Consider the following 52933-nt stretch of genomic DNA (forward strand, 5'->3'; position numbering starts at 1 on the left):
CTCGATGCCGGCGCGGGCGCAGGAGTACGCGATGCCGGCGCCCATCATGCCGGCGCCGAGCACGGCGACCTTGCGGACCGTGCGCGGCTCGACGCCCCGGGGACGGTTGGCGCCGGAGTTGACGGCCTGCAGGTCGAAGAAGAACGCCTGGATCATGTTCTTCGCGGTCTGGCCGGTGACCAGCTCGGTGAAGTAGCGGCTCTCGATGGTGAGCGCGGTCTCGAAGTCGACCTGGGAGCCCTCGACGGCCGCCGCCATGATGTTGCGCGGCGCCGGGTAGGGCGCGCCGCCCAGCTGCTTGCGCAGGTTGGCGGGGAAGGCCGGCAGGTTGGCGGCGAAGCGCGGGTTCGACGGGGTGCCGCCGGGGATCTTGTAGCCGGGCACGTCCCAGGGCTGCTGCGACTCGGGATGCGTGTCGATGAAGGCGCGGGCCTTGGCGAGCATCTCCTCGGGGGTGGCGGCCAGCTCGTGCACCAGGCCGTTGTCGAGCGCGCGCCTCGGGTTGTACTGGGTGCCCTGGAGGAGCACCTTGAGCAGGGCGTCGGTGATGCCCATGAGGCGCACCGTACGGGCGACGCCGCCGCCGCCCGGGAGCAGCCCCAGGGTGACCTCGGGCAGGCCGATCTTGGAGCCGGGCGCGTCGAGCGCGATCCGGTGGTGCGAGGCGAGCGCGATCTCGTAGCCGCCGCCGAGCGCGGCGCCGTTGATGGCGGCGACGACGGGCTTGCCGAGCGTCTCGATGCGGCGGAGCGCGTTCTTGATCTCGATGGCCGTGTCGAAGATCGCCTGGGCGTCCTCGGGGCCGGCCTTGATCATGTCCTTGAGGTCGCCGCCGGCGAAGAAGGTCTTCTTCGCGGAGGTGTAGACGATGCCGCGGATGGAGTCCTTCTCGGCCACCGCGCGGTCGGCGATCGCGGTGATGGAGGCCCGGAAGGCCTGGTTCATCGTGTTGGCGGACTGGTCGGGGTCGTCCAGGACGAGGGTGACGACGCCGGTCTCGTCCTGCTCCCAGCGGATGGTGGTGCTCTCGCTCATGCTGATGCTTCTCCGTAAGAGGGGTGCGGACCGGGCGGTCAGAAGCGCTCGACGCGCTCGACGATGGTGGCGATGCCCATGCCACCGCCGACGCAGAGGGTGGCGAGGCCGTAGCGCTTGTCCTGACGCTCCAGCTCGTCGACGAGGGTGCCGAGGATGATGGCGCCGGTGGCGCCGAGCGGGTGGCCGAGCGCGATGGCGCCGCCGTTGACGTTGACCTTGTCGAGGGAGACGCCCATGTCCTTGACGAAGCGGAGGACGACGGCGGCGAAGGCCTCGTTGATCTCGATCAGGTCGATGTCGTCGATCGTGAGCCCGGCCTTGGCGAGCGCCTTGCGGGCGGCCGGGGCGGGGCCGGTCAGCATGATGGTCGGCTCGGAGCCGGAGACGGCGGCGCCGACGATGCGGGCGCGCGGGGTCAGGCCGTGGCGCTCGCCGACCTCACGGGAGCCGATGGCCACGAGGGAGGCGCCGTCGACGATGCCGGAGGAGTTGCCGGCGTGGTGGACGTGGTCGATCTCCTCGATCCAGTGGTACTTCTGCAGCGCGACCGCGTCGAAGCCGCCGAGCTCGCCGATGTCGGCGAAGGAGGGCTTGAGCCGGGCGAGGGAGTCGGCGGTGGTGCCGGGGCGCATGTACTCGTCGTGGTCGAGGACGGTGAGGCCGGCCCGGTCCCTGACGGGGACGACCGAGCGGTCGAAGCGCCCGTCCTTCCAGGCCGCGGCGGCGCGCTCCTGGGAGAGGGCGGCGTACTCGTCGACGTCGCGGCGGGTGAAGCCCTCGATGGTGGCGATGAGGTCGGCGCCGATGCCCTGGGGGACGAAGTTGGTGGCGATGTTGGTCATCGGGTCGGCGAACCAGGCGCCGCCGTCGGAGGCCATGGGCACGCGGGACATGGACTCGACGCCGCCGGCGAGGACGAGGTCCTCCCAGCCGGAGCGGACCTTGGCGGCGGCGAGGTTGACGGCTTCGAGGCCGGAGGCGCAGAAGCGGTTCTCCTGGAGGCCGGCGACGGTGTCGGGCAGGCCCGCGGCGATGGCGGCGATCCGGGCGATGTCGGAGCCCTGGTCGCCGACGGGGCCGACGACGCCGAGGACGATGTCGTCGATGGCGGCCGGGTCGAGGCCGGGGAAACGGGAGCGGATCTCGTGGATGAGGCCGACGACGAGGTCGATCGGCTTGGTGCCGTGCAGAGCTCCGTTGGCCTTGCCGCGGCCGCGCGGGGTGCGGATCGCGTCGTAGACGTAGGCTTCGGTGGTCACGGTGTTGCCTTTCGCATGAGGGTCAGGCGCGAGGGTCGGGCGCGGAAGTCGGGGTGGGTCCGGCGCGGGGCCGGGGTTCCGGGTCCGGGCGGACACGGGACCGGGCGGGTGCCGGAGCGGGCGGGTGCCGGACCGAGCGGGTGCCGGACCGGGCGGGTGCCGGACCGAGCGGGTGCCGGACCGGGCGGGTGCCGGACCGGGCGGGTGCCGGATCAGGCGAGCAGGGAGCGGCCGATGATCTCCTTCATGATCTCCGTGGTCCCGCCGTAGATGGTCTGGATCCGGCCGTCGGTGAAGGCCCTGGCGACCGGGAATTCGCTCATGTAGCCGTATCCGCCGTGAAGTTGCAGACAGCGGTCGGCCACCCGCTTCTGCAGTTCGGTGGACCACCACTTGGCCATGGAGGCGTGGACGGCGTCCAGGCCGCCCGCGGCGTGCTCCTCGACGCACCGGTCGAGGAAGGTGCGGGTGACCGCGCACTCGGTGGCCATCTCGGCGATCTCGAAGCGGATGTGCTGGAGCCGGGCGAGCGGGCGGCCGAAGGCCTCGCGCTCCTTCACGTACGTGGTGGTGAGCTCCAGGAGGTGTTCGGCGCCGGCGATGGCGGCGACGGCGATGGCGAGCCGCTCCTGGGCGAGATTGGTCATCAGGTGGACGAAGGCGCCGTTGAGCTCGCCGAGCAGGTTCTCCTTGGGGACGCGGACGTCGTGGAAGAAGAGTTCGGCGGTGTCCTGGGACTTCTGGCCGATCTTGTCGAGGTTGCGGCCGCGCTCGAAGCCCTCCGCGCCGCGTTCCACGACGAGGAGGGAGAGGCCGCGGGCCCCGCCCTCGGGGGTCGTCCGGGCGACGACGACCACGAGGTCGGCGAGGATGCCGTTGGAGATGAAGGTCTTGGAGCCGTTCAGGATCCAGTGGTCGCCGTGGTCCTCGGCGGTGGTGCGGATGGCCTGGAGGTCGGAGCCCGCGCCGGGTTCCGTCATCGCGATGGCGGTGACGATCTCGCCGCTGCAGAAGCCCGGCAGCCAGCGCCGCTTCTGCTCCTCGGTGCCGAGCGAGGTCAGGTAGGGGCCGATGATGTCGTTGTGCAGGCCGATGGCGAGGCCGGGGGTGCCGGCCCGGGTGAACTCCTCGGCGAGGACGGCGCTGTAACGGAAGTCGGGGTTTCCGCCGCCGCCGTACTCCTCGTCGACGGCGAGGCCGAGCAGGCCCTGCCGGCCCGCGGCCCGCCAGACCTCGCGGGAGACGATGCCGTCCTTCTCCCACTGCGCGTAGTGCGGCAGCACCTCCTTGGCGAGGAAGGTGCGCACCACCTCGCGGAAGGCCTCGTGGTCGGCGGTGTAGAGCTGGCGCTTCATGCGGAGGGCTCCTCGGGCTTCGGGTTCAGAGCGGGTACGGCCCAGTCGCGGGCGACCTCGTCGGTGTCGGCGCCGGGCAGCGCGGGCCCGGTGCGGACCGCGCCCGGGGTGGCGGAGAAGCGGGGCGCGGGCGCGGGCTGGACGAGGCCGGCGTGCTCGACGAAGGTGCCGCGGGCGGCGAGGTGCGGGTGGCCGGGGGCCTCGCGCAGCGAGAGGACGGGGGCCACGCAGGCGTCGCTGCCGGCGAAGACCTCGGTCCACTCCTCCCGGGTACGGGTGCGGAAGCGCTCGGCGACGGCTGTGCGCAGTTCCGGCCAGCGGGCGAGGTCGCGGCGGGCGGGGGCGACGTCCTCGATGCCGAGGAGGCGGGTGAACTCGTCGTAGAACTGCTGCTCCAGGGCGCCGACGGCCATGTAGCCGCCGTCGGAGGTCGCGTAGGTGCCGTAGAAGGGGCAGCCGCCGTCGAGCAGGTTGACGCCGCGCCGGTCCTGCCAGCCTCCGGCCGCGAGCATGCCGTGGATCATGGTCGCGAGGTGGGCGGTGCCGTCGACGATCGCCGCGTCCACGACCTGGCCCTCGCCGTGCTCGCGGGCGTGCCGGAGGGCGGCGAGGACGCCGATGACGAGGTAGAGCGAACCGCCGGCGTAGTCGCCGACGAGGTTCACGGGCACGGTCGGCGGGCCGTCCGGGTCGGGGCCGATCATGCCGAGGGTGCCGGTGACGGCGATGTAGCCGATGTCGTGCCCGGCGGTGGGGGCGAGCGGGCCGTCCTGGCCCCAGCCGGTCATCCGGCCGTAGACGAGCCGCGGGTTGCGGGCGAGGCAGGCCCCGGGCCCGACGCCGAGGCGCTCGGCGACCCCGGGCCGATAGCCCTCGACGAGGACGTCGGCCCGCTCGACCAGGTCGAGCACGGTGTCCGCGCCGCCCTCGGCCTTGAGGTCGACGAGGACGGAGCGCTTGTTGCGGTTGGTGAGGTCGTGGGCGGGGTCGATGCCGAGGCCCGGGCCGCCGGGCCTGTCGACGCGGACGACGTCGGCGCCGAGGTCGGCGAGGAGCATGGCGGCGAAGGGGCCGGGGCCGATGCCGGCGAGTTCGACCACGCGTACGCCGGACAGCGGGCCGCCGCCGCGGGACGGTCGGGGTGTCGTCATCGTGGCCCCCAGGGGTGCGCGAGAAGACTGCATGGGTGTGACAGTGATGATGTAACACCGGAGATGCTAGGAACGTGTTCCACTCCGCACAAGCCCCCGAGCCGAGCAAGCGCTTGGAAATTACCGCGGGTACCACCCGGTCCCCGAGCGGGGCGCCGTCCGCTAGAGTCCGCCGACGACATGCGCGCCGGGGGACGGCGCGGGCGAAGGCGAGGGGCTGGATGGACACAGGGGCGGCCGCACGGCCGTACGACGTCGTTCTCTTCGGAGCGACCGGGTTCGTGGGCGAGCTCACCGCGGAGTACCTGGCCGAGCACGCCCCGTCGGGCTGCCGCTGGGCCCTCGCCGGACGCAGCCGCGGGAAGCTCACGGCGCTGCGCGAACGCCTGGCCGAGCGCTGGCCGCACTGCGCCGGGCTGCCGATCCTGGTGGCCGACTCCACCGACCCCGAGGCGCTGCGCGAACTCGCCGACTCCACGCGGGTGGTCGCCAGCACGGTCGGCCCCTACGTCTGGTACGGGGAGGAGCTGGTCGCCGCCTGCGCCGAGGCCGGCACGGACTATCTGGACCTCACCGGCGAGGCCGAGTTCGTCGACCGGATGTACGTGCGCCACGACGCCCGCGCCCGGGAGACCGGCGCCCGGCTCGTGCACGCCTGCGGCTTCGACTCCGTCCCGCACGATCTGGGCGTCTATTTCACCGTCCAGCAGCTGCCGGAGGGCGTCCCGCTCCGCGTCGACGGCTTCGTCCGGGCCGGCGCGATCTTCTCCGGCGGCACCTTCGCGTCGGCGCTGACGGCGTTCGGGCGCGGCCGGGAGATCCTGCGGGCCGCGCACGAACGGCGCCTGCACGAGCCCCGGTTGGTGACCCGCCGGGCCCGCGCGCCGCTCGGCGGCCCGCGCTTCAGCCGCGAGACCGGCACCTGGGCGCTGCCGCTGCCCACGCTCGACCCCCAGGTGGTGGCGCGCTCCGCCCGCGCGCTCGACCGCTACGGCCCCGACTTCCGCTACCGCCACTACGCCTCGGTCAAGACCCTCCCCATGGCGCTGGGCGGCTCGGCCGCGGTGGGCTCGGGCGTCCTGGCCGCCCAGATCCCCTCCGTCCGGCGCTGGCTGATGGACCGTTACGCACCGGGCCAGGGCCCGAGCGCCGAGCGACGGGCCCGCAGCTGGTTCTCCGTCCGTTTCGTCGGCGAAGGCGGCGGACGCCGCGTCTTCACCGAGGTCTCGGGCGGCGACCCGGGCTACGACGAGACCGCGAAGATGCTCGCCGAGTCGGCGCTCTGCCTCGCCCTCGACGACCTCCCGAAGACCTCCGGCCAGGTCACGACGGCGGTCGCGATGGGCGACGCCCTCCTCGACCGCCTGCGAGCAGCCGGACTGCGCTTCCGCGTGGCGCACGCGGGCTGAGCCCGGGGCGGCGCCGCCTGGTGGGGCGGGGCCTGGGGGGCACGGCCCGGCAGGGCGGCACCGCCAGATCCGGCGGGGTGGCACGACCGGACCCGGCGGGGTGGCACGGTCCTGCCGGGCGGCACGGCCCGGCGGTTTCGCGGAGGCCGGCCGGGTGGTACGGCCGCCGGGCGGAGGGGACCGGCGCCGGGTGGAGGGCTCGCCCCCTATGTCCCGCACTGGAGCGGGCCGACGGTGAGGGTCAGTGCCGGACCAGGCGGAAGGGGTGGCCGGCGGGGTCGGCGTAGATGCGCCAGGACCGGTCCCCCGCCCCCGAGTCGAGCCGCTGGGCCCCGAGCGCGGTCACGGCGTCGTCCGCGGCGTCGAGGTCGGCGACCCGGACGTCGATGAGGAACTGCTGCTCGGGCGCACCCCAGACCGGCGGACGGTGGTCGGCCACGCCCTGGAAGGCGAGCACCGGGCCCCCGCAGGCGTCGTGCAGGGTGGCCCACGCGTCGACGACCGCCCACTGAGGATGCGGTCGGTTGATCTCGCCGCCGAGCAACCGCTGGTAGAACTCGGCGAGTTCGAGGGCGTCGGGACAGTCGAGGACGACGCACTGCAGGGTGCCGATCGGGCCGGGGGCGGCGGAACCAGGGGTGATCATGCCGGGGGAAGTCATGCGGGACACTCTGCCTCCGGCGCACGCACCCGGGTATCCGTACGGGTACTCAGACGCCCCGGGTGTCACCCGGTCCCCGTGCTCAGAGCCTCCCGCAGAGCCCGCCGGCACAGCGAGTCGGCGTGCCGCGTGGTCTCCGGGAGCCGGAACCGCGGGCTGAGGTGCAGGGTCTGCGCGCAGGCCCGCTCCAGGGAGACGCGGTGCCCGACGGACACGAACACCGGCTTCACCCCGTCCCGGGTCCGCAACGCCCGCCCGACGACTTCGCCGTCGGCGACGAGGTCGCTGAACTCCCCCCGCAGATCGCCTGGTTGCTCGTACGTGAAGGCGAAGGGATTCTTGGCGACGCCGATGGACGGCAGTCCCGTGAGCACCCCGAGGTGGCTCGCCAGCCCGAACCGGCGCGGATGGGCGAGCCCGTAGCCGTCGCAGACCAGCAGGCCGGGATCGGCGGAGAGCCGCCCGAGCGCGGCGAGCACGGTCGGCACCTCCCGGAAGGCCAACAGCCCGGGCACGTAGGGGAACGACACACGGCCGACGGCCGTCGCCTCCTCCACGACCTCGAGCGTCCGCCCGTCCAGCACCACGGCCGCGGCGGCCACGAGGTCACGCTCGTCGTCGTACGCCACGTCGACCCCCGTCAGCCGGCCCTCCCCGACGCCCGGGCCCTCCTCCCCCAGCTCCAACCGCCCCCGCAGCTCCTCCTGTACGGCGAGTGCCGCGGCCTCGTCGCCGGGCCAACCCCGGGGAATCTCGATGATCGTCATGGTGGGGCACCCTACGCGGCGGGCGTCACGGGGAGGACCGGACGGGCCACGGCGGGCGGCGGGTAGCCTGGCGATCATGTTCGTACTGGAGTTGACCTACACCGCGCCCGTCGAGCGGGTGGACGCGCTGCTGCCCGCGCATGTCACGTGGCTGGAGGGGCAGTACGCCGCCGGGGTGTTCCTGGCGTCCGGGCGGAAGGACCCGCGGGACGGCGGGGTGATCCTGGCCGGCGGGGTCGGCAGGACCGAGATCGAACGGATCGTGGCGACGGATCCGTTCAGCGTCGAGGGCGTGTGCGCGTATCGGATCGTGGAGTTCCACGCCACCAAGACGGTGGACGGACTCGCCCCGTTCCGGGACGAGTTGCCCGTCTGACCGCACCCGGGGGCCCGGTCGGGCTCACCGCCGGGGCCCGGCACGGCGGCGACCCGGCACGTTCGGCCCAGCCCCGCCAGCACGTTCGGCCCTGCACGTTCGGCCCTGCGAGCTTTCGCCCCTACCGGACGGCCGGACCTACCTGCCAGCCCGGCCGGCCGGCCGGCCGCGGAAGGGTCGTCGGCGCGGCGGCGAAGGGCGGAGGCCCGCTCGCGGCGGTGCGCAGCGGAGGGCCCGCCGACGACGTCCGCCGACCCCCACGCCCGTGCCGTGCGCGGCCGGCCGGTTGCCCGGCCGGCCACTCCGCCGACTGCCCGCCCGTCTCTCGGATCTCCCGCGCTCGCGGCCCACTCCGGAGGGGCAGCCCCTACCGCAGCAGCGCCCGCGCGACGCGGCCCTTCTCGCCCGAGGCCCAGCACGCGCCGTCGGCGGTGCAGTCGACCGTGTCGTACGAGCCGGTGTCGACGGTGCGCCAGGTGCGGCCCCCGTCCGTGGTGAGGTCCGTGCCCGTGGGGCCGACGGCGAGCGCGGCGGCCTTGGTGTGCGGGAGCCAGGCGACGCCCGAGCGGTAGGCGGGCGGCGGGGTGGCGGACGCCGTCCAGGAGCGGGCTCCGTCCCGGGTGACGGCGGCGGCCTGCGGCGAGGGCTGGTCCTTGCGGTAGTCGCCGCCGACCGCGATGCCGTGCCGGCGGTCGCGGAAGGCGAGTCCGAAGACGCCCTTGGCGCCCTCGCCCGCCGGGACGGTGGTCTCGGTGGCGGTCCAGGTGAGGCCGCGGTCGGCGGAGTGGAGCACCCGGCCGGTCGCGCCGCCCCCGGTCGCGAGCCACACGTCCTTCGGCCCGGACGACACCAGGCACTGGCCGCTCGCCGCGAAGCCCGCCTCTCCCGGCAGTGCGGTCGGCATTCCGGCGTCGGGCAGGACGGTCCAGGACCGGCCTCCGTCTCGGGTGGACAGGATGCGGTACCTGCCGTCGACCGGGTCGCTCATCGCGAGCCCGTGCCGGTGGTCGAAGAAGGTCATGCAGTCGTAGAAGGCGCGCGGGTCGGTGTTGCGGAAGGACTCCGTCCAGGTCTCCCCGCCGTCCTCGGTGCGGAACACCCGGGAGGCCTCGCCCTCACCGATCGCGAGGACGACGGCCCGCCGGGCGTCGAAGGCCTCCACGTCGCGGAACTCCAGCTCCCCCGCCCCGGCCGGCGAGACGTTTCGCCAGTTCCTGCCGCCGTCGGTGGTCCGCAGCACCGTCCCCTGGGAACCGGCGGCCCAGGCGACGGACCGGTTCACCGCGGCCAGCCCCCGGAAGCGGGCTTCCGTGCCGGTCGGCGTGAGCTGCCAGCCGTTCTCCGCCGCCCGCGCCGCCGCCCGGTCCCCCGCCGTGCCCCCGTCGGCCACGGCAGGGACCGTCAGGGCCATGGCGAGCGCCGCCCCGGCCAGTCCCGCCGCCGTCATTCGTCTCGTCTTCCCCATGGACGTCATGGCGCCGGAAGCTAGTCCACCGCGAAGATCCCGTCCAGAGTGCGTACCCCCCGCCCCCTTCCTAGGCTGGGACGCATGACGGACCCCACCACCGACCCCGTCCCGGACGAACCGCCGAGGCTCAAGGAGTACGACGGCGAAGGCATCACCGTGACCTTCGAGCCCCGCCGCTGCCTGCACGCGGCCGAGTGCGTCCACGGCCTGCCGAGCGTCTTCGACCTGGGCAGACGTCCCTGGGTGCAGCCCGACCAGGCGTCCCCGGGGCTGGTCGCCGAGGTGGTCGGCCGCTGTCCCTCCGGCGCCCTGCGCTCCCGCCCGGCGGACGGCACCGCCGAGCCCCCCGACGTGCCCACCACCGTCCGCCGCATGCCCGACGGGCGGCTCGTGATGCGCGGGGATCTCCGCGTGCGGTCAGGCACGGTCGAGCGGCACGAGGTCCGGGCCGTGCTGTGCGGGTGCGGGGCGTCCGGCAACCAGCCGTACTGCGACCACTCAGGCCCGTGCGCGGGCGGCGACTTCGACCCCGCCGAGGAGCGCTGACCACGGGAAACCGGCCTCGTCCGGCCGTGGTGACACAGCTCACGTCACCTTCCAGTGCACGTCAGAGCCCTTTCGTTCGTCTCTCCCTGTGTCAGGGGGATGCCAGGAGAACGAAGCCGCGCGACAGGAGGCTGGTCATGTCCACCGTCATCGAGCAGGCCGTGCAGGCCCGTATGGTCGCGTCCGCGCCACGGATCGAGTCCGTCGCCGCCACGCTGCGCTACGACCGGGAGGACCCCTACGCCGTCAGCATGGCCTTCCCGCCGCCGGCGACCCTGGAGGGCGTCGAGGTGTCCTGGGCCTTCGCCCGCGACCTGCTCGTGCAGGGCGTGGAGGGACCGGCCGGGGTCGGGGACGTCCGCGTGCGGCCGTACGGCTACGACCGCACGGTGGTCGAGTTCCACGCCCCCGAGGGCGTCGCCATGGTGCACATCCGCACGTCGGAGCTGCGCAGCTTCCTGGAGCGCTCGCAGCACCTGGTGCCGCGCGGACTCGAGCACGAGTACGTGGACTGGGACCACGACCTGGCGCAGCTCCTGGAGGAGCTGCCGTAGGTCCGGCGCTCGCCGTACCGGCCCGGGCCGGTACGCGTCGCCGCGGCCCGGCCCGGCCCGGGCCGCCGCTCCCCCGCCGTAAATCGTTTGCCGTCCTCCGCCGCCCGCTCGTAACGTCTTCTTCGGCCCAGTTGTCGCCCGATCGGAGAAGGCCGTTGCTCGTCTGAGGTTTCGAGACACCGTGCCGCGCGTGCCGCCCCGCCGCCGCGTGTGCCGTCCTCGACCTCGGCGTACGAGCGCTGCTCCGTTCCCCGGCCCGCCCGCGCCCCGGTGTCTCACGCGATGCCCACCATCACGCTTCGCAACCGGGAGGCCCGCATGGCGACCCGCCCATCCTTCATCACCTGTACGTCCCTCTCCTTCTCCTGGCCGGACGGCACCGGCGTGTTCGACGACTTCCGGCTGGCCGTCGGACCCGGCAGGACCGGGCTCGTCGGTCTCAACGGCTCGGGCAAGTCGACACTGCTCAAGCTGATCGCCGGCGAGCTCTCCCCGGCGGAGGGCACGGTCCGCGTCGCCGGCGAGGTCGGCTACCTCCCGCAGAACCTGGTGCTGGACACCGGGCTGCGCGTCGACCGCGTCCTCGGCATCGACGCGACGCGCGCCGCACTGCACGCCATCGAGGCGGGCGACACCGCCGCGGAACACTTCACGACCGTCGGCGACGCCTGGGACGTGGAGGAGCGTGCGCTGGCGGTGCTCGACCAGCTGGGTCTCGGGCGCATCGGCCTCGACCGCACGATCGGCGAGATCTCCGGCGGCGAGACCGTGCTGCTGCGGCTGGCCGCCCTGCTCCTCGCCAGGCCGGACGTGCTGCTGCTCGACGAACCGACCAACAACCTCGACCTGGTCGCCCGGCGCCGCCTGTACGAGGCGGTGGACGCCTGGTCGGGGGTGCTCGTCGTGGTGAGCCACGACCGCGAACTCCTGGAGCGGGTCGACCAGATCGCCGATCTACGGGACGGCGAGGTCGCCTGGTACGGGGGCGCCTGGTCGGACTACCAGGCGGCACTCGCGGCCGAACAGGACACCGCCGAGCGGATGGTGCGGGTCGCCGAGGCCGACGTCCAGCGCCAGAAGCGCGAACTGACCGAAGCTCAGCAGAAGTTGGCGCGCCGCAAGCGGTACGCCCAGAAGAGCGTCGAGAACCGGGTGGCGCCGAAGATCGTCGCCAACACCCGCAAGGCGCAGGCCGAGGTCTCGGCGGGCAAGCACCGCGCCCTGCACGCGGACCGGCTGGCCGAGGCGCGCTCGCGGCTCGACGCGGCCGTGGAGGCGGTGCGGGACGACGACGAGATCCGGGTGGAGCTGCCGCGCACGACGGTCCACCCGGGGCGCGGCGTGCTGCTGCTGCGCGAGCTGGAGCTGCCGCACGGGGCCCGGGTCGAGGGGGAGTTCGAGCTGCGGGGCCCCGAGCGGGTGGCGCTGGTCGGCCGGAACGGTGCCGGGAAGACGACGCTGCTGCGGACGATCGCGGGCGAGCTCGACCCGGTCGCGGGCGAGGCGGTCGTCCACGTTCCGCTGCGGTTCCTGCCGCAGCGGCTTGACGTCCTCGACGACGAGCTGACCGTGGTGCAGAACGTGGCACGGTTCGCGCCGCAGGCCACCGCCAACGAGATCCGGGCGAGGCTCGCCCGGTTCCTCTTCCGGGGCGCCCGGGCCGACCGGCCGGCCGGGACCCTGTCGGGCGGTGAGCGGTTCCGCGCGACGCTGGCGGCGCTGCTGCTCGCCGAGCCGGCCCCGAAGCTGCTGATGCTCGACGAACCGACCAACAATCTGGACCTGGCGTCGGTACGGAGCCTGACGGCCGCGCTCGCGGCCTACGAGGGCGCGCTGGTCGTGGCCAGCCACGACGTTCCGTTCCTGGAGTCGCTCGGGATCACCCGCTGGCTGCGGCTCGACGGCGGGCTGCGCCCGACGACGGCCGAGGCCGTACGGGAGGAGCTGGAGGTACGGACACCGGGGGCGGGAGCCCGCACGGAGTAGGGCCCGCGCCCGGGGCCGCGTACCGCCGCCGGCGTGCGTCCGGCGCGGTACCCGCGTCCCGGGCGTCACCGTGCGCCGAGACCGCCGCGTCCGCAACCGCGGTACTGCGGCCCAGACGGCCTCGGCGCACCGGCCGACGCGGTGCTCCACGACGACGGGGGCGCGGAACTCCTCGATGACGAGGCGGGCGCCCCCCGACCACGGGCAGCGTGGCGCCGGCCGACCACGGGCAGCGTGGCGCCCCCCGACCACGGGAGGCGTGGCGCTCCTTGACCACGGGAGGCGACCACCCCGCGGTGGGCGCGCCGGTCGCCTGCTCTGCGTAGTCGGCCGGACACCGGGCGGGTTGCCGACCCGACGGGAACATACGCGTGACCTGGATCTCCTTCGGGTCACGGGAGCAGGGTGCATAACAGAACGTAATCGGACATCACCGAGGGGGGCTTGGCCGGTCCTCTTACGGGGCCTTAACCTACGGTCTCGTAACCTACGGATTCGTAGGTAGTTCCGAATGCCCTTCTCCGTCCCCAGGAGTTCCCGTGACGCTCACTTCTCCCCACCTCGCCAGTTCCGCCGGGTGGACCGATGCGCGCCTCCTGTTCGCGTTGGAGGAGGTGGTGGAGAAGGAGCTCAACCGGCACCTCAAGGTCACCAAGGACTGGATGCCGCACGAGTACGTGCCGTGGTCGGACGCCCGTAACTTCCCCGGCTTCTTCGAGGACGGCGAGGCCTGGGACCGCTCGCAGTCCAAGGTCACCGACATCGGCCGGATCGCGCTCGTGGTCAACCTGCTCACCGAGGACAACCTCCCGAGCTACCACCACGAGATCGCCACCCTCTTCGGCCGCGAGGGCGCCTGGGGCACCTGGGTGCACCGCTGGACCGCGGAGGAGGGCCGGCACGGCATCGTGATGCGCGACTACCTGCTGGCCTCGCGGGCGGTGGACCCGGATGAGCTGGAACGTTTCCGCATGGCACACATGAGCGAGGGGTTCGAGTCCGACAACCGGCACTCGATGCTCCACTCGATCGCGTACGTGGCCTTCCAGGAGCTCGCCACCCGCATCTCGCACCGCAACACCGGCCACCAGTCCGGTGACCCGGTCTGCGACCGGATGCTCGGGCGCATCGCGCTGGACGAGAACCTGCACATGATCTTCTACCGCAACCTGCTGGGCGCGGCCTTCGAGCTCGCCCCCGACCTCACCATGGAGGCCGTGCGGGACGTCGTCGTCAACTTCCGGATGCCCGGCCACGGCATGCCCGGCTTCGAGCGCGCGGCGGCCCAGATGGCGATCGGCGAGATCTACAACCTGCGGATCCACCACGACGACGTGCTGGAGCCCGTCCTGCGCTTCCTCAAGGTCCTCCAGATCGACGGCCTGGGCCCGGAGGGCCTGAAGGCCCAGGAGGAGCTGGGGCTGTACATGAACGGCCTGGACTCCGAGGCGTCGAAGTTCGACGAGCGGCTCGCGGCGCGCAAGGCCCGGATGGCGTCCCGGGCGGCCGGCTGACCCCGCAGGAGCTCGGAGCGGATCAGCCCTGGCGGCGCTTGAGCCTGATCCGCTCCTTCTCCGAGAGGCCGCCCCACACCCCGAAGCGCTCGTCATGGGCGAGCGCGTACTCCAGGCACGCGACGCGCCCCTCGCACGCTCCGCACAGCAGCTTCGCCTCGCGGGTCGAGGAGCCGGGCGCCGGGAAGAAGAACTCCGGTCCCGTCTGGGCGCAGAGGGCGTTTTCCTGCCAGGAGAGGTCGGCGTCCAGGAGGCTGTACGGGGCGGAGGGCATCGTGTCGGTCTGCATGGAGACCACACTGGTCCGGTGGCCTAAACGCGCCATCAACGTCCGATCAACGCGGCGCGCCGAGCACCGGCGAGCGCGTTTCGGCCCGCCGTTCTCCCGCCGTCCTGCGCCGACCTGCCCCTTCGTCCCCCTTGGGCACCGCCTGGCGGCGTGATCGTGAACGGCGTGTTTCCGCCCTCCTGAGCCCATCCGTTCTGTTCCTTCCATGTGGCAGCGTGGGGGCAGACGGACAAGATCGCCGGGAGGACCGGTGACGGTCGCGGAGACCGGTCAGCGCAGACCGTTCGCGGAAGACCGGTCACGGGGATCGACGGCGGGCAGTGGGCGAGCAGCGACGGGGGCGGGACACCATGACCACCGAGACCGGCACGATGGCCGGTCCGGCCGGGGCGCAGGCCGTCCGGCGGGCCCTGGACGTGCTGCACTCCTTCCATGACAACGGGCCCGATCTGAGCGCCTCGGACCTCGCACGGCGACTCGGTCTCTCGACGTCGACCGCGCACCGCCTGGCCAAGACGCTGCTCGCCGCCGGGTTCCTGGAGCAGGACGCCGGCACCGCCCGCTACCGGCTGGGTCCGGCGGTCACGGAGCTCGGCCGGCTCTCCTACCACCAGCGCAGACTGCACCTCGCCGCCCCCGAGCTGCGCGACCTGGCCGCGCGGACCGGCACCACCGCCGACCTGGCGCTGCAAAGCGGCCCGTACGCGGTGATCGTGGCGGGCGGCCCGGTCACCCCTAGGACGGGCCTGCGGCGCCCGCTCCACGCGTCGGCGCTCGGAAGGGTGCTGCTCGCGTGGCAGGAGCACGGGCGGGAGCACGCTCACGGGGGCGGGGCGGCCACGCCCGGCGGCGGGTCGGCCCGGGTGCGGGAGCAGGGGTACGTCCTCGACGACGGCGCGGCGGAGCTCGGGGTACGGACGCTCGCCGTGCCGGTCCTGGGGCGCGACGGCCATGCGCGGTTCGCGCTCGGGCTGCGGGCCGCCCCCTCGGCGGTCCCGGACGCCCGTCTCGGCTGGTTCCTGGCGCAGGCGCGGGCCTGTGCGCGGGCCCTGGAGGTCCTGCTCCTCCCGCCGGAGGAGCGAAGGCCCCCGGAGGCGTGACGAATCCCGGAGACCTGACGGCGCCGGCCACCGCGCCCGGAGGCGGGACGTGGCCCGTACGTCGGGCGCCCGGGGGCGCCGCGGCTGCCCGCACGGCGACTGTCCGCACGATCGTGCGGACAGCCCCCTGCCGGGCCACGCCCGCGCGCCCACCCCGCCCGGCCGCTTGCCTGCCCCGCTACTCCTTCTTCGCCCTGCTCGGCTGCACCCGCTTGGGCTCGCCCGGCATCTTCGGGTACTCCGGCGGATAGGGCAGGTCACCCAGGCCGTGCTCCGCCTCGTCGCGGCGCGCCAGTTCGAGCAGGGACTCCAGGCTGAAGCGCTCGTCGTCCATGTCCGCGTGCACGTCGCCGAGTTCGGCGTACCGCGCCGGCATCGTGCGGATGTCGAAGTCCCGCGGCACCGCGTCGTCGACCTCCTCCCAGCGCAGCGGCGCCGAGACCGGGGCGTGCGGGCGGGGCCGGACGGAGTAGGCCGAGGCGATGGTGCGGTCGCGCGCGGTCTGGTTGTAGTCCACGAAGATGCGCTCGCCCCGCTCCTCCTTCCACCACCTGATCGTGACCTGGTCCGGCATCCGCCGCTCCAGTTCCCGGCCGCAGGCGATGGCGGCCCGCCTGACCTGGGTGAACGTCCAGTTCGGCAGGATCGGCACGAAGACGTGGAGCCCGCGCCCGCCGGAGGTCTTGGGCCAGCCGCGCAAGCCGTGCTCGTCGAGGACCGCCCGCAGCTCGTGGGCCGCGCGCACCGCGTCGGCGTAGTCGGTCCCGGGCTGGGGGTCGAGGTCGAGGCGCAGTTCGTCGGGGTGGTCCGTGTCCTCGCGGCGGACCGGCCAGGGATGGAAGGTGACGGCCCCCAGATTGGCCGCCCACACGACGGCGGCCGGCTCCGTCGGGCACATCTCGTCGGCCGAGCGCCCGCTGGGGAAGGTGATGTGGGCCGTCGGGATCCAGTCCGGCAGGTACTTCGGGGCGCGCTTCTGGAAGAAGGACTCGCCCGTCACGCCCTCGGGGTACCGCTCCAGGGTGGTGGGCCGGTCCCGCAGCGCCCGGGTGATGCCGTCACCGACGGCCAGGTAGTAGCTGACCATGTCGAGCTTCGTGTAGCCGGTCTCCGGGAAGTACACCTTGTCCGGATTGGACACGCGCACGGTCCGTTCGCCGACCTCGAGCTCCACCGCTGCCGCCTTGCCTGCCATGGCGGTCAGCCTAGGCCGGGCACCCATAGTGCGCATATCGGGGTGAATCCTCTCTAGACTCACCGCATGGACCTGCCGGTGATGCCCCCCGTGAAACCGATGCTGGCGAAGGCCGTCAAGAAGATCCCGCCGGGCATGCAGTACGAGGCGAAGTGGGACGGCTTCCGCGCTCTCGTGCACCGGGACGGCCAGGAGCTCTTCATCGGCAGTCGTACGGGCAAGCCGCTGAGCCGCTACTTCCCCGAGCTCGTCGAGGCGTTGCTCGCCAGGCTGCCCGAGCGCTGTGTCGTCGACGGCGAGATCGTGATCGAGCACGACGGGCGGCTGGACTTCGACCGGCTCACCGAGCGCATTCACCCGGCCGCGTCGCGGGTGCGGATGCTGGCGGAGGCGACGCCGTCCCGCTTCATCGCCTTCGACCTGCTCGCCCTCGGCGACGAGTCGTTCCTCGACACCCCGCTCGGCGAGCGCCGCGCCGTCCTGGAGAACGCGCTCGCCGGTGTCGACAGTCCGGTCCACCTCGCTCCCGCGACGACGGACCCGGCGCTGGCCGCGCGCTGGTTCGAGCAGTACGAGGGGGCCGGTCTCGACGGGGTGATCGCGAAGCCGCTCGACCTGCCCTACCGCCCGGACGAACGTCTCATGTACAAGATCAAGCACGAGCGCACCGCCGATGTCGTCGTGGCCGGATATCGCTTCCACAAGAGCGGCCCGGTGGTCGGCTCGCTGCTGCTCGGTCTCCACGACGCCCGGGGGGCCCTCCAGCACGTCGGCGTGTGCGCCGCCTTCACGGCGAAGCGGCGCGCCGAGCTCGTCGAGGAGCTCGAACCGCTGCGCATGGACCCGCCGGACGGGCACCCGTGGGCGGCCTGGTCGGACGAGTCGGCGCACGAGTCCGCCCGGCTGCCCGGCGCGCCGAGCCGCTGGTCGGGCAAGAAGGACCTCTCCTGGGTGGCCCTGCGCCCGGAGCGGGTCTGCGAGGTCGGGTACGACCACATGGAGGGCGACCGCTTCCGGCACACGGCCCAGTTCAAGCGCTGGCGACCCGACCGCACACCCGATTCGTGCGGGTACGAGCAGCTGGAGGAGCCGGTCTCGTACGATCTCGGCGAGATCCTGAGGTAAGGCGCGAAGGGCTCGGAGGACGCGAGAGGTGGGGGCGGCGCGCAGGGGACGGGGCCGGCGCCCCTCATGGCCGGGGAGGCCCCATGCCCCGTAGCCCCCGTAGCCCCGGCGGCCACGGGACTTCGAAGCTCTCGGGGTCTGCGGCGGGTTAGCTTCCAGGAGCTACGACGGGTTCGGCGATCCGACAGGCCTCGGCCCCCGGTCGCCCCGCCGCCCGACGGGCCGACGAGCCGACGGGCCGACGGGCCGGGCGGCCTCACACGTCGATTCGGGTGCCGCGAAGATCCATCGAGGCCCTTCGAAGATCGTTAAGCCTCGGGACCGACGTGAGATGCCCCACACCTGCGGTGGCCACAACCGCCCCTTCCCGCGCTGGCGTTCGGTGAACTGACGAACGATCGGATGCGCGCACCCCGGTACACCTGCGGGAACGCGACGCGGGTGGGCGGACCCTCGCGTCCGTCGCGGCGAGGGCGCCGCGCATGTGTTGCCCGGCGGTGACGGAGCCGTCGTCGAACCGGCACCCGGATCCGGTACGTATGGAGACGTGGAGAAACCCTCCGCCACCCCAGAGACCCACAAGGACCGACCGTGATCACCTCGCCCGCGCCCCTCGTCCCCGTGCCGATCCCCGACCGCGTCGCCGCGCTGATCGGGGCCTGCCTGCCGCTGCACGTGCTCCAGGCCGAGGTCGACGCCGACTGCGCCGCGCGCGAGGTGTACCGCTTCCGCGGCCCGCTGTGCCCCGAGGACCGCGCCGACCGGGAGCACGCGTTGTCCGCACTCGCCCGGGCGAACAAGATCCTGGCCAAGCACCACCCGAAGCTGCCGGTGCGCCCGGGGTTCTAGGGACTCTCGGGGGACGCGCGGAGAAGACGCTTTTCGGCCGTTCGGCGTACGCCCCCGGCGCCGCACCGGTTCGGGTGTACCCCGCATGCGGGACAGGGCCGCCGGTGTGACGCTGCGAGAGTGACGACCACCAGCGAAGCAGCGCCCGCGCCCCCCGCCGCCGAGCCTCCGGTGCTCGACAGCCGACGCCGCAACATCGTCTTCGGCACGATCATGCTCGGCGTGCTCCTGGCCGCACTGGACCAGACGATCGTGGGCACCGCGCTGCCGACGATCGTCGCGGACCTCGGCGGCGCCGCCCACATGTCCTGGGTGGTCACGTCATACCTGCTGGCGGAGACGGTCGCCACCGTCCTGGTCGGCAAGTTCGGCGACCTGTTCGGCCGCAAGGTGATCTTCCAGGTGTCGGCGATCATCTTCATCACCGGCTCCTTCCTGTGCGGCCTCGCCACCAACATGACGCTGCTGATCGTCTGGCGCGGTCTCCAGGGAATCGGCGCCGGCGGCCTCATGGTCACCTCCATGGCGCTCATCGCCGATGTCATCCCGCTGCGCGAACGGGGCAAGTACCAGGGCGCGATCGGCGCGGTGTTCGGCGTCTCGACGGTCATCGGTCCGCTCCTGGGCGGCCTGTTCACCGACCACCTGAGCTGGCGCTGGGCGTTCTACGTCAACGTCCCCATCGCGATCCTGGTCGTCATCGCGGCCGCCCGCACCATCCCGTCCGTCCGCTCGGTCGCCCGCCCGGTCATCGACTACCTGGGCATCGCACTTGTCGCCGTCGGCTCCAGCGCCCTCATCCTGGCGACGAGTTGGGGCGGGAACGAGTACGCGTGGGGCTCGGGCGTCATCATCGGGCTCTTCGTCGGCGGCCTGCTCGCGCTCGGCCTCTTCTGCTGGGCGGAGACCCGGGCTGCCGAACCCATGCTGCCCATGCGCCTGTTCCGCAATCCGGTCTTCACCGTCTGCTCGGTCCTCAGCTTCGTGGTCGGTTTCGCGATGCTCGGTGCGATGACCTTCCTGCCGACGTATCTCCAGTACGTCGACGGGGACTCGGCGACGATCTCCGGCATCCGCACCCTGCCCATGGTCGTCGGCCTGCTCATCGCGTCCATCTTCAGCGGCAACGTCGTCAGCAAGACCGGCCACTACCGGATCTTCCCCATCGCCGGCTGCCTCGTGATGGGCCTCGGGCTCTACCTGCTCTCCCTCATGGACCCGCGGACCGGTACCTGGGCGGCGTCGCTGTACATGTTCGTGCTCGGCGTCGGCATCGGCCTGTGCATGCAGGTCCTCACGATCGCCGTGCAGAACACCGTCGACTACGCGGACCTGGGCACCGCCACCTCGGGCGTCACCTTCTTCCGTACCCTCGGCAGCTCCTTCGGCACGGCCGTCTTCGGCACCATCTACGCCAACTCGCTCAGGCCGAACCTCGCGGAGGGCGTCGGGGAGGCGTCCGCACGCGCCGCGAGCCTCGGTCTGAACCCGGCGGACGTCGCGACCGCCGCGCAGAGCCCGGCGGGCGTGCACGGGCTGCCGGCGCCGGCGGCCGAGCCGATCGTGCAGGCGTACGCGGACACCCTGCACACCGTCTTCCTGTGGACCGTGCCGGTGGCGGCCGTCGGCTTCGTCGTCGCGCTCTTCCTCAAGCAGGTCCCCCTGCGCGACACCGCCCGCGCCTCCGCCCCCGACATGGGTGAGGGGTTCGCCTCGCCCACCACCAGCGGCGACTCGGCCAAGCTCCTCGAACTCTCCGTCGGCCGCATCATCCGGCGGACGGACTACGACACCGCGCGACGGATCGTGACCGGCTCGGACACGCGGCTCGACCCGGCGGGCGCCTGGGCGGTCATGCAGGTGGAACTGTTCACCCGGCTCGTCGGACACGCCAGCCTGGGGCTGATCTCGGCCGGCCGCCGGGTGCCGCCGGAGGTACTGCTCCCCGTCTTCGACCGGATGGTCGACGAGGGCTTCCTCACCCGCGACGGCAACCTGCTCTCCCACACCCGGGCCGGCCGGCGGGAGGCGGACGTCATCACCAAGGCGTGGGGCGACTGGCTGAGCACCCAGGTCGAGAGGGAGCGCGGCCGCCCCAGCGGTCCGGAACTGCGGGCGGCGACCGACGCCATCGCGAAGAAGCTGATCGCCGAGGACCTGGCCCAGGGCCTGCCGCGGGCTGGCCGGGAGCCGGTGGGCGCGGCGACACGGTGACACGGGATCCCGCCCTCAACCAGCACCGGGGAGGCCCCGGCCCCAGCCCGGGAAGCCCCGGCCCCAGCCCGCGAAGTCCCGGCCTCAGTCCAGGAAGTCCCCGTCCACGTACACCCACGCCCCCTCGTGCCGCGCGAACCGGCTGCGCTCGTGCAGCTCCCCCGGGACCCCGTCGTGCGTGAAGCCGGCCCGGAAGGTGACCGTGCCCTGCTGGTGGAAGGCCGTGCCGTCACCCGTCTCCTCGACGGACAGGCCCACCCACCGCATGCCCGGGTCGAAGTCGACGTCCGCGGGCCGCATCTGCGGGGCCCAGGTGCGCAGGAGGTAGGCCGCGTCGCGGACGACGAAGGCGCTGTAGCGCGAGCGCATGAGGAGCGCGGCGGTGGGCGCGGTGGCGGGTCCGGCGTGGAAACGGCCGCAACAGGCGCCGTAAGGGGCCTCCAGTCCGCAGGGGCAGGGCGAGGTGTCCGTCACGGCCGTTGTGGGGGCGGCGGGACGGGCGGGGCGGGTCTTGCGTCGGGACATGGGTCCATTGTCGCGTGCCGGCCGCCGCCCGCCCGCGCGAGGTGCGCGGTCAGCGGGCCTCGCGCCACATCCCCCACAGCACCGGGCCGCCGCCGGGCAGCGCGAACTCCTCGCGGACGGTGAAGCCGAAGTGTTCGTAGACCGGGAGGTTGGCGGCCTTCGAGGACTCCAGGTAGGTGGGCAGGCCCGCCGCGTCGGCCTTGGCGAGGCCCGAGCGGAGGAGGGCGGAGCCCTGACCGGTGCCCTGGGCGGCGGGGTCGGCGCCGATCAGGGCCAGGGACCAGTGGGGGTCCTGGGGGGTGTGCACGGCCGCGGTCTCGACGGCCTCGCGGAAGAGTCCGGCGCGGTCGCCGAGGATGTCCACGAGCTGCCGGATGGTCTCGTCGTCGGGCACGGCCTTCTCCTGCGCCTCGGCCGGCACCCAGAAGGCGGCCGCGGCCTCGGTGCGTTCGCAGACGCCGTTGTGGAGGTACTGCCGGGTGAAGAGCGTGGAGAAGTAGCGCTGCAGGGTCGCCTCCCGCGAGGCGTCCTCAGGAAAGAACCAGCGCATCATCGGGTCGTCGTCGAAGGCCCGGGCCAGCGTGCCGCTGATCTCCCGGGCGTCGTCGATCACGGCCGCTTCGGGCATGTTCGTCGTCGCCATACGGAACATTCTGCCCGTAAACGATCTTGAACCGTGCGGCGGGGTCCCCCTGCAGACGCACTCGGCGTCGGCAACGCGCCGAGCGCCATCCTTCGACACCGTTCGGGGGCGCGTGCCATCGGCACCGCGCCGGGCGTACGCCCGCAGGCACCAGGCCCGGGCGTACGCCGTCCGCACCGCGACGGGCCGCCCGATCGTTCAGGACGAGGGCAGCGACACCACGAACGCCGGCACCTCGCTCTTTCCGGCGAAGTAGCTCACGAGGCCGCCCCTGCCGCCGACCTCCAGGACGAGCGCTCCCGTGACGGACTGACCGGGCCGGTAGGTCGTGTCGAGCTTCGGGCCGCCGGCGGACAGCGCCGTCGTGGCCTTCTGCGCGGCCGTCCCCTCGTTCTCCCAGGTCATCCTGCCGGGGCTGGCGAACGTGCCCGCCGCGGCGCCGACGTTCTTCAGGCTGAGGGTGAGGACGAGGTAGCGGCCGGACGTGGGCCGCTTCGACGTCCCGACCTCGGCCGGTGTCGCGTACCGCGCGCCGACGGCCTTCACCTCGAAGGTCGTCCGCGCGGCGGAACCCGCGCCGGCGTTCGGCTCCCGGTCCTCGAAGCGGCCGGTCTCGCCGATCCGCAGCTCCGCGACCCGCGGCGCCTCGGAGGAGGGCGACGGCGCCTCGGACGGCGCCGCCGACGGGCTCGCCGCCGACGGGCTCGCCGAGGACGTCGCCCGGGGCGCCGTCCCGTCGGCGGAGTCGGGGGCCGGACCACAGGCCGCGAGGAGCGCGGCGAACGCCCCCGCGGTCACGGCTTCGACGGCCCGTCGCACACGCATGTCCATGATCTCCACTCCGGTGGGCGCAGGCCCTCGTCACGGGCTGCCACGAGGTCACAGCGTAGGACACGCACCCGGGAGAGCACGGCGGGACGGTGCGGGCGGCCGGGCGGCCGGGAAGCGGGGCGCGGGTCAGATGGTCGGCCGGCTCCGCAGGGGGTGGTCCGCCGGGACCTCCACGACGACGATCCTGTGTCCGTCCGGGTCCGCGAGCCACATCTCGACCAGCCCCCACGGCTCGGTGACGGGCTCGCGCAGCACCGTCACGTCCTTGCCCCGGAGCTCCTCGCGCGCCGCGCGCACGTCGGCGACCTGGAGCCAGAGACGGACTTCGGGCTCCGGCCGTGCGGCGGCGGAGCGGCCCGAGAGTTCGAGGAAGCCGCCGCCGAGGAAGTAGACGGTGCCGCGGTCGGGGCCGGTGCCGAACTCGCGGTAGACGGCGAGGCCGAGGGTCTCGCCGTAGAAGCGCCGGGAGCGTTCGGGGTCGGCCGGGCGGAGCAGGATCCGGCTGCTCAGTACGTGCATCCGAGTAGCGTACGGGCATGAAACTGACGATTCTCGGAGGCGGCGGATTCCGGGTGCCGCTGGTGTACGGCGCTCTCCTCGGCGACCACGCCGAGGGACGGGTCACCCAGGTCACCCTGCACGACCTGGACGCGGGGCGGCTGTCGTCGATCGCCCGGGTGCTGGCCGAGCAGGCCGCCGGGGTGCCCGACGCGCCGGTGGTGAGCGCGACCACGGATCTCGACGACGCGCTGCGCGGCGCGGACTTCGTCTTCTCCGCCATCCGGGTGGGCGGGCTCGCGGGCCGGGCCGCCGACGAGCGGATCGCGCTGGCCGAGGGCGTGCTCGGGCAGGAGACGGTGGGCGCCGGCGGGATCGCGTACGGACTGCGGACCCTGCCGGTGGTGACGCACATCGCCCGGCGGATCGCGGAACTCGCCCCGGACGCCTGGGTCATCAACTTCACCAACCCGGCCGGCATGGTCACCGAGGCGATGTCGCGGATCCTCGGCGACCGGGTGATCGGCATCTGCGACTCCCCGGTGGGCCTCGGCCGGCGGGTCGCGCGGGTGCTCGGCGCCGACCCGGACGGGGCGTGGATCGACTACGTGGGCCTCAACCACCTGGGCTGGCTGCGGGGGTTGCGGGTCGGCGGACGTGACATACTGCCGCGCCTCTTCGAGGACGATGCGCTGCTCGGCTCGTTCGAGGAGGGCAGGCTCTTCGGGACGGAGTGGCTGCGCTCACTGGGCGCGGTCCCCAACGAGTACCTGCACTACTACTACTTCAACCGTGAGGCGGTCCGCGCCTATCGCGAGGCGGAGAAGACCCGCGGCGCCTATCTCCTGGACCAACAGGCGGGCTTCTACGCGGAGATGGGGAAGCCGGGGACGCCTCCGCTGGACACCTGGCACCGGGTGCTCGCCGACCGGGAGGCGACCTACATGGCGCACAACCGGGAGGCGGCCGGGGTCGGCGAGCGCGACGAGGCGGACCTGGAGTCGGGGGGCTACGAGAAGGTGGCGCTGGCCCTGATGCGGGCGATCGCACGCAACGAGCGGGCCACCCTGATCCTCAACGTCCGCAACGGTCACACCCTTTCGGTGCTCGACGCGGACGCGGTGATCGAGGTGCCGTGCTTCGTGGACGCGGCCGGCGCGCATCCGGTGTCGGTGCGGCCGCTGCCGTATCACGCCGTGGGCCTGGTGACGGCGGTGAAGGCCGTCGAGCGCGAGGTGCTGGCCGCGGCGGAGAGCGGTTCACGGACGACGGCGGTCAAGGCCTTCGCGCTCCATCCGCTGGTCGACTCGGTCACGGTGGCCCGCCGGCTGGTCGACGGCTACACCGCCGAGCACGCGGGACTGGCCTACCTGCGTCCCTGAGATGGACGGCTGACGAACATCTTTACGACGTCGGGGGCGCGGCCTAGGCTCGCGCCCCATGACTTCACTGCGCCGCAGGCGTGTTCGAGGAGGAGTGGCCCGGCTCGTCGCGGGCTGTCTGCTGGCCGCGGGCCTGATCAGCACGGGTACCGCGGCCGTGGGCAGTCCGGCCGTCGCCGAGACCGGCGGGGCCACCGTCGTGCCCGTCCAGACCACCGGACCCGCGGACCGGCGGTTCAATCTGGTGGTCATGGGCGACGGGTACACCGCCGCGGAGATGCCGGCCTTCCGGGCGGACCTGGAGCGGCATCTGAGCATGCTGTGGAGCATCGAGCCGTTCGCCTCGTACCGCTCCTACATCAACGTGTGGGCGGTGGAGGTGCCGTCGCGGGAGTCGGGCGTCGACTGCGATCCCGGTCTCGACGCGCCGGCCCGGGACACCGCGCTCGACATGGGGTTCTGGGGCGGCTGCAACCCGGGCAGTGTGCAGCGGCTGCTCACCGTCGACGGCGCCAAGGCGGCCGGGTACGCCGACCTGGTGCCGGGCACGGGCCGCGCGAACCGGCAGGTCGTGGCGCTCGCCCACAGCTCCACCTACGGTGGGGCGGGCGGCAGTTACGCGACCGCGTCCGGCGGCAACGCCCTGTCGGCGCTCATCACCCCGCACGAGATAGGGCATTCGCTCGGCGGGCTCCAGGACGAGTACGACTACTACGGGCGCGGCGTGCCCGGAGGCGCGTACGGCGAGGACACCGAACCCTCCTCCGTCCACCACACGCTGCTGACGGAGCGCGAGATGCGGGAGCAGCGGGCCAAGTGGTGGCGCTGGCTCGGCGAGGAGAGCGAGTCGGGCGGGGTGATCGGCCTCCACGAGGGCGGCCTGTACAGCACGAAGGGCGTCTGGCGGCCCAGCCGTCACTCCATGATGAAGACCCTCGGTTACGCCTTCGACCAGGTCGAGCGCGAGGTGATGGTGCAGGCGGTCTCGGCCAGGGTGGACCTGGTCCAGGACCACACCGCGGACGGGGCGCCGATCGGGGCCGACCGGACGGTGTGGGTGGACACCCTGCATCCGCTGGGCGGCGAACTGTCCGTGGCATGGCGGCTCGACGGGCGCCCGCTGCGGACCGGCGGAGCCCGTGCGGTCGACCTGCGCCGGCTGGGGCTCGCCCCCGGGCGCACGTACGCGCTGACGGCGACGGTAACCGATCCGACGCCCTTCGTCCGCGACCCCGCGATACGCGCCTCGCCGGCCCTGACCCGTACGGTGAGCTGGACGGTCGACCCGGCGCTGCGCACGCCGGACGGCGCCGTGCCACCGGCGTTCACGGGGCACACGGCGACCGGCTCCCCGGTCGGCGCGCGGTCGGTCGTGCACGCCGACACCACCCATCCGGTGCGCGGGATCCCGGGCGTGCGCTGGACCCTCGACGGACGGGACGTCCCGAATCCGGGCAACGACCGGGACCTGGACCTGGGCGGGCTGCGGCTCGCCCCCGGGTCGCACTCCCTGACGGCCCGGATTCCCGGGACGCGCCAGGAGCTTCGCTGGACGGTGGACGCGCTCGCCGCCTCCGCCTCGTACGAGCTGTCGCCGCCGCTGCGGACGGTGCGCCGGGCGGGGCGGCCCGTCGAGTACGTCTACGACGGGGAGTTCACGATGCGGCTGAGCGCCCGGGACGACCGGCAGGGCGCGGTGGTGAGCCAGTTCCGGGTGGACGGCGACGGCTGGTACACCTACTACGGCTGGCCGACGGACGCTGCGGCGCCGTTCCGCTTCTCGCCTTCCGGGACGGTGATCGACGATCTCGTCTACGGCAAGCTGGGCAGGAGCAGGGCGGTGCCGTGGGACGACGCGACGCCGGACTACGGCACGCACACGGTGGAGTACCGCACGGTCGACGCGGCGGGGAACGTCGGCCGGGCGAGCGCGTTCCTGGTGACGCTGGTGAAGAGGTAGAGCTGCGCCGTCCGTGAGCACCGCCGTGGGGCGGTGGGTCCGCGGACACCAGGAGGGGCCCCCGCCGGTGTTCCGGTGGGGGCCCCTCGACGGGTACGGGGCGCGGTCAGCGCTTGCGGCCGACCGCCGCCCAGCCCGGGATCGGGTCGTCGCCCTGGACCTTGACGGGCTCGCCGAGCTCCGGGTGCCACTCCGCGGTGAGGGAGACGCCCGGCTCGACCAGGTCGAGGCCGTCGAAGAACGCGGCCAGTTCGTCGCGCGAGCGGGGCCGCAGGGTCAGGCCGCGCGCCCGGTACATGGCGGCCGCCTTCGCGGCGCCCTCGGGGTCGAAGTCCCCGGTGACGTGGGAGAGGACGAGGTAACTGCCGGGGGCGAGCTTGTCGACGATCTTGCCGACCAGGTCGTAGGCGCCGTCCTCGTCGCCGACGAAGTGCAGCAGCGCGAGCATCGACAGGGCGATGGGCCGGTCGAAATCAAGGACCTTTCCGGCCCTTTCGAGGATCAGCTCGGGGTCGCGGGCGTCCGCCTGGATGTACTCGGTGGCCCCTTCCGGGGTCGAGCGCAGCAGCGCGGCGGCGTGCGCGAGCACGATCGGGTCGTTGTCGCAGTAGACGATCCGGGACTCCCGGGCGGCCCCCTGCGCGATCTGGTGCAGGTTGGGCTCGGTCGGGATCCCGGTGCCGACGTCCAGGTACTGGCGTACGCCCTGGGCGCTGAGCCAGCGGATGGCGCGGTGCATGAAGGCCCGGTTGACGCGGGCCATGTCCCGGCCGCGGGCGTCGACGGTGAGGAGCTGGCGTGCCATCTCCTCGTCCACCGGGTAGTTGTCCTTGCCGCCCAGGAACCAGTCGTACATGCGCGCGGGATGCGGCTTGCTGGTGTCGATGCGTATCCCGCTGTGGGGGGATGCGGCGTCCTGGGTCATCGGCTCTCCTCGGCGGGACGAACGGTGCTGCCAACAGCAAGAGTTACGCGATCTGAGGGGTGGGACGGAAGTGGTCAGGTGAGCAGGAAATCAGCCTGACCTGATTTCGCCCCCTGGATGAACGCGGCGATCTCGCCGTGGGTGTAGATGAGCGCGGGTCCTTCAGGGTCTGCGGACTGTCGCACGGCGACCCTGCCGTCGGCCAGCTTCATGGCCTCCACGCAGTTGCCCCCGTTCCCGCCGCTCCACGGCTTGTGCCATCCCTCGGCACCGAGCTCAGCGGCGGGCATGCCGTTGTATATGCGATCCATTCACAGCTCCTTGCGGAGATCCCGGAAGATCTCCTTCGTGCGTTGTGCAGTCGCGGCCTGGGCCGCCATGCGGTCCATGACCTCGAGGTGGGATGCCACCTCGGGGCGCGCGTCGAGATAGACGGCGCCGGTCAGGTACTCGCTGTAGACCATGTCCGGGAGTTCGGGCATGGCGAAGCGGAAGAGGACGAACGGTCCGTAGGTGCCGGGGTGGTGGCCGGACCGGAACTCCGCGATCTGCAGGGTGACGTTCGGCAGCTCCGAAGCCTCGAGCAGCCGGTCGAGCTGGGCGCGCATCACTTCGGGCCCGTCGCCGACCGGTCGGCGGAGGACCGTCTCGTCCATGATCACCCAGAACTTGGGCGCGTCCTCCCTGGTCAGCAGGGACTGGCGCTCCATGCGGAGGGCTACATGGCGCTCGATCTCCTCGGCATCGCTGCCGCCGACGGCCCCGCTGCGCAGAATGGCACGGGCGTAGTCCTCGGTCTGGAGCAGGCCGGGGACGAACTGGGGCTCGTAGGCCCGGATGAGGCTCGCCGCCCCCTCCAGGCTGACGTACATGGAGAACCAGCCGGGCAGCACGTCATGGAACCGCTGCCACCAGCCGGGGAGGTTGGCCTCCTCCGCGAGGGCCACGAAGCCCTCGGCCTCGGAGTCCGTGATGCCGTACGCCTGCAGCAGGAGCTGGACGTACGGGATCTTGAGCGAGACCTCGGCCGTCTCCATGCGCCGGATCGTGGCCGGGGCCACCCGCAGGATCTTGGCGGCCTCTTCCCTCTTGAGGCCGGCCCGCTCGCGCAGATCCTGCAGGCGCCTGCCGAGGACGACCTGTCCCACTGTCGGGGCGGACCGCGGCTCGCTCACTCTGAAGTCCTCCCCGACGCGCTGATTTCGATGAGAGTGTGCCACGAACACCGCCAGAGAGAACACAGCACTCTGCATTTTTCAGAGTGCCACTTGCCAAGTGTCCGACTCGGGAGCAGAGTATTCCGGTGAACCAGTACGCATGCCGTGCGCTCCTTTGCGCGGAACGCGTACGGAACTCCCTCCTGCCCACAGTTGTGAGGATCGGTCGTGGCTTCTGGTAACGCGCAGCCCTCAGGTCTCATGAGTCCCCGCGTCATGACCCAGCGCACACGACCGCACACCCAGGTCCGCCGCTTCGCCTTCGAGCTGCCCGCGCGCACCGACACGGTCGCCCGCGCCCGGCTGCTCGCCGAGGAACGGCTCATCCTCTGGGGCTGCGACGCCGAGATACGCGACACCGTCGTGCTCGTCGTCTCCGAGCTCGTCACCAACGCCGTCGTGCACACCGCGAGCACCCGCTTCGTGTGCGAGCTGCGCGAGGGCGAGGAACGGCTCCGGATATCCGTGCGCGACGAGGGCGGCCCCGCCGGCCCCCGCATCCGCGACTGCGGCGAGGAGGAGCGCGGCCGGGGACTCGTCCTGGTCGACGCGCTGTGCAGCGCCTGGGGCGCGGACCGCACCGGTCACGGCACGGCGCAGATCGTCTGGGCGGAACTGGAGCACGGCACGGGAGAGCCGTGCTGAGGTCCATGGCGACGCTGCTCGCCCCCCGCGTCCGCAGGAGCCCCGAGAACCCGCCCGGCAGATCCCCCTCCTCCGCGCCCCTCGGCGTGACCCGGCTGTCCCCGCCCGTCGACCTGCCGGCCACCCTCGGCTGCGACGCGGTCGGCGTGCCCGCGCGCTACGGCTTCCGCATCCTCTCCCGGCTGCCCGCCAAGGGCTGCGTCTACGCCGACGGCGACTGGTGGTGGTGGCTGGTCCCGGCCGCCTCCGACGACGACCTGACCTGGCCCTTCCCGGGCTGCTACGCCCCCGGCGCGGTGATCCCGGACCGCCGTCCGCGGCTGATCCACCACCCCGACGGCGACTCCCCGTACACCCCGCCCATCCCCCTGTACCTGCTGATCTGCCAGCTGACCGGGATCGCGCCGGAGTGGGGCGTGCCGCCACAGGTCCGCAGCGCCCTGTGACGCGGGCCGGGAGACCGTAGGGTCGCCCCATGTTCTCCCCCGAGGGCCCCACACTCCGCGAGCTGACCATTCAGGCGCTGTCGTCGGTCGAGCACGGTTACGACCTGCTCGCGAGCAAGTTCGACGCCACGCCCTTCCGCACTCCGGACCGGCTGCTCGCCGCCGTCGCCGACGCCCTGGAGCCGCTCGGCCCCTTCGGATCGGGCCTCGACGTCTGCTGTGGCACGGGCGCGGGGCTCCCGGTGCTGCGTTCGGTGTGCGCAGGCCGGATCACCGGGGTCGACCTCAGCGGCGGGATGCTGGCCGAGGCCCGCGCCGCCCACCCCGCGGCCACCCTCGTCCGGGCCGACGCCCTGGCCCTGCCCTTCGCGCCCGTCTTCGACCTGGCCGTCAGTTTCGGGGCCTTCGGTCACTTCCTCCCCGCCGAGCAGCGCACCCTCTTCGCGCAGGTCCACGCCTCCCTGCGGCCCGGCGGCGTGTTCGCCTTCCCGCTGCCGGCCCCGCCCCGCGTGGGCTCCGCCCCGTACTGGACCCTGTGGGGTTTCGACGCGGTGATGCGGCTGCGCAACGCGCTGTGGCGGCCGCCCTTCGTCATGTACTACCGGACCTTCCGGCTCTCGGACGTCCGCGAGCGCCTCGAAGCGGCCGGCTTCCACACGGAACTGCACGCGCTGCCGTCCCTGGGAACGCGCGGGGACGGCAGCCCGCGGTGCCGGCTGGTCGTGGCCCGCAAGGGGCTGGAGCGGGAGGCCGCGCCTCGATCATGATGCGTACATGACGCAGACCTCGGCCACGGCCGAACACCGGCGGACGCGGCGCAGACTCGTGGTCTTCCTCGCGATGACGGCCGTCCTCCTGCTGCCCCTGGCCGCGGGGCTGTGGTTCACCGCGGAGAGCGCCGTCCGCAACCGGAGCGGCAGCGACTGGCAGGCCAACCACGCGACGAGGCTGATGCTGCAGCGCACGGCCATGACGCTGGTGGGCCTGCCCCTGGCCGGGGCGGCGTGCGGATGGATCACGGCCTCGCTGCGCGGAAGGAGCGCCCGGGTGCCGACGGCCGCCGGCCTGCTGATCGGCACGATCGCCCTGTGGGCCCTCGGGATCGCCGACGTCTTCGCCACCTTCACGTCCGCCGGCGGCTCGTTCCTCTTCTGAACCGCCTCGCCTCTGCACGCGAAAGGACCCCGACTCGCGTCGGGGTCCTCTCTGTGGTGTCCGAGGGGGGACTTGAACCCCCACGCCCGATAAAGGGCACTAGCACCTCAAGCTAGCGCGTCTGCCATTCCGCCACCCGGACAAGGTGTCTGCCGCCCGCGGCGTTCCCCGCGGCGACATGGATAACTCTACCAGGGGTTCGAGGTGCCTTTCACCAGCGTTTCCCGTGGTCAGCGAGCGGGGCCGGCCGTGTCGTCCTTGATCCGGTCCCGTGGTCCCGGCCGTCGTACAGGGTGTGCCCCTGCGTGTACGCGGAGTGGAGACGCCCGGCCTGTTCCGTCGTCCGGGCCGCCCCGGGCCCCTCCGTACGTACGCGGGACCGTCCCGCGTACGTACGGAGGACAGAACCGCCTCCGCCCTGGGGCGCACGGGGCGTCGCCGCTTTCCCGGGGGCGGCTGCACCTAGCCTGCGCCGGGTGAGCCTTTCTCCCCCGCCGCCGACGCCCTCCTACCGCAGGCCGCGGATGCTGTCGCCGCTGCGGGAGCATCTGCGGGACACCTTCTGGTTCGCCCCGGTCGCGGCCATGGTCGCGGTCTTCGGGGTGTGGTGGGCCTGCGCCGCGCTCGACCAGGCGATCGTCGAGTCCCTGCAGGAGCAGGGCGAGTACGAGGCCGTCGCCGATCTCGTCTCGATCGCCCAGGACGCCCAGACCGTCGTGACGACGGTCAGCTCGGCGATGATGACCTTCATCGGTGTCGTCTTCTCCATCTCGCTCGTCGCGGTGCAGATGGCGAGCGGGCAGTTCACCCCGCGCGTGGTGCGGATCTTCGTCCGCAGCCGCATCACCAAGGCGACCCTGGCGGTCTTCCTCTCCACCTTCCTGCTGTCGCTGCTCGTCCTCACCTCGTACGAGAGCGACACCGACCCGCGGCTCGTCACCAGCGTGCCGTTGCTGCAGTCGGTCCTGACGCTGCTGATGGTCGGCCTGAGCCTGCTGCTCTTCGTCGCCTACGTGAACTCGACGCTGCGCCTGATGCGGGTGAGCCACGTGATCGACCGGATCACCCGGGAGTCCTTCCGGGTGCTCACGAAGATGCCCTGGTACGCGGGCGGGGACGGCGACCTCGGTCCGGTGACCGGGCACGTGGTGCACCGCGGCCACGCCGGGGTCCTGCGCGACGTGAACGTGGCGCGGCTGGTCCGGGCCGCACGTCGCCACGGGCTCGTGCTGCGGCTGCTGCCGCGGATCGGGGACTTCGTGGTGCCGGGGACGCCGATCCTCGCGGTGCACGGCGGCACGGCCCCGAGGGGGCTCGCGTCCTCGGTGTCGGTGGGGATCGAGCGGACCTTCCACCAGGACCTGGGCTTCGGGCTGCGGCAGCTCGCGGACATCGGGCTGCGGGCCCTGTCGCCGGCCGTGAACGACCCGACGACGGCCGTGCAGTGCCTGGACCGGATCACCCAGTTCCTGGCGGCGCTGGCCCGGCGGCCGCTTGGCGCGGTCGCCTACCGGGACGGGCGCGGCGGCGCCGGGGCGGTGCGGTTCGTGCAGGACGTGCCGGGGTGGACGGACCTGGTGGACCTGGGTTTCGCCGAGCTCCGGGCGTGCGCGACGAGCAGCCCGCAGGTGTCGCGGCGGATGCTGGCCGGGTTCGACGACCTCCTGTCGCTGGTGCCGGAGGAGCGGAGGGCGCCGCTGCTGCGGCACCGTGCGCTCCTGGTCGAGCTGGTGGAGCGCGCGGTGCCGGCGGCGGCGGACCGGGACTTCGCCCTGGAGGCGGACCGTCAGGGAATCGGCTGACGGCGACCGGCCGGCTCCGGCGCTTCCCGCGCGGCGAGTGGACGTGGGCGCGGGAGCGGCGGGCGAAGGAGAGGGAGTCGACCGGGTTCTCCCGTGCGGCGTCCTGGGTGGGAGCCCGACGCCCCCCGACGCCGGCTCCGTGGAAGCCATTGACCACGACGACCCCGTCCAGGTCCAGTCCTGCCCGGAAGTCCGTCAGGTCGGTGTCGAGGGCCGCGACGAGTGCGGGCTCGGTGCGGGGGTCGCCGGGCAGCGGGCCGCCGGGGCGGGTCCGGGGGGCCGCGTCCGCGGGCCCGCCGATGACCGGGGAGGACTCAGCCGCCGCTCCCGAAGGCGGCGAGGCGCCTCCGGGGCGCCGGTCAGCCGGTCCATGCCGGCGTCCTTCCACGGCACGTCCCCGTGTCCCGACGGAATGGGGTTCACCGCACCTGGGTCAGGCGGGCGGAGACGACGACGTTGCCCGCGTAGCCGCCGTCCTGCGCGTACGGGCCGCCGCAGGTGATGAGCCGGAGCTCCGCGCTGCCCGTGGAGCCGTAGACCCGCCCGGCGGGGAAGCCCTCCTTCGGGACGACCTCGACGCCGTACACGGTGAAGACGGCCGTGCGCCCGTCGGACCGCCGGATCTCGACCCGGCCGCCCGGGGCGAGCGCGCCGAGGTCGTAGAAGACGGCGCGGCCCTCGGGAGTGTCGACATGGCCGACGACGACGGCCGTCCCCCGCTCCCCCGGAGTCACGGCACCGCCGAACCAGCCGGCGAGATTGCGGTCGTCCGGCGGCGGGGCCTCGATCCAGCCCTCGGGATCCAGGCCGACGCGGACCACCGGAGCGTCGATCCTCAGACCCGGCACGCGGACCCGGACGGGGGGCGAGGCGGACAGCGGCGCGACGACCGCGGCCGGGACCCGGCCGCCCGAGGCCGCGGCGGCCAGGGGCTGCGGGGGCCCGTCGGCCGGCCACTCGCCGGCACCGCCGCGCACGAGGTGGACGCCCACCAGCAGGACGACGGCGACGACGCCCCAGGCGCCGCGCCGGTCCGGCCCGTTCGACCCCTGCACGTCCGTTCCGCCCTCTCCTCGGTGTGGCGCCCCTTCGCCCCGGTCCTCGTCACACCGGGACGAAGGGGCCGTTTCAGGAACCGGTGCTCTGGCGGCGGCGCATGAGGACCACGGCGGCGCCCAGCGCGCCGACGATCAGCGCGCCGCCGGTGACCATCTCGGCCGTGCCGACCCCGTCGGCCCCGCCGCTGCCGAAGCCGGCCTTCACGCCCTTGCGCGCACCGGTCGGGGCGGCGTCGTGCTGTCCGCCGCCGGCGATGGTGAGCTTCGTGGTGCCGCGCTCGCCCTTGCAGTCGAAGGTGATCTCGTACTGGGCACCGACCTTGGCGGCGACGTCGACGGTCGCGGTGCCCTGGTGGCCCTCGTTCAGGGTGACGGTCTCGAAGATCCCCGACGTGACGGTGACGGTGGGGACCTCGCATCCGTCGGACGTGAGCGTGACGGTGCCGCCGGGGGCGACGGTCTCCGGCGTGACGGAGAAGCCGAACGACGTGATGTCGTGCCCGGTCCCTTCCTTGGGGAAGCCGTCGTCCTCCGCGGACGCCGGAGGCGCCACGATCGCGAGCGGGGCGACGGCGAGCAGGGCTGCGGCGGCGGCACGTATCGCGCGCATGGTGGTCCTCCCGATGACGCGAGGGCGGATTGCGGAGTGGTTCCACAGAGGGGCCGGAAGAAGACCCTCGCCGCGATCGAAGCTAGGCGCGCGCCGGACCCCTCGCCACCGGGCTCCGCCGAACGGGGCAACCCGCACCCGGCACCGACGGCAGAGCACGCGCGCGGCGGCGTGGGGCGGCGCGGGCCCGCAGAGGGGCGCGTGCCCGCGGGGTGGGGCCCCCACCCCGCGCGCACCGTCCACGGCAGGCGAGCGTGCGGGGCGGGCAGCGGTGCACGTCCAGGGTCGGCGCCGCCCGCTCCCGGCTGCCGCGCTAGGCGAGCCCGAGGGCCTACGGCAGGCGGACGACCTGGCCCGCGTAGGAGAGGTTGCCGCCGAAGCCGAAGAGCAGGACCGGTGCGCCTGAGGGGAGTTCGCCGCGTTCGACGAGCTTGGCCAGGGCGAGCGGGACGGAGGCGGCGGAGGTGTTGCCGGAGTCGACGACGTCCCGGGCGACGACCGCGTTGACCGCACCGATCTTCGCGGCGAGCGGCTCGACGATGCGCAGGTTGGCCTGGTGGAGGACGACGCCGGCCAGCTCCTCGGGGGTGACCCCGGAGCGCTCGCACACCTTTCGGGCCAGGTGCGGCAGCTGCTGGGTGGCCCACCGGTAGACGGTCTGCCCCTCCTGGGCGAAGCGCGGCGGGGTGCCCTCGATGCGCACGGCGTGGCCCATCTCGGGGACGGAGCCCCACAGGACGGGACCGATGGCTCCGGTGTCGGTCCCGGTCGCCTCGACGACGGCCGCGCCGGCGCCGTCACCGACGAGCACGCAGGTGGTGCGGTCGGTCCAGTCCACGACCTCGGTCATCTTGTCGGCGCCGATGACCAGGGCGCGGCGCGCGGCCCCGGCCCGTACGGCGTGGTCGGCGGTGGCGAGGGCGTGGGTGAAGCCGGCGCACACCACGTTGAGGTCCATGGTGGCGGGCGAGCCCATGCCGAGGCGGGCGGCGACGCGGGCGGCCGTGTTGGGCGAGCGGTCGATGGCGGTGGAGGTGGCGACGAGGACCAGGTCGATGTCGCCGGGGCCGAGGCCGGCCGCGGCGAGGGCCTTGCCGGCGGCGTGCGCGGCGAGCTCGTCGACCGGCTCCTCGGGGCCGGCGACGTGCCGGGTGCGGATGCCGACCCGGCTGGTGATCCACTCGTCGCTGGTCTCGACGAGGGCGGCGAGGTCGTCGTTGGTGAGCACCTTGGCGGGCTGGTAGTGCCCGAGCGCGGCGATTCGAGTGCCCGTCATGCCCGGGACCCCCTAGGTCTGTGGATCGGCAGTTCGTTCGTGCGGTGGTGCGGATGGTGCATCTGGTGCGTTCCTGCGGCAGGACCACCCAGTCTTGCCAGCGACTGATGGGTAACAGGTGACGTAAACCACCAAGATTCACCCGAAGTGCCTGTCCGACCATGACAAGGGGAGAATGGGGCCGGTCAGGCCGCACGCGGCTTCCCGCACGGACAGAAACGAGTACAGCCTCATGGGACGGGTGACCGAGCGACGGCGCGTGCTGCGTATCCGGGGCGGGGCGGTGAACGAGCGGCCGGACACCCTCGTGGCGGAGGAGCCGCTGGAGATCCGGCTGAACGGTCGGCCGATCGCGATCACCATGCGCACCCCGGGCGACGACTTCGCGCTCGCGGCCGGGTTCCTGGTCAGCGAGGGAGTGCTGGCCGCCGCGTCGGACGTGCGGAACATCGTGTACTGCGCGGGCGCCAAGGACGACGGCTCGAACACCTACAACGTGGTGGACGTCCAGCTGGCCCCCGGCGTCGTCGTCCCCGACATCACCCTGGAGCGCAACGTCTACACGACCTCGTCGTGCGGCCTGTGCGGCAAGGCCAGCCTGGACGCGGTGCGCACCACGGCGCGCTTCCCGATAGCCGACACTCCCCCGGTCCGGCTGACGCCGGCGCTGCTCGCTGCGCTGCCCGACCGGCTGCGGGCGGCGCAGCGCGTCTTCGACCGCACCGGTGGGCTGCACGCGGCGGCGCTGTTCTCGGAGGACGGCGAACTGCTCGACGTACGGGAGGACGTGGGCCGGCACAACGCCGTGGACAAGCTGGTGGGCCGGGCGCTGCGCGAGGGGCTGCTGCCGCTGCGGCGGGCGGTGCTGCTCGTCTCGGGGCGGGCCTCGTTCGAGCTGGCGCAGAAGGCGGTGATGGTGGGCCTGCCGGTGCTCGCCGCGGTGTCGGCCCCGTCGTCGCTGGCGGTGGACCTGGCGGCGGAGTCGGGGCTGACGCTCGTCGGCTTCCTGCGCGGACAGGACATGAACGTGTACGCCGGCGAGCACCGGATCGCCCTGGAGCCGTTGCCGGAGAACTGACCCCGGTCCGGTCGGGGCGCGGGCCCGGCTCCCGACCGGACCGGGGCCGGGCCCACGCAGCGGACCCGGGTTCCCCCGGGATCGGGGCCGTGTCCGCCCCGGCTCAGTTCTTGGGCGGGTCGATCATCTGGAGTTCGAGCGTCGCCGGGGGCCTGGCGATGCCGGGGCCGCCGGCCTCGGTCCAGGCGAGGACCTCGTCGAGGCAGTCCTCGTCGGCGCTCCAGCCGATCCAGGCGGCCCGTCCGCCCCGGCGCCGGCCTTCGGTGGACGGCTGGACCACGAGCACGTTGGCCTGGGCGCAGGGGCCGAGGCAGTCGCTCGTACGGACGACCAGTCGGCCCGCGGAGGCCGCTGCGGCCGCCCGGAGCCGGGCCAGCTGCCCGTCGTGGTCCATGCCGGGGTTCTTGCGGGCGTCGCCGCAGCAGCAGCCGCGGCAGACGACCAGGGAGCAGGGCCGGGCCCCGTACCGTATCGGCACCCGGCTCACGCGGCACCGTCCAGCGTGATCGCGTCGACGGCGGCGACCGTGCCGAGGCGCGGGAAGTCCAGCTGGACGGAGGCGCGGTGCTCGTCGGCGGTGAGGGCGGTCATGGCGTCCTCGGCGAAGACGAGGTCGTAGCCGAGGTCGCCGGCGGCGCGGGCGGTGGACTCGACGCCCAGGTTGGTGGCGATGCCGCCGAGGACGAGGGTGCTGACGCCGTGCTTCTGCAGGAGCTCGTGGAGGCCGGTGCCCTGGAACCCGCCGATGGTGCGCTTGACGACGACGTCGTCGCCGTCGTGGACGAGCGCGGCGACGAGCTCGCTGCCGGGCGGCTGCGTGTCGATCCCCGGGCGTTCCACCCGGATGTGGACGACGGGCGCGCCTGCTGCCCGGAAGGCGTCGGCGAGGCGGCCGGCGGCGTCGAGGGCTTCGGTGCCGGGACGGGGAGCGAGAGGCAGCGCGACGATGCGCTCCATCAGGTCGACGAGGACGAGTGCGGTGCGGCCGGGATCGAGTGCGGGCATGGGAGCACCGTATCGGCCCCGATGATCACCGCGGTGCGGCCGGGGATGTGATCCCGCCAACGGGCTCCGCGCCCGGGCCCCGGCCGGGATCGGGGGCGGACGCCGGGTCGACCGCGGGGCGGGAGACCGGACCGGACGGCTGCCCGGGCGCCTCGTCCCCGGGCGCCTCGTCCTCGGGCTCCGCCGCCTCCGGGTCACCGGCCCGGCGGCGGGCGATGACCGCGCAGACCATGAGCTGCATCTGGTGGAAGAGCATCAGGGGCAGCACGGCGAGCGAAGCGTGCGCGCCGAAGAGGACGCTCGCCATCGGCAGGCCCGCGGCCAGGCTCTTCTTGGAGCCGGCGAACTGGATCGCGATCCGGTCGCCCCGGCCGAAACCGAGCCGCTTCGCCCCGTACCAGGTCAGCGCGAGCATCACCGCGAGCAGCACCGCCTCCACGGCGAGCAGCAGCCCCAGCCGGCCCGGGGTGACCAGGTGCCAGACGCCCCGGTTCATGCCCTCGCTGAAGGCCGTGTAGACGACGAGCAGGATCGAGCCCCGGTCGACGTACCCCAGCACCTTCTTGTACCGCACGAGGAAGCCGCCGACCCACGGGCGCAGCAGCTGCCCCGCCAGGAACGGCACCAGCAGCTGGAGCACGATCTTGACCGCCGAGTCGGCGGAGAAGCCGCCCGCGCCGCTCCCGAGCAGGAAGGCGGCGAGCAGCGGGGTGATCACGATGCCGGCGAGCGAGGAGAAGGAGCCGGCGCAGATCGCGGCGGGCACGTTGCCGCGGGCGATCGACGTGAAGGCGATCGAGGACTGGATCGTGGACGGCACGAGGCAGAGGAAGAGGAGGCCGCCGTAGAGGTCGGGGGTGAGGACCGTCGGCACGAGTCCCCCCGCGGCGAGGCCGAGCAGCGGGAAGACCAGGAACGTGCAGGCGAGCACGGTGCCGTGGAGCCGCCAGTGCCTCAGGCCGTCCAGCGCCTCGCGGGTGGAGAGCCGGGCGCCGTAGAGGAGGAAGAGCAGCGCCACCGCCCCGGTCGACGCGCCGCTCGCGACCGTCGCCGCCGCCCCGGACGCGGGCAGCAGCGCGGCCAGGCCGACCGTGCCGAGCAGCGCCAGGATGTACGGGTCGATCGGCAGCCAGGCCGGCAGCAGGGGCCTGCGGGACCCACGGGGCGTACGGGAACTCATGTGCCCATCCTGGTCGACGGCACCACGATCGGGAATCCCGTACAGCGCACTGACTGTCATCACGAATCGCGATAACGTCGCACCGTGAGCGCGAGCATGTACGAGCCGGCCCAGTTGCGGACCTTCCTCGCCGTCGCGCAGACCCTCAGCTTCACGCAGGCCGCCCGGCGGCTCGGTCTGCGCCAGTCCACGGTCAGCCAGCACGTGCGGCGACTGGAGGAGGCGACCGGCCGGCCGCTCTTCGTCCGGGACACGCACGGCGTGGAACTGACCGAGGACGGCGAGGCGATGCTCGGTTTCGCGCGGACGATCCTGGAGGCGCACGAGCGCGCGGCGGCCTTCTTCACCGGGACCCGGCTGCGCGGCCGGCTGCGCTTCGGCGCGTCGGAGGACTTCGTGACGACCCGGCTGCCGGAGATCCTGGAGGCCTTCCGGCGCGAGCACCCGGAGGTCGACCTGGAGCTCACGGTCGAGCTGTCCGGCACGCTCCAGGCCCGGCTCGAGGCGGGTCGGCTCGATCTCATCCTGGCCAAGCGGCGCGGTGGCGAGGACGGGGACGCCGGCGGCGAGCTGGTGTGGCAGGACGTGCTGGTGTGGATCGGCGCGCCGCGGCTGCGGCTCGACCCGGAACGTCCGGTGCCGCTGATCGTCTTCCCGCCCCCGGGGATCACGCGGGCCCGCGCGCTGGAGGCACTGCAGGCGCAGGGGCGCCCGTGGCGGATCGCGTGCACGAGTTCGAGCCTGAGCGCGAACGTGGCGGCGGCCCGGGCCGGGCTCGGCGTCATGGCGCACACGCGGGGCCTGCTGCCGCACGGCCTCGTCGAGCTGCCGGCCAGGGCGGGGCTCCCGGAGCTGGGCGCGGTCGACTTCGTACTGCGCAAGGGGCGCCGGCGCGGGTCGACCCAGGACGCGGCGGACGCCCTGGCGGCGGCGATCCTGGCGGGCGGCGACCGCCTCCACCGCCCACGCTGAGCGACGGGCGAGCCACCCCGAACCGAACCGGTCGCTCCGGCAATCGGCCGGCGAAGCTCCGTGCACCGACCGCCGCGCCTCACCCCACCGCCGCCCCGGACCCCCACGAACCGGCCACGTGGCCCCACCCGCACCACGCCCCACACCCCCGCCCACCGGCGCCCCGCGACGGCAGGCCGGCGGATGGGGTGGCGGGGCGCGGTGGCCGGTTCGGCGGGGGTCGCCGGCCGCCCCCGGGCGCCCGCCCGCCGCCCGCCGAGCCCCTGGTGGGCGCCGGATCGGTGCTGTCGACGGGGGGTCGCGGTGATCGCTCCGTACAGATTCCGTGGAGATTCCGGCCATCGGGGCTTACCGAGGGTTAGGCAATGGCCCTCACCCTGCGCTCACTTGTCCGGTTTCCCTCCCCTGACCTGTGGATACGTGCAAGGTCGCGGCTTGGTGAAGGCCCTCCCCCCGGGTCACGGCGTGGGGTAGGTTCACCGCGCCGTACGGATTGCGACATCGAGCGGGCGAGGGAGCAGGTCAGTGCGCGAGTTCACCGTGCCGCCCGTCGAGGCGGCGCCTCAGGTCGGCGGTCTGGCGGACGCCGTGTTCGACCATGCCGAGCGGGATCCGGACCGGGTCGCGCTGGGTCGCAAGGACGCCGACGGGCAGTGGCGGGAAGTGACCGCCGCGGAGTTCCGGGACGAGGTCCTGGCTCTTGCCAAGGGTCTGATCTCCGAGGGCGTGCGGTTCGGCGACCGCGTCGCGATCATGGCGCGAACCCGTTACGAGTGGACGCTCTTCGACTTCGCGCTGTGGGCGCTGGGCGCGCAGCCCGTGCCGATCTATCCGACGTCCTCCGCCGAGCAGGTCCTGTGGATGCTGCACGACGCCGAGGTGACCGCCTGCGTCGTGGAGCACGAGGACCACGCGATGACGATCGGCTCGGTGATCGACCGGCTGCCGCGGCTGCAGCGCCTGTGGCAGCTCGACGCGGGCGCGGTCGGCGAGCTGATCGCGGCGGGCTCGGACATCGACGAGGACGTCGTGCAGCGGCACCGCAAGGCCGTGACGCCCGAGTCCGTGGCGACGGTGATCTACACCTCGGGCACCACGGGCCGCCCCAAGGGCTGTGTGATCACCCACGCGAACTTCATGTTCGAGACGGACATGCTGATCGGGCGCTGGGAGCCGGTCTTCCACTCCCGGCCGGGCGACGAGGCCTCGACGCTGCTGTTCCTGCCGCTCGCGCACGTCTTCGGGCGGATGGTGGAGGTGGCGGCGATCCGGGGCGCGGTGAAGCTGGGCCACCAGCCGGTGCTCGCCGCGTCCGAGCTGCTGCCGGATCTGCGGGCCTTCCGGCCGAGTTTCGTGCTGGCGGTGCCGTACATCTTCGAGAAGGTCTTCAACGCCGCCCGGCGCCGGGCCGAGGCGGAGGGGAGGCGGGGGCCCTTCGACAAGGCCGTGGACGTGGCGGTCCGGTACGCGGAGGCGCTGGAGCACAAGGCCTTCGGCATCGGGCCCGGTCCGTCGGCGGGGCTGCGGATGCAGCACCAGTTCTTCGACAAGACGGTGTACGGCAAGGTCCGCGAGGCGCTCGGCGGCCGGGTGCGGCACGCGATGTCGGGCGGCTCGGGCATGGACCGGCGGCTCGGGCTCTTCTTCGAGGGCGCGGGCGTGACGATCTTCGAGGGGTACGGCCTGACGGAGTCCTCGGCCGCGGCGACGGCGAACCCGCCGGAGCGCACCAAGTACGGCACCGTGGGCCAGCCGGTGCCGGGGACGACGGTGCACATCGCGGAGGACGGGGAGGTGTGGCTGCACGGCGCCCACGTCTTCTCCGGGTACCTCAACAATCCGCAGGCGACCGGCGCCGTGCTCAACGACGGGTGGCTGGCGACCGGTGACCTGGGGGCGCTCGACGAGGAGGGCTACCTGACGATCACCGGGCGCAAGAAGGAGATCCTGGTGACGTCCGGCGGCAAGAGCGTGTCACCGGCCGGTCTGGAGGAGCAGGTCCGGGCCCACCCGCTGGTGGCGCAGTGCATCGTGGTCGGCAACGACCGGCCGTACGTGGCGGCGCTGGTGACGCTCGACCAGGAGGCCGTGGACCACTGGCTGTCGATGCAGAACCGGCCGCCGCTGCCGGCGTCCGAGCTGGTGCGCGACCCGGTCCTGGAGACCGAGATCCGGCGAGCCGTCGTGGCGGCCAACGTACGGGTCTCGCAGGCGGAGTCGATCCGCACCTTCCGGATCCTGGCGCATCCGTTCAGCGAGGAGCACGGGCTGCTGACCCCGTCGCTGAAGCTGAAGCGGAAGGCGATCGAGCAGGCGTACGCCTCGGAGGTCGAGGCGCTGTACCGCTGATCCACCGCCTCCGCCCGTCATCTGTCGCACCACCACCTGGCGTGAGCGGTCGTCGGCCGCCCGTCAGCGCGCGCAGGACGCGGTCGCCCGAAGGGGGACGGCCGATCGTCTCCGGAGCGCTCCGCACCCCTGCCGCCGCGGCGCCGGGCCCGCGCTCCTCGTCGCGCAGCATGTCTCCTTCGTGGCGGGGCGGCGTGCCCGCGTGGTCGCCCACGACCCGGGGCGGGTCGCCGAGGCCGGCGGAGCCGGTACGGGCGGATCCGCGGGCGCGCGGCACCCGTACGGGGAGCGACGGCGACTTCTTGCGGCCCGGAGGAATGCGATCCGGCCGGTGATCGTTGAAGGTGGAGGAGAGAACCGACGACGTTAGGAACGACCCCTCGTGAGCACGGACAGCAAGGTCCCCTTCCTCACCCTCAACAACGGCGTGCGCATGCCGCAGCTCGGCTTCGGCGTCTGGCAGGTGCCGGACGACGAGGCCGAGGGCGCCGTCTCCACGGCCCTGGAGGCGGGCTACCGCTCCATCGACACCGCCGCGATCTACGCGAACGAGACGGGCACCGGCAAGGCGCTCGCAGGCTCGGGGATCCCGCGCGAGGAGCTCTTCGTCACGACGAAGCTGTGGAACAGCGAGCAGGGCTACGACTCCACCCTGCGGGCCTTCGACGCCTCGCTGGCGAAGCTGGGCCTGGACCACGTCGACCTGTACCTGATCCACTGGCCGCTTCCGGCGAAGGACGCGTACGTCGACACCTACCGGGCCTTCGAGAAGATCCTCTCCGAGGGCCGCGCCCGGGCGATCGGCGTGTCCAACTTCCTGCCCGAGCACCTGGAGCGGCTGCTCGGCGAGACCTCGGTCGTCCCCGCGGTCAACCAGATCGAGCTGCACCCGCAGCTCCAGCAGACCGAGGCCCGCGCGGCGCACGCGAAGTACGGCATCGCCACCGAGGCCTGGTCGCCGCTCGGCCAGGGCCGCGGCCTCCTGGAGGTCCCCGCGCTCGTGGCCATCGCGCAGAAGCACGGCCGCACCCCGGCCCAGGTGGTGCTGCGCTGGCACCTCCAGATCGGCAACGTGGTCATCCCGAAGTCGGTGACGCCCTCCCGCATCCGGGAGAACATCGACGTCTTCGACTTCGAGCTGGACGCCGAGGACCTCGCTGCCGTCGCCGCGCTCGACGAGGGCCGCCGTCTCGGTCCGAACCCGGGCGAGTTCAACGTCGGCGCCTGATCCGTGCAGGTCGCGGAGGGGATCTACCGGGTACGGAACGTGGCCAGCGGCCTGCTTCTGGAGGTGTACGAGGGGTCGACGCGCAGCGGTGCCCCGGTGCGGCAGTCCGCCGACCGCGGCACCCCGGGCCAGCACTGGCACATCACCCCGGTCCCGAACGGCGGCGGCCTCTACCACCTGGTGAACGTGGCCGGCGGGAAGCGGCTCGACGTCGCGAACGCCTCGACGGAGAACGGCGCCCGGATCCAGCAGTGGAAGGCCAACAACTTCGGCGCCCAGGAATGGATCATCGAGCAGGACCTCCAGTCGCCGGGCACGGTGGCGCTGGTGAGCTTCGTCAGCGGCCTGCTCCTGGAGGTGGCGGACGGCTCGCGCGAGGACGGCGCGGACGTCCGGCAGTGGGAGGACACCGACTCCCCGTCACAGTGGTGGCGGTTGGAGCCGGTGTCCTGAGGCGGTCGGAGCAGGGGGCCCGGGGCCCCGGCCGCGCCCGGACCGCCGCCGTTCCGCCCGCGCCTCAGGCGGACCTGCGTGCCGTGTGCACCGTGCGGGCGGCCAGCAGGAACAGGTCCGGGCGGCGGTGCAGCGACAGCGGGTCGGCCGGGTCGAGCAGCCGGTCGAGGGCGGCGCGGTCGTCGTCCGCGAGGCACTCGGCCAGGCCGCTCCGCTGCCGCTCGTAGTAGGCGACGATCTGCTCGCGCACGACGTCCGGCAGCGGCGCGGGCAGGTCGGAGAGGAAGCTGCGGGTGCCGCTGGGGGTGAGCCCGGCGTCGGTGAGGAGACCGGCCCAGTCGTCGATCTCCTCCTTGCTGTCGGGCAGCGCGGCCCGCATCTCGCCGAACCAGTCGGCGCTCGCCGCGTCGATCCGGGCCTCCAGGCCCGGCCGGCCGACGCCCGCGTTCCACGGCAGGTGGCGGGCGGGCAGGCCGCCCTCGGCGAGCGCGATGACTCCGCCGGGGTTCAGCACCTCGGCGAAGGACGCGAGGGCGGCGCGCTGGTCGCCGATGTGGTGCAGCGAGTGACTGGCCCAGATCAGGTCGGCGGTGCCCAGCGCGGCGAACGCGGCGGGGAGTTCGGCCTGGAGGGTGGTGACCCGGCCGCCGAGCCCGCGGGCGTCGGCCCGCTCCCGGGCGAGCGCGAGGAGTTCGGGGCTCGCGTCGACGGCGACGACCTCGGCCGCGGGGAAGGCCTCGGCGAGCAGGGCGGTGACGACGCCCGGTCCGCTGCCGATGTCCAGGACCCGGCGCACGGCCGGAGCGGGCGCGAGGGCGGCGAGCCAGGCGGCGGCCTCGGCGTAGAGGGGGCTCTGGGTCTCGGCCTGCCGGGTGAGCAGGGGGGCCAGCTCGACCCAGTCGAGGTGGGCCCGGTCGTGGTGGGCATGGTGACCGTGCGGGTGGCCGTGGCTGTGCTGCCGGTCCTGGTGCTGACGGTCCTGGTGGTCGATGGTGCTCATGGGGACAGGGTGCGCCCGCCGCTGCCGGAAGAGCGAATGAACTTGCCGAACCGGCAAGTGTCGCACAGGCGACCGACCGGTCTCGCGCACGCGTGCGAAGAGTGTCAGGTCCCCCGGTGCTGCTGCGGGCTGACCCCGCGCACCCGCTTGAAGGCCGCGCTCAGTGCGAAGGCGCTGCTGTAGCCGACCTGGCGGGCGACCGACTCGACGGTGGCGTCGGTCTGCCGCAGCAGGTCGGCGGCGCGCGCGAGGCGCCATCCGGTGAGGTACGCCATCGGCGGCTCCCCCACCAGGCCGGTGAAGCGCCTGGCCAGCGCGGCCCGCGAGACGCCCGCCTTGTCGGCGAGGGTGGCGACCGTCCAGGGGTGCGCCGGGTCGTTCTCCATGAGCCGCAGGGCCCGCCCGACGACGGGGTCGCCCATCGCCCGGTACCAGGCGGGGGCGGCGGCCCCGGGACGGGAGAACCAGGCGCGGACGGCGGCGATCAGGAGCAGGTCGAGCACCCGGTCGAGGACCACGCTCTGGCCGGGCTCGTCGCGGGAGATCTCCTCCTCCAGGAAGGGCATCAGCGGGCACTTCCACACCTCGGCGGGCAGGTGCAGCAGGTCCGGCAGGGCGTCGAGCAGCCGCCGGCTGACCTCGCCGGCCAGCAGGTAGGTGCCGACGAGGACGGTGGTGGTGCCGTCGGGCGCGTTGCCCCAGGTCCGTACGCCGAGGCTCATCGACTCCTCCAGGGGTTCGCCGCTGAGGGTCGAGCAGTGACCGCCGGGGCCGATGACGGCGGTGGGCGGCGCGTCGGAGGTGTGGGCGACGGTGTACGGCTCCGGGCCGCGGGCGATCGCGATGTCGCCGGGCCGCAGCAGGACCGGCGCCCCCTCGCCGTCCGGCACGATCCACGCCTCGCCGTCGGTGACGCACATCAGGCAGAGCGGGGCCTCGTCCGCGATCCGTACGGACCAGGGCGGGGCCATGACCATCCGCAGGACGAAGGCGCCCTTGGCGCGGGGTCCGTCGAGGAGACCGGCGAGTGCGTCCATGGCGGCCAGCGTAGACGCAGGCGTATGCGGGTGAGCCGGTGAAGCATGGGAAGGCCGGGCCGCGACGACGAGTCTGGAGACATGACGACGCACACGAACGACACGCGGACGGACGACACGCAGCCGGGCGACGCGCGGACGGTCCTGGTGACCGGCGCGACCGGCAAGACGGGACGCCGGGTGGCCCGCCTCCTGGCGGAGCGCGGGGCCCGGGTCCTCGCCGGCTCCCGCGGCGGCCCGACCCGCTTCGACTGGGAGGACCGGACCACTTGGGGCCCGGCCCTGGCCGGCGCGGACGCCGCCTACGTCACCTACTACCCCGACCTGGCCGCGCCGGGCGCCGAGGAGGCGATGCGCGCCTTCGGCGGGCTCGCGGCGCAGCACGGGGTGCGGCGGCTCACGCTGCTCTCCGGCCGGGGCGAGCCGGACGCGGTGCGGGCGGAGGGGGCGCTGCGCGCCTGCGGGCTCGAACTCACCGTGGTGCGGGCCGCGTTCTTCGCGCAGAACTTCGACGAGGGGCTGCTCGCGGAAGGCGTCGCGGCCGGGGTGATCGCCTTTCCGGCCGGTGACACGGCGGAGCCGTTCGTCGACCTGGACGACCTCGCCGAGGTGGTCGTGGAGACACTGCTGCGGGACGGGCACGCGGGCCTGGTGCATGAGATTACCGGGCCGCGGGCGCTGACCTTCGCCGAGGTGGCGGCGGAGCTGTCGCGCGCCTCGGGCCGCCCGGTCGCGTACGTGCCGACGAGCGAGGGCGAATTCGCCGGGATGCTCGCCGGGTTCGGCCTGCCGGAGCTCGAAGCGGCCTGGCTGGCCGCCCTGTTCACGATGCTTCTCGACGGGCACAACACCCCGGTGACGGACGGGGTGAAGCGGGTCCTGGGCCGCGAGCCCCGCGACTTCGCTGCGTACGCGGACCGGGTGTTCGGACCGGACGCGCCCCTGGGTCCGGAGCCGGGTCCGGCGGGCAGCCCGGCGGGCCCGGCCGCGGCTCAGGCGTAACGGGCGGCGAGGGTCCGCACGGTGGTGGCGATCCGCTCGCGGAGGTCCCCGGGTGCGAGGACCTCCACCTCCGTACCGAGGCCGAGCAGGGTGTCGTGGGCGTGCTCGGGCCCCTCGACGGGCAGGGCGACCCGGATCCAGCCGTCGGGTTCCGGGCTGCCGTGCTCCGTGACGGCGCGGGCCGCCGCGCCGCCGAGCCGGGCCGCGCCGCGCGGGGAGATCCGTACGAGGGCCTCGTCCCGGTGCAGCCGGGCGTGGAAGTCGTCCTGGGCCGCCCGCCAGTGCGCGGCCAGGTCGAAGCCCTCGGGGACGACGGCCTCCTCGTCGGTGACGGTGAGGCCGAGGATCTGGTCCACCCGGTAGGTGCGCGGCCCGGGGCCGGCGACGAGATACCAGCGGCCCGCCTTGAGCACGAGGCCGTAGGGCTCCAGGCGCCGGTCGACGTCGGTGGGTTCCTTCCAGCGCCGGTAGCGGACGGCGAGGACGCGCCCGGTGCGGACGGCGTCGGCGACCTGGGGCAGGAAGGGGGCCTCGGTGTCCTCGGCGTACCAGCCGGGGGCGTCGATGTGGAAGCGGGTGCGCAGCCGGTCGACGTGCTCGCGCAGTGGCGGCGGCAGCGCGGCCCGCAGTTTCAGCTGGGCGTCGGTGAAGTGCCCGCCGAGTCCGAGCTCGTCGGCGGCGACGGGCAGCCCGGCGAGCACGAGCGCCTCGGCCTCGCGCGCGTAGAGGTCGGTCAGGCGGTGGCGGTGTCCGGCGAGCAGCCGGTATCCGCCGCGGTGCCCGGCGTCGCCGTACAGCGGCACCCCGGCGGCGTGCAGGGACTCGACGTCCCGGTAGACGGTGCGGACGGAGACCTCCAGCTCCTCGGCGAGCTCCTGGGCGGTCATGCGGCCGCGGTTCTGCAGGAGCAACAGGATCGTCAGGAGACGGCTGGACTTCACTGACACAAGATGTCAGGGGACTGCTCCTACAGTCCAGCCATGGCTTTCACGGAGAAGAACCTCTTCGTGCCGGAGCCGGTGGAGATCGCCGGCCGGCACGTCAAGCGCTATCACGTCACCGACGACCCCTCGGGCATCGAACCGGAGATCGAGAAGGCGGCATACGCGCTGCTCCCGGAGCTCCTTCCGGAGCCGGACGGCACCCCGCCGGCGAGCTTCGTGGTGCTGCACCGGGGCGGCGACACCGGCGCCTACCTCAACGTCTACAGCTGGCAGTGGGACAACGTGCTGCACTTCAGCGGCGCGGCGGCGGGCCAGCCGGCCCTCGACTGTCCCGACGCCGACCCGGCGCACTTCGTCCGCATCGCTCCTGGGGCCCGCAACTGGATCGGCTGCGTCTGGGAGTTGGCGCCGCTGACCCACGAACGGCACGCCTGGGTACGGCACATGCTCGCGCCGGACGTCCCGGACCTGCCGGGCTACCTCGCGGACGCGCTCCGCTCGGGCACGACGGGACCGGCGGCGTGACGCACACGGCGCCGCGCGGCTTCGACTTCCTGGAGGGCGCCTGGGCCGTCCGCAACCGGCGGCTCGCCGACTTCCTCGATCCGGACAGCGGCTGGGAGGAGTTCGGCGGGCACACCACCGGGCGCCTCCTCCGGGACGGGCGGGCGCACCTCGACGAGATCGTCTTCCCGGCGAAGGGCTTCAGCGGGCTGACGCTGCGCCTGTACGAGCCCGAGGCCGACGAGTGGACGCTGAACTGGTCCGACAGCCGGACCGGCCGGCTGGACCCGCCGGTGCGCGGGCGGTTCGGCCCGGACGGCACGGGCGAGTTCTTCGGCGACGACCACTACGGCGGGCGGCCGGTACGGGTGCGGTTCCGCTGGTCCGGGATCGGCCCGGGGACGGCCCGCTGGGAGCAGGCCTTCGCGCCGGCCGGGACCGACCGATGGGTGGTGAACTGGGTGATGGAGTTCAGTCGCGAGTCGTCCTGACGTAGCAGGCGAGCCGGTAGACGGGGTCGGCGCGCGGCCGGTCCTGGTCCGGGAGCGCGGCGAGGGACCGGGCGAGGTTCTCCACGGTCGCGGGGGTGCCGTGGAACCAGGACGCGAAGTGGCCGCGCCGCAGCCTCTCCGCCGTGCCGCGCGGGGTGGCGCCCTGGCCGTGACCGGTGAAGCCGGTGCCGGGCGCCGGGACGAGACCGTGGGCGTCGGCGTACGCGGTGACCAGGTCGGCGCGGTCGGAGCCCGCGTGGCCGGCACGGTGCGGGCGGAGCACGGCGTCGATGTCGCTGCCGACGTCGTGGGCGAGGTCCTTGTCGACGGTGGCGATCAGGACACCACCGGGCCGCAGCACCCGGGCCGCCTCGGCGACGATGTCCTCGGCGAACGGCACGAGGTGCAGCAGCCAGACCGCGCTCACGGCGTCGAGCGTGCCGTCCCGCAGCGGCAGCCGCCGGGCGTCGGCGCGGACGACCCCGTCCGGGACCCGGCCGGTGGCGGTGCGCAGCATCGCGTGGGCCGCGTCGGCGCCGTACACGGTGAGTCCGGGCCGGGTGAGCCGTTCGGTGACGAGGCCGGTGCCGCAGGCCAGGTCCAGCAGGGTACGGGCGACGGGCGGCACGAGCCGCAGCACGGCGTCGGCCGCCGCCCGAGCCCGCGGCACCCCGCCGCGGGTCTCGTCGTAGCGCGCGGCCTCCGCCTCGTAGTCGAGGATCGTCGTCCTCGTGAACTCCCCCATGCGGGGGATCGTACGCGGGGGTGTCAGCGCGCGCCGTGGCCGGGCGCCACCGCCTCCACGCGCTCGGCGAGCTCGAAGTCCTTGTCCGTGACGCCGCCGGCGGTGTGGGTGTTCACCGAGACCGCGACCGTGCGGTAACCGAGCGTCAGATCGCTGTGGTGGTTGAGCTCCTGCTGGATCTGGGCCACGTGGACGACGAGCGCCGTCGCGGCGAAGTGGTCGGCGAGCTCGTACTTCCGGGTGATGTGATCGCCGTCGAGGGCCCAGCCTGGGAGCTCCCGCAGTCGGTCCTCGATCTCCTTCTGCGACAGGGGCTGTGTGGGCACGTGGTGCTCCCTCCGGTCGGGCTGCTGGTGTCGGTGCGTGCGTGGTGACGGAGCGGTCCCGGGGAGAACGTACCCGGGTCCCCCTCTGGGATACCGTCTGGCCATGACAACTGTCGTGACCGACACGGGTGTGGGTCCGCTGCTGCGCGGCTGGCGGGAGCAGCGGCGACTGAGCCAGCTGGAGCTGGCGCTGCGGGCGGACTCGTCCGCGCGGCACATCTCCTTCGTCGAGACCGGGCGCTCGCGGCCCAGCGAGGAGATGGTCCTCAAGCTGGCGGAGCACTTGGACGTGCCGGTGCGGGAGCGCAACGCCCTGCTCCTGGCCGCCGGTTACGCCCCCCGGTTCACCGAGTCGACGCTCGACGAGCCTCGGCTGGAGACGCTTCGTGAGGGCATCGGCCGGCTGCTCCAGGGCTACGAGCCGTTCCCGGCGCTCGTCGTGGACGGCTCGTACACGGTGGTGGCGGCCAACCAGGGGATCGGGATGCTCCTCACGGGACTGCCGGAGCACCTGCTGACCCCGCCGCTGAACGCCATGCGGATCACCCTCCACCCGGAGGGACTCGCCCCGCGCATCCGCAACCTGCGGGAGTGGCGGGGGCATCTGCTGGCCCAGATGGAGCGTCAGATCGGGCTTCTCCGCTCGGAGTCGCTGCGCGCGCTGTACGAGGAGGTGGCGGCCTATCCGCTGCCGGCGGGCGCCGACGGCCCGGACGAGGGTCCGGACGCCCATGAGGAGCCGTACCCGTACTTCGCGCTGCCGCTGCGGATCGAGCACGACGGGCGGGTGCTGTCGTTCGTGTCGTCCATCTCGACGTTCAACACGCCGCTGGACGTGACCGTCGCCGAGCTGGCCATCGAGACCTTCCTCCCGGCCGATCCGGCGACGGTCGCGTACCTGCGGTCGCTCACGCCGTAGCGGCCCGCAGGGCGGACCACTGGAGCCCGGCGAAGCCGGCGACGGTGCCGGCCTGGAGCAGGGTCCACGCCGCGCCGGCGGTGGTGGGCTCCAGCCAGGCGACGAGCGCGACGACGCTGAGCACGGTCCACAGCAGGTTGGCGTCGACGACGGCCTTCACTCCGGGGGCGGACGGCCGCGGGCGGCTCGCGAGCCAGGCCACCCCGGCCGCGTACGCGGTGAGGAAGAGCCCGGCCTCGAAGAGCAGCCCGCGGTCGACACCGAGGAACTCCCCGAGGGGCCCGGGGGCGGCGACGTAGGCGAGACCGTTGGCGGCGGTGACGACGGCGTCGAGGGCGAGGAACCGGCGCACCATGGACAGCGGCTGAGCGGTACGGGCGAGACCGGCGAGCAGGGCCTGGGACATGGTGGATCACCCTCCTGGAAGGCATGTCTGACGGGGCTTCGAGCCCGGCCCCCGGGCGGAGTGCGCCGCCCGGGACCCGGTGACCAGGAGCATGCCGGGGTGGCGGGCGCGGGTCGATGACGTCCGAGGTAATGCGGGGGCGTCCGCCCCGGCCGGGTGACCTTCTCCCGTCAGGGGCGGGTGGCCGCCTCGCTGTCGGGATGGAGGGGGAAGATCTGGGCGAGGCCGGTGAGATGCATGAGCCGGAGGGTGTGTTCGGGGACGCCGGCGAGCGCGATGTCGGCCTGGGTGGCGAGGGCGTGGTTGCGGGCGACGATCAGGGCGGTGAGTCCGCTGGAGTCGCAGAACTCCATCGCCGTCAGGTCGATCACGAGGCGTTGGCCCGGTCGGAGGGTGACCGTGGCGAGCACGTCGCGCAGCGCCGGGGCGGTGTCGTAGTCGAGTTCGCCGATGATCCCCAGGACGGGGCCGGTCGTGGCGTCTCGGGTGGTGATCTTCAGTGGGCTCATGTCCGGTTCTTCGTTGTCGGCACGGGGGTCGGACGGGTGGGGGCGCCGAGGGCGAGCAGGGCGGTGTCGTCGTCCAGGCCGTCGCCGAAGCCGTCCAGGAGGCCGGTGAGTGCCGTGACGACAGCGCCGGGGGGCTCTCCGGCATGGTCGGCGAGGAAGGTGCGCAGTGCCTCGTCGCCGTAGAGGGTGCGGCCTTCGCCGGTACGGGCTTCGGTGAGGCCGTCGGTGTAGAGCAGGAGGGTGTCACCGGGAGCCAGGGTGGTGGCGGCGGTGACGAAGGGCGCGCTGGGCAGGATGCCGACCAGGAGGCCTCCCGGGGTGGGGAGGTAGTCGGCGCGGCCGTCGGCGCGCAGGACCAGGGCCGGCGGGTGACCGCCCGAGGCGAGTCGGACGGCGACCCGTCCGGTTTCGGGGTCGGGTTCGAGGATCCCGAAGACGACGGTGCTGTAGCGCGGGTCCCCGGCGCTGTAACGCTCGTGGAGGACGGTGTTGAGGGTGGTCAGGGTGGTGACGGGGTCGGGGTCGTGCAGGGCCGCGGCACGCAGGGTGTAACGGGTCAGCGAGGTGACCGCCGCCGCTTCGGGACCCTTGCCGCACACGTCGCCGAGGAAGAAGGCCCAGCGCTGCCCGCCGAGGAAGAAGAGGTCGTAGAAGTCGCCGCCCAGCTGGTCCGGTGAGGCGGTTCGGTAGTGGGCGGCCGTCTCCATGCCCGGGATCGCGGGCAGGGTGTCGGGCAGAAGCGACCGCTGGAGGACGGCGAGGGCGTCCGCCAGCCGGGCACGGTCGGCCTCCGCCTGGCGACGGGACTCCTCGGCGGCCTTCCGGGCCCGCAGCAGCTCCTCTTCGTAGGCGCGGCGATCGCGGGCGTCGAAGACGGTGGTGCGGATGAGCAGGGGGTCGCCGCCGTCACCGTGCTTGACGACGGAGGAGATCAGCACCGGCATCCGTGCCCCGTC

Annotated in this window: 56 protein-coding genes and 1 tRNA gene (2 of these 57 cut by a window edge); 26 read left to right on the forward strand and 31 right to left on the reverse strand. The window is 73.5% G+C overall.

Annotated elements, in window-relative coordinates; all coding sequences use genetic code 11:
• From ACGF1Z_RS05170 to ACGF1Z_RS05185, 4 genes are all read right to left on the reverse strand, one after another.
• Positions 1-1035: the 5' portion of a 3-hydroxyacyl-CoA dehydrogenase NAD-binding domain-containing protein gene (locus tag ACGF1Z_RS05170; protein ID WP_393000011.1), read on the reverse strand. 1155 nt of this gene lie to the left of the window's left edge; 1035 of the gene's 2190 nt are visible here — the first part of the coding sequence; the start codon lies at positions 1033-1035; its stop codon lies off the left edge, out of view.
• Between the two features lie 38 nt (positions 1036-1073).
• On the reverse strand, positions 1074-2297 hold the full coding sequence (locus tag ACGF1Z_RS05175) for an acetyl-CoA C-acetyltransferase (RefSeq protein ID WP_393000013.1): 1224 nt from the start codon (positions 2295-2297) through the stop codon (positions 1074-1076).
• A gap of 212 nt (positions 2298-2509) precedes the next feature.
• On the reverse strand, positions 2510-3652 hold the full coding sequence (locus ACGF1Z_RS05180; RefSeq protein WP_393000015.1) for an acyl-CoA dehydrogenase family protein: 1143 nt from the start codon (positions 3650-3652) through the stop codon (positions 2510-2512).
• Entirely contained in the window at positions 3649-4803 is a 1155-nt protein-coding gene (locus tag ACGF1Z_RS05185; RefSeq protein WP_393000017.1) for a CaiB/BaiF CoA transferase family protein, read from the reverse strand. The genes ACGF1Z_RS05180 and ACGF1Z_RS05185 overlap by 4 nt, the downstream gene beginning before the upstream one ends.
• A 221-nt stretch (positions 4804-5024) precedes the next feature.
• Here ACGF1Z_RS05185 and ACGF1Z_RS05190 point away from each other — a divergent pair, with 221 nt between their 5' ends.
• Complete coding sequence (locus ACGF1Z_RS05190; RefSeq protein WP_393000019.1) at positions 5025-6212, forward strand: saccharopine dehydrogenase family protein; 1188 nt, start codon at positions 5025-5027, stop codon at positions 6210-6212.
• Positions 6213-6453: 241 nt separating this feature from the next.
• Here ACGF1Z_RS05190 and ACGF1Z_RS05195 read toward each other — a convergent pair whose 3' ends face one another.
• On the reverse strand, positions 6454-6873 hold the full coding sequence (locus ACGF1Z_RS05195) for a VOC family protein (RefSeq protein WP_393000021.1): 420 nt from the start codon (positions 6871-6873) through the stop codon (positions 6454-6456).
• A gap of 65 nt (positions 6874-6938) precedes the next feature.
• Positions 6939-7640, reverse strand: a complete 702-nt coding sequence (locus ACGF1Z_RS05200; protein ID WP_393000023.1) for an endonuclease V — start codon at positions 7638-7640, stop codon at positions 6939-6941.
• Positions 7641-7716: 76 nt separating this feature from the next.
• On the opposite strand from ACGF1Z_RS05200, the gene ACGF1Z_RS05205 reads away from it, so the two are divergent.
• Positions 7717-8016 carry a YciI family protein gene (locus ACGF1Z_RS05205; RefSeq protein ID WP_393000025.1) on the forward strand — a complete coding sequence of 100 codons (300 nt, stop codon included), beginning with the start codon at positions 7717-7719 and terminating at the stop codon, positions 8014-8016.
• A gap of 367 nt (positions 8017-8383) precedes the next feature.
• On the opposite strand, the gene ACGF1Z_RS05210 is transcribed toward ACGF1Z_RS05205, so the two are convergent.
• Positions 8384-9490, reverse strand: coding sequence for a WD40/YVTN/BNR-like repeat-containing protein (locus ACGF1Z_RS05210; RefSeq protein WP_393000027.1), 1107 nt, complete (start codon positions 9488-9490; stop codon positions 8384-8386).
• Between the two features lie 75 nt (positions 9491-9565).
• On the opposite strand from ACGF1Z_RS05210, the gene ACGF1Z_RS05215 reads away from it, so the two are divergent.
• From ACGF1Z_RS05215 to ACGF1Z_RS05230, 4 genes are all read left to right on the forward strand, one after another.
• Positions 9566-10030 carry a (4Fe-4S)-binding protein gene (locus tag ACGF1Z_RS05215; RefSeq protein ID WP_393000029.1) on the forward strand — a complete coding sequence of 155 codons (465 nt, stop codon included), beginning with the start codon at positions 9566-9568 and terminating at the stop codon, positions 10028-10030.
• A 137-nt stretch (positions 10031-10167) separates the two neighbouring features.
• A complete protein-coding gene (locus tag ACGF1Z_RS05220; protein WP_393000031.1) occupies positions 10168-10584 on the forward strand; it encodes an SsgA family sporulation/cell division regulator in 417 nt (138 codons plus the stop codon).
• A gap of 318 nt (positions 10585-10902) precedes the next feature.
• Positions 10903-12570: an ABC-F family ATP-binding cassette domain-containing protein gene (locus ACGF1Z_RS05225; RefSeq protein WP_393000033.1), complete on the forward strand. Its 1668-nt coding sequence runs from the start codon at positions 10903-10905 to the stop codon at positions 12568-12570.
• Between the two features lie 539 nt (positions 12571-13109).
• A complete protein-coding gene (locus ACGF1Z_RS05230) occupies positions 13110-14084 on the forward strand; it encodes an acyl-ACP desaturase (RefSeq protein ID WP_393000035.1) in 975 nt (324 codons plus the stop codon).
• 22 nt (positions 14085-14106) lie between these two features.
• Here the strand turns inward: ACGF1Z_RS05230 and ACGF1Z_RS05235 are convergent, their stop codons facing one another.
• The gene (locus ACGF1Z_RS05235; protein WP_393000037.1) at positions 14107-14373 is read right to left on the reverse strand and encodes a WhiB family transcriptional regulator; all 267 of its coding nucleotides are present in this window, start codon (positions 14371-14373) and stop codon (positions 14107-14109) included.
• Positions 14374-14723: 350 nt separating this feature from the next.
• Between ACGF1Z_RS05235 and ACGF1Z_RS05240 the strand changes: the two genes are divergently transcribed.
• Entirely contained in the window at positions 14724-15473 is a 750-nt protein-coding gene (locus ACGF1Z_RS05240) for an IclR family transcriptional regulator (protein ID WP_393000039.1), read from the forward strand.
• A 178-nt stretch (positions 15474-15651) separates the two neighbouring features.
• Here ACGF1Z_RS05240 and ligD read toward each other — a convergent pair whose 3' ends face one another.
• Entirely contained in the window at positions 15652-16668 is a 1017-nt protein-coding gene (gene ligD / locus ACGF1Z_RS05245) for a non-homologous end-joining DNA ligase (RefSeq protein WP_393000041.1), read from the reverse strand.
• Between the two features lie 66 nt (positions 16669-16734).
• Between ligD and ACGF1Z_RS05250 the strand changes: the two genes are divergently transcribed.
• The 3 genes from ACGF1Z_RS05250 to ACGF1Z_RS05260 all read left to right on the forward strand — a co-directional run bounded on the left by ACGF1Z_RS05250 (position 16735) and on the right by ACGF1Z_RS05260 (position 20856).
• Positions 16735-17793 carry an ATP-dependent DNA ligase gene (locus ACGF1Z_RS05250; RefSeq protein ID WP_393000043.1) on the forward strand — a complete coding sequence of 353 codons (1059 nt, stop codon included), beginning with the start codon at positions 16735-16737 and terminating at the stop codon, positions 17791-17793.
• A gap of 591 nt (positions 17794-18384) precedes the next feature.
• Positions 18385-18642 (forward strand): hypothetical protein, encoded by a 258-nt coding sequence (locus tag ACGF1Z_RS05255; protein ID WP_393000045.1) that lies wholly within the window; start codon positions 18385-18387, stop codon positions 18640-18642.
• A gap of 120 nt (positions 18643-18762) precedes the next feature.
• Positions 18763-20856: an MDR family MFS transporter gene (locus ACGF1Z_RS05260; RefSeq protein WP_393000047.1), complete on the forward strand. Its 2094-nt coding sequence runs from the start codon at positions 18763-18765 to the stop codon at positions 20854-20856.
• 84 nt (positions 20857-20940) lie between these two features.
• Here ACGF1Z_RS05260 and ACGF1Z_RS05265 read toward each other — a convergent pair whose 3' ends face one another.
• The 4 genes from ACGF1Z_RS05265 to ACGF1Z_RS05280 all read right to left on the reverse strand — a co-directional run bounded on the left by ACGF1Z_RS05265 (position 20941) and on the right by ACGF1Z_RS05280 (position 23374).
• Positions 20941-21381 carry a YchJ family protein gene (locus ACGF1Z_RS05265; RefSeq protein ID WP_393000049.1) on the reverse strand — a complete coding sequence of 147 codons (441 nt, stop codon included), beginning with the start codon at positions 21379-21381 and terminating at the stop codon, positions 20941-20943.
• Positions 21382-21430: 49 nt separating this feature from the next.
• Positions 21431-22024 (reverse strand): GNAT family N-acetyltransferase, encoded by a 594-nt coding sequence (locus ACGF1Z_RS05270; RefSeq protein WP_393000051.1) that lies wholly within the window; start codon positions 22022-22024, stop codon positions 21431-21433.
• A gap of 198 nt (positions 22025-22222) precedes the next feature.
• Positions 22223-22849, reverse strand: coding sequence for a DUF4352 domain-containing protein (locus ACGF1Z_RS05275; RefSeq protein WP_393000053.1), 627 nt, complete (start codon positions 22847-22849; stop codon positions 22223-22225).
• Between the two features lie 132 nt (positions 22850-22981).
• Entirely contained in the window at positions 22982-23374 is a 393-nt protein-coding gene (locus ACGF1Z_RS05280; protein ID WP_393000055.1) for a VOC family protein, read from the reverse strand.
• 17 nt (positions 23375-23391) lie between these two features.
• Here ACGF1Z_RS05280 and ACGF1Z_RS05285 point away from each other — a divergent pair, with 17 nt between their 5' ends.
• On the forward strand, positions 23392-24735 hold the full coding sequence (locus tag ACGF1Z_RS05285; protein ID WP_393000057.1) for a 6-phospho-beta-glucosidase: 1344 nt from the start codon (positions 23392-23394) through the stop codon (positions 24733-24735).
• Between the two features lie 58 nt (positions 24736-24793).
• Complete coding sequence (locus ACGF1Z_RS05290; RefSeq protein ID WP_393000059.1) at positions 24794-26695, forward strand: M64 family metallopeptidase; 1902 nt, start codon at positions 24794-24796, stop codon at positions 26693-26695.
• Between the two features lie 106 nt (positions 26696-26801).
• Here the strand turns inward: ACGF1Z_RS05290 and ACGF1Z_RS05295 are convergent, their stop codons facing one another.
• The 3 genes from ACGF1Z_RS05295 to ACGF1Z_RS05305 form a co-directional block, all read right to left on the reverse strand.
• Positions 26802-27620, reverse strand: coding sequence for an SAM-dependent methyltransferase (locus tag ACGF1Z_RS05295; RefSeq protein WP_393000061.1), 819 nt, complete (start codon positions 27618-27620; stop codon positions 26802-26804).
• A 74-nt stretch (positions 27621-27694) separates the two neighbouring features.
• Complete coding sequence (locus ACGF1Z_RS05300; RefSeq protein WP_015037566.1) at positions 27695-27931, reverse strand: DUF397 domain-containing protein; 237 nt, start codon at positions 27929-27931, stop codon at positions 27695-27697.
• Positions 27932-28795, reverse strand: coding sequence for a helix-turn-helix domain-containing protein (locus ACGF1Z_RS05305; protein ID WP_393000063.1), 864 nt, complete (start codon positions 28793-28795; stop codon positions 27932-27934). It abuts the gene before it with no gap.
• A gap of 258 nt (positions 28796-29053) precedes the next feature.
• On the opposite strand from ACGF1Z_RS05305, the gene ACGF1Z_RS05310 reads away from it, so the two are divergent.
• From ACGF1Z_RS05310 to ACGF1Z_RS05325, 4 genes are read left to right on the forward strand one after another with little or no spacing between them, the layout of a single operon-like run.
• The gene (locus tag ACGF1Z_RS05310; RefSeq protein ID WP_393000065.1) at positions 29054-29482 is read left to right on the forward strand and encodes an ATP-binding protein; all 429 of its coding nucleotides are present in this window, start codon (positions 29054-29056) and stop codon (positions 29480-29482) included.
• Between the two features lie 5 nt (positions 29483-29487).
• Complete coding sequence (locus ACGF1Z_RS05315) at positions 29488-29928, forward strand: hypothetical protein (RefSeq protein ID WP_393000336.1); 441 nt, start codon at positions 29488-29490, stop codon at positions 29926-29928.
• Positions 29929-29957: 29 nt separating this feature from the next.
• Positions 29958-30695 (forward strand): methyltransferase domain-containing protein, encoded by a 738-nt coding sequence (locus tag ACGF1Z_RS05320; protein WP_393000067.1) that lies wholly within the window; start codon positions 29958-29960, stop codon positions 30693-30695.
• A gap of 7 nt (positions 30696-30702) precedes the next feature.
• Positions 30703-31083: a hypothetical protein gene (locus ACGF1Z_RS05325; protein WP_393000069.1), complete on the forward strand. Its 381-nt coding sequence runs from the start codon at positions 30703-30705 to the stop codon at positions 31081-31083.
• A 54-nt stretch (positions 31084-31137) separates the two neighbouring features.
• On the opposite strand, the gene ACGF1Z_RS05330 is transcribed toward ACGF1Z_RS05325, so the two are convergent.
• Positions 31138-31225 (reverse strand) — tRNA-Leu (locus ACGF1Z_RS05330).
• A gap of 382 nt (positions 31226-31607) precedes the next feature.
• Here ACGF1Z_RS05330 and ACGF1Z_RS05335 point away from each other — a divergent pair.
• Positions 31608-32885 (forward strand): DUF2254 domain-containing protein, encoded by a 1278-nt coding sequence (locus tag ACGF1Z_RS05335; protein ID WP_393000338.1) that lies wholly within the window; start codon positions 31608-31610, stop codon positions 32883-32885.
• A 419-nt stretch (positions 32886-33304) separates the two neighbouring features.
• Here the strand turns inward: ACGF1Z_RS05335 and ACGF1Z_RS05340 are convergent, their stop codons facing one another.
• The 3 genes from ACGF1Z_RS05340 to ACGF1Z_RS05350 all read right to left on the reverse strand — a co-directional run bounded on the left by ACGF1Z_RS05340 (position 33305) and on the right by ACGF1Z_RS05350 (position 35829).
• Positions 33305-33940: a class F sortase gene (locus ACGF1Z_RS05340; protein WP_393000071.1), complete on the reverse strand. Its 636-nt coding sequence runs from the start codon at positions 33938-33940 to the stop codon at positions 33305-33307.
• A gap of 73 nt (positions 33941-34013) precedes the next feature.
• Positions 34014-34553: a hypothetical protein gene (locus tag ACGF1Z_RS05345; protein WP_393000073.1), complete on the reverse strand. Its 540-nt coding sequence runs from the start codon at positions 34551-34553 to the stop codon at positions 34014-34016.
• A 331-nt stretch (positions 34554-34884) separates the two neighbouring features.
• On the reverse strand, positions 34885-35829 hold the full coding sequence (locus ACGF1Z_RS05350) for a beta-ketoacyl-ACP synthase III (protein ID WP_393000075.1): 945 nt from the start codon (positions 35827-35829) through the stop codon (positions 34885-34887).
• Positions 35830-36061: 232 nt separating this feature from the next.
• Here ACGF1Z_RS05350 and fdhD point away from each other — a divergent pair, with 232 nt between their 5' ends.
• A complete protein-coding gene (gene fdhD, locus ACGF1Z_RS05355; RefSeq protein ID WP_393000077.1) occupies positions 36062-36907 on the forward strand; it encodes a formate dehydrogenase accessory sulfurtransferase FdhD in 846 nt (281 codons plus the stop codon).
• Between the two features lie 103 nt (positions 36908-37010).
• On the opposite strand, the gene ACGF1Z_RS05360 is transcribed toward fdhD, so the two are convergent.
• From ACGF1Z_RS05360 to ACGF1Z_RS05370, 3 genes are read right to left on the reverse strand one after another with little or no spacing between them, the layout of a single operon-like run.
• A complete protein-coding gene (locus ACGF1Z_RS05360) occupies positions 37011-37394 on the reverse strand; it encodes a (2Fe-2S) ferredoxin domain-containing protein (protein WP_393000079.1) in 384 nt (127 codons plus the stop codon).
• On the reverse strand, positions 37391-37912 hold the full coding sequence (locus tag ACGF1Z_RS05365; protein ID WP_393000081.1) for an isochorismatase family protein: 522 nt from the start codon (positions 37910-37912) through the stop codon (positions 37391-37393). The genes ACGF1Z_RS05360 and ACGF1Z_RS05365 overlap by 4 nt, the downstream gene beginning before the upstream one ends.
• A gap of 25 nt (positions 37913-37937) precedes the next feature.
• Positions 37938-39092 (reverse strand): bile acid:sodium symporter, encoded by a 1155-nt coding sequence (locus ACGF1Z_RS05370; RefSeq protein ID WP_393000083.1) that lies wholly within the window; start codon positions 39090-39092, stop codon positions 37938-37940.
• Between the two features lie 96 nt (positions 39093-39188).
• Here ACGF1Z_RS05370 and ACGF1Z_RS05375 point away from each other — a divergent pair, with 96 nt between their 5' ends.
• From ACGF1Z_RS05375 to ACGF1Z_RS05390, 4 genes are all read left to right on the forward strand, one after another.
• Positions 39189-40064, forward strand: a complete 876-nt coding sequence (locus ACGF1Z_RS05375; protein ID WP_393000340.1) for a LysR substrate-binding domain-containing protein — start codon at positions 39189-39191, stop codon at positions 40062-40064.
• 525 nt (positions 40065-40589) lie between these two features.
• A complete protein-coding gene (locus tag ACGF1Z_RS05380) occupies positions 40590-42413 on the forward strand; it encodes an AMP-dependent synthetase/ligase (protein ID WP_393000084.1) in 1824 nt (607 codons plus the stop codon).
• Positions 42414-42846: 433 nt separating this feature from the next.
• Positions 42847-43641, forward strand: a complete 795-nt coding sequence (locus ACGF1Z_RS05385; RefSeq protein WP_393000342.1) for an aldo/keto reductase — start codon at positions 42847-42849, stop codon at positions 43639-43641.
• 3 nt (positions 43642-43644) lie between these two features.
• On the forward strand, positions 43645-44094 hold the full coding sequence (locus ACGF1Z_RS05390; RefSeq protein ID WP_393000086.1) for an RICIN domain-containing protein: 450 nt from the start codon (positions 43645-43647) through the stop codon (positions 44092-44094).
• A gap of 64 nt (positions 44095-44158) precedes the next feature.
• On the opposite strand, the gene ACGF1Z_RS05395 is transcribed toward ACGF1Z_RS05390, so the two are convergent.
• Together ACGF1Z_RS05395 and ACGF1Z_RS05400 are read right to left on the reverse strand one after the other, a co-directional pair.
• Positions 44159-45094 (reverse strand): class I SAM-dependent methyltransferase, encoded by a 936-nt coding sequence (locus ACGF1Z_RS05395; RefSeq protein ID WP_393000088.1) that lies wholly within the window; start codon positions 45092-45094, stop codon positions 44159-44161.
• Positions 45095-45198: 104 nt separating this feature from the next.
• Complete coding sequence (locus ACGF1Z_RS05400; protein ID WP_393000090.1) at positions 45199-46131, reverse strand: cupin domain-containing protein; 933 nt, start codon at positions 46129-46131, stop codon at positions 45199-45201.
• An 81-nt stretch (positions 46132-46212) separates the two neighbouring features.
• Here ACGF1Z_RS05400 and ACGF1Z_RS05405 point away from each other — a divergent pair, with 81 nt between their 5' ends.
• On the forward strand, positions 46213-47133 hold the full coding sequence (locus ACGF1Z_RS05405; protein ID WP_393000092.1) for an NmrA family NAD(P)-binding protein: 921 nt from the start codon (positions 46213-46215) through the stop codon (positions 47131-47133).
• Here the strand turns inward: ACGF1Z_RS05405 and ACGF1Z_RS05410 are convergent.
• Positions 47124-48074, reverse strand: coding sequence for a helix-turn-helix transcriptional regulator (locus tag ACGF1Z_RS05410; protein ID WP_393000094.1), 951 nt, complete (start codon positions 48072-48074; stop codon positions 47124-47126). The genes ACGF1Z_RS05405 and ACGF1Z_RS05410 overlap by 10 nt on opposite strands.
• 39 nt (positions 48075-48113) lie before the next feature.
• Between ACGF1Z_RS05410 and ACGF1Z_RS05415 the strand changes: the two genes are divergently transcribed.
• Both ACGF1Z_RS05415 and ACGF1Z_RS05420 read left to right on the forward strand, forming a co-directional pair.
• Complete coding sequence (locus ACGF1Z_RS05415; protein WP_393000096.1) at positions 48114-48602, forward strand: hypothetical protein; 489 nt, start codon at positions 48114-48116, stop codon at positions 48600-48602.
• On the forward strand, positions 48599-49072 hold the full coding sequence (locus tag ACGF1Z_RS05420; RefSeq protein ID WP_393000098.1) for a hypothetical protein: 474 nt from the start codon (positions 48599-48601) through the stop codon (positions 49070-49072). The genes ACGF1Z_RS05415 and ACGF1Z_RS05420 overlap by 4 nt, the downstream gene beginning before the upstream one ends.
• On the opposite strand, the gene ACGF1Z_RS05425 is transcribed toward ACGF1Z_RS05420, so the two are convergent.
• Together ACGF1Z_RS05425 and ACGF1Z_RS05430 are read right to left on the reverse strand one after the other, a co-directional pair.
• Complete coding sequence (locus ACGF1Z_RS05425; RefSeq protein WP_393000343.1) at positions 49053-49793, reverse strand: methyltransferase domain-containing protein; 741 nt, start codon at positions 49791-49793, stop codon at positions 49053-49055. The two genes, ACGF1Z_RS05420 and ACGF1Z_RS05425, sit on opposite strands and share 20 nt — an antisense overlap.
• Before the next feature lie 47 nt (positions 49794-49840).
• On the reverse strand, positions 49841-50143 hold the full coding sequence (locus tag ACGF1Z_RS05430; protein WP_393000100.1) for a 4a-hydroxytetrahydrobiopterin dehydratase: 303 nt from the start codon (positions 50141-50143) through the stop codon (positions 49841-49843).
• 103 nt (positions 50144-50246) lie between these two features.
• On the opposite strand from ACGF1Z_RS05430, the gene ACGF1Z_RS05435 reads away from it, so the two are divergent.
• Positions 50247-51062 carry a helix-turn-helix domain-containing protein gene (locus ACGF1Z_RS05435; RefSeq protein ID WP_393000102.1) on the forward strand — a complete coding sequence of 272 codons (816 nt, stop codon included), beginning with the start codon at positions 50247-50249 and terminating at the stop codon, positions 51060-51062.
• Here the strand turns inward: ACGF1Z_RS05435 and ACGF1Z_RS05440 are convergent.
• The 3 genes from ACGF1Z_RS05440 to ACGF1Z_RS05450 form a co-directional block, all read right to left on the reverse strand.
• Positions 51052-51468 carry a hypothetical protein gene (locus ACGF1Z_RS05440; RefSeq protein ID WP_393000103.1) on the reverse strand — a complete coding sequence of 139 codons (417 nt, stop codon included), beginning with the start codon at positions 51466-51468 and terminating at the stop codon, positions 51052-51054. The two genes, ACGF1Z_RS05435 and ACGF1Z_RS05440, sit on opposite strands and share 11 nt — an antisense overlap.
• Before the next feature lie 170 nt (positions 51469-51638).
• Positions 51639-51977 carry an STAS domain-containing protein gene (locus ACGF1Z_RS05445; RefSeq protein ID WP_393000104.1) on the reverse strand — a complete coding sequence of 113 codons (339 nt, stop codon included), beginning with the start codon at positions 51975-51977 and terminating at the stop codon, positions 51639-51641.
• Positions 51974-52933, reverse strand: the 3' portion of a protein-coding gene (locus ACGF1Z_RS05450) for a PP2C family protein-serine/threonine phosphatase (protein ID WP_393000106.1). It continues 324 nt past the right edge of the window; only the last 960 of its 1284 coding nucleotides appear in the window; its start codon lies off the right edge, out of view; its stop codon occupies positions 51974-51976. Before ACGF1Z_RS05450 ends, ACGF1Z_RS05445 begins: the two co-directional genes overlap by 4 nt.

It is taken from the genome of Streptomyces sp. NPDC048018 (assembly GCF_043202995.1).
Taxonomy (GTDB): domain Bacteria; phylum Actinomycetota; class Actinomycetes; order Streptomycetales; family Streptomycetaceae; genus Streptomyces.

Bases quoted from the DNA above. Each gene is read 5' to 3' on its own strand.
- ACGF1Z_RS05235 (WP_393000037.1), bottom strand. From the start codon at position 14,373: ATGCAGACCGACACGATGCCCTCCGCCCCGTACAGCCTCCTGGACGCC.
- ACGF1Z_RS05295 (WP_393000061.1), bottom strand. From the start codon at position 27,620: ATGACCCAGGACGCCGCATCCCCCCACAGCGGGATACGCATCGACACC.
- ACGF1Z_RS05265 (WP_393000049.1), bottom strand. From the start codon at position 21,381: ATGTCCCGACGCAAGACCCGCCCCGCCCGTCCCGCCGCCCCCACAACG.
- ACGF1Z_RS05290 (WP_393000059.1), top strand. From the start codon at position 24,794: ATGACTTCACTGCGCCGCAGGCGTGTTCGAGGAGGAGTGGCCCGGCTC.
- ACGF1Z_RS05440 (WP_393000103.1), bottom strand. From the start codon at position 51,468: ATGTCCCAGGCCCTGCTCGCCGGTCTCGCCCGTACCGCTCAGCCGCTG.
- ACGF1Z_RS05300 (WP_015037566.1), bottom strand. From the start codon at position 27,931: ATGGATCGCATATACAACGGCATGCCCGCCGCTGAGCTCGGTGCCGAG.
- ACGF1Z_RS05385 (WP_393000342.1), top strand. From the start codon at position 42,847: ATGCCGCAGCTCGGCTTCGGCGTCTGGCAGGTGCCGGACGACGAGGCC.
- ACGF1Z_RS05375 (WP_393000340.1), top strand. From the start codon at position 39,189: ATGTACGAGCCGGCCCAGTTGCGGACCTTCCTCGCCGTCGCGCAGACC.
- ACGF1Z_RS05285 (WP_393000057.1), top strand. From the start codon at position 23,392: ATGAAACTGACGATTCTCGGAGGCGGCGGATTCCGGGTGCCGCTGGTG.
- ACGF1Z_RS05395 (WP_393000088.1), bottom strand. From the start codon at position 45,094: ATGAGCACCATCGACCACCAGGACCGTCAGCACCAGGACCGGCAGCAC.
- ligD (WP_393000041.1), bottom strand. From the start codon at position 16,668: ATGGCAGGCAAGGCGGCAGCGGTGGAGCTCGAGGTCGGCGAACGGACC.
- ACGF1Z_RS05445 (WP_393000104.1), bottom strand. From the start codon at position 51,977: ATGAGCCCACTGAAGATCACCACCCGAGACGCCACGACCGGCCCCGTC.
- ACGF1Z_RS05350 (WP_393000075.1), bottom strand. From the start codon at position 35,829: ATGACGGGCACTCGAATCGCCGCGCTCGGGCACTACCAGCCCGCCAAG.
- ACGF1Z_RS05335 (WP_393000338.1), top strand. From the start codon at position 31,608: ATGCTGTCGCCGCTGCGGGAGCATCTGCGGGACACCTTCTGGTTCGCC.
- ACGF1Z_RS05310 (WP_393000065.1), top strand. From the start codon at position 29,054: ATGACCCAGCGCACACGACCGCACACCCAGGTCCGCCGCTTCGCCTTC.
- ACGF1Z_RS05205 (WP_393000025.1), top strand. From the start codon at position 7,717: ATGTTCGTACTGGAGTTGACCTACACCGCGCCCGTCGAGCGGGTGGAC.
- ACGF1Z_RS05200 (WP_393000023.1), bottom strand. From the start codon at position 7,640: ATGACGATCATCGAGATTCCCCGGGGTTGGCCCGGCGACGAGGCCGCG.
- ACGF1Z_RS05225 (WP_393000033.1), top strand. From the start codon at position 10,903: ATGGCGACCCGCCCATCCTTCATCACCTGTACGTCCCTCTCCTTCTCC.
- ACGF1Z_RS05400 (WP_393000090.1), bottom strand. From the start codon at position 46,131: ATGGACGCACTCGCCGGTCTCCTCGACGGACCCCGCGCCAAGGGCGCC.
- ACGF1Z_RS05270 (WP_393000051.1), bottom strand. From the start codon at position 22,024: ATGGCGACGACGAACATGCCCGAAGCGGCCGTGATCGACGACGCCCGG.
- ACGF1Z_RS05195 (WP_393000021.1), bottom strand. From the start codon at position 6,873: ATGACTTCCCCCGGCATGATCACCCCTGGTTCCGCCGCCCCCGGCCCG.
- ACGF1Z_RS05180 (WP_393000015.1), bottom strand. From the start codon at position 3,652: ATGAAGCGCCAGCTCTACACCGCCGACCACGAGGCCTTCCGCGAGGTG.
- ACGF1Z_RS05415 (WP_393000096.1), top strand. From the start codon at position 48,114: ATGGCTTTCACGGAGAAGAACCTCTTCGTGCCGGAGCCGGTGGAGATC.
- ACGF1Z_RS05325 (WP_393000069.1), top strand. From the start codon at position 30,703: ATGACGCAGACCTCGGCCACGGCCGAACACCGGCGGACGCGGCGCAGA.
- ACGF1Z_RS05275 (WP_393000053.1), bottom strand. From the start codon at position 22,849: ATGCGTGTGCGACGGGCCGTCGAAGCCGTGACCGCGGGGGCGTTCGCC.
- ACGF1Z_RS05365 (WP_393000081.1), bottom strand. From the start codon at position 37,912: ATGCCCGCACTCGATCCCGGCCGCACCGCACTCGTCCTCGTCGACCTG.
- ACGF1Z_RS05280 (WP_393000055.1), bottom strand. From the start codon at position 23,374: ATGCACGTACTGAGCAGCCGGATCCTGCTCCGCCCGGCCGACCCCGAA.
- ACGF1Z_RS05210 (WP_393000027.1), bottom strand. From the start codon at position 9,490: ATGACGTCCATGGGGAAGACGAGACGAATGACGGCGGCGGGACTGGCC.
- ACGF1Z_RS05320 (WP_393000067.1), top strand. From the start codon at position 29,958: ATGTTCTCCCCCGAGGGCCCCACACTCCGCGAGCTGACCATTCAGGCG.
- ACGF1Z_RS05215 (WP_393000029.1), top strand. From the start codon at position 9,566: ATGACGGACCCCACCACCGACCCCGTCCCGGACGAACCGCCGAGGCTC.
- ACGF1Z_RS05435 (WP_393000102.1), top strand. From the start codon at position 50,247: ATGACAACTGTCGTGACCGACACGGGTGTGGGTCCGCTGCTGCGCGGC.
- ACGF1Z_RS05220 (WP_393000031.1), top strand. From the start codon at position 10,168: ATGTCCACCGTCATCGAGCAGGCCGTGCAGGCCCGTATGGTCGCGTCC.
- ACGF1Z_RS05240 (WP_393000039.1), top strand. From the start codon at position 14,724: ATGACCACCGAGACCGGCACGATGGCCGGTCCGGCCGGGGCGCAGGCC.
- ACGF1Z_RS05190 (WP_393000019.1), top strand. From the start codon at position 5,025: ATGGACACAGGGGCGGCCGCACGGCCGTACGACGTCGTTCTCTTCGGA.
- fdhD (WP_393000077.1), top strand. From the start codon at position 36,062: ATGGGACGGGTGACCGAGCGACGGCGCGTGCTGCGTATCCGGGGCGGG.
- ACGF1Z_RS05250 (WP_393000043.1), top strand. From the start codon at position 16,735: ATGGACCTGCCGGTGATGCCCCCCGTGAAACCGATGCTGGCGAAGGCC.
- ACGF1Z_RS05370 (WP_393000083.1), bottom strand. From the start codon at position 39,092: ATGAGTTCCCGTACGCCCCGTGGGTCCCGCAGGCCCCTGCTGCCGGCC.
- ACGF1Z_RS05345 (WP_393000073.1), bottom strand. From the start codon at position 34,553: ATGCGCGCGATACGTGCCGCCGCCGCAGCCCTGCTCGCCGTCGCCCCG.
- ACGF1Z_RS05405 (WP_393000092.1), top strand. From the start codon at position 46,213: ATGACGACGCACACGAACGACACGCGGACGGACGACACGCAGCCGGGC.
- ACGF1Z_RS05185 (WP_393000017.1), bottom strand. From the start codon at position 4,803: ATGACGACACCCCGACCGTCCCGCGGCGGCGGCCCGCTGTCCGGCGTA.
- ACGF1Z_RS05315 (WP_393000336.1), top strand. From the start codon at position 29,488: ATGGCGACGCTGCTCGCCCCCCGCGTCCGCAGGAGCCCCGAGAACCCG.